At 55.5% G+C, this 56124-nt stretch carries 43 protein-coding genes and 5 pseudogenes; 30 read left to right on the top strand and 18 right to left on the bottom strand.

From position 1 onward, the window contains the following. Positions 1-87 precede the first annotated feature (87 nt). The 4 genes from ACR0IK_RS22535 to ACR0IK_RS22520 all read right to left on the bottom strand — a co-directional run bounded on the left by ACR0IK_RS22535 (position 88) and on the right by ACR0IK_RS22520 (position 3638). Positions 88-903, bottom strand: coding sequence for a hypothetical protein (locus tag ACR0IK_RS22535; RefSeq protein WP_480643368.1), 816 nt, complete (start codon positions 901-903; stop codon positions 88-90). A gap of 26 nt (positions 904-929) precedes the next feature. Beyond that, a complete protein-coding gene (locus ACR0IK_RS22530; protein WP_480643367.1) occupies positions 930-1634 on the bottom strand; it encodes a hypothetical protein in 705 nt (234 codons plus the stop codon). A gap of 108 nt (positions 1635-1742) precedes the next feature. After that, on the bottom strand, positions 1743-3383 hold the full coding sequence (locus ACR0IK_RS22525; RefSeq protein ID WP_171212847.1) for a sulfatase-like hydrolase/transferase: 1641 nt from the start codon (positions 3381-3383) through the stop codon (positions 1743-1745). A gap of 24 nt (positions 3384-3407) precedes the next feature. Continuing rightward, positions 3408-3638, bottom strand: a complete 231-nt coding sequence (locus tag ACR0IK_RS22520; protein ID WP_171212846.1) for a hypothetical protein — start codon at positions 3636-3638, stop codon at positions 3408-3410. 192 nt (positions 3639-3830) lie between these two features. On the opposite strand from ACR0IK_RS22520, the gene ACR0IK_RS22515 reads away from it, so the two are divergent. Together ACR0IK_RS22515 and ACR0IK_RS22510 are read left to right on the top strand one after the other, a co-directional pair. Then, entirely contained in the window at positions 3831-5132 is a 1302-nt protein-coding gene (locus tag ACR0IK_RS22515) for a tetratricopeptide repeat protein (RefSeq protein WP_480597304.1), read from the top strand. A gap of 235 nt (positions 5133-5367) precedes the next feature. Next, a pseudogene (locus ACR0IK_RS22510) lies at positions 5368-5592 on the top strand (IS6 family transposase); the annotation flags it as partial. A gap of 184 nt (positions 5593-5776) precedes the next feature. On the opposite strand, the gene ACR0IK_RS22505 reads toward ACR0IK_RS22510, so the two are convergent. The 6 genes from ACR0IK_RS22505 to ACR0IK_RS22480 all read right to left on the bottom strand — a co-directional run bounded on the left by ACR0IK_RS22505 (position 5777) and on the right by ACR0IK_RS22480 (position 12119). Beyond that, complete coding sequence (locus tag ACR0IK_RS22505; RefSeq protein ID WP_480643366.1) at positions 5777-6613, bottom strand: TniQ family protein; 837 nt, start codon at positions 6611-6613, stop codon at positions 5777-5779. Further along, positions 6613-7467: a TniB family NTP-binding protein gene (locus ACR0IK_RS22500; protein ID WP_480643365.1), complete on the bottom strand. Its 855-nt coding sequence runs from the start codon at positions 7465-7467 to the stop codon at positions 6613-6615. Before ACR0IK_RS22500 ends, ACR0IK_RS22505 begins: the two co-directional genes overlap by 1 nt. Then, on the bottom strand, positions 7445-9094 hold the full coding sequence (locus tag ACR0IK_RS22495; protein ID WP_480643364.1) for a transposase: 1650 nt from the start codon (positions 9092-9094) through the stop codon (positions 7445-7447). Before ACR0IK_RS22495 ends, ACR0IK_RS22500 begins: the two co-directional genes overlap by 23 nt. A gap of 541 nt (positions 9095-9635) precedes the next feature. Further along, the gene (locus tag ACR0IK_RS22490; protein ID WP_480596842.1) at positions 9636-10562 is read right to left on the bottom strand and encodes a DMT family transporter; all 927 of its coding nucleotides are present in this window, start codon (positions 10560-10562) and stop codon (positions 9636-9638) included. 295 nt (positions 10563-10857) lie between these two features. Continuing rightward, complete coding sequence (locus ACR0IK_RS22485; protein WP_480596844.1) at positions 10858-11580, bottom strand: PA2778 family cysteine peptidase; 723 nt, start codon at positions 11578-11580, stop codon at positions 10858-10860. Between the two features lie 131 nt (positions 11581-11711). Continuing rightward, the gene (locus tag ACR0IK_RS22480; protein ID WP_480596846.1) at positions 11712-12119 is read right to left on the bottom strand and encodes a PA2779 family protein; all 408 of its coding nucleotides are present in this window, start codon (positions 12117-12119) and stop codon (positions 11712-11714) included. A 1157-nt stretch (positions 12120-13276) separates the two neighbouring features. Between ACR0IK_RS22480 and ACR0IK_RS22475 the strand changes: the two genes are divergently transcribed. From ACR0IK_RS22475 to ACR0IK_RS22450, 6 genes are all read left to right on the top strand, one after another. Beyond that, positions 13277-14326, top strand: a complete 1050-nt coding sequence (locus ACR0IK_RS22475) for a sugar ABC transporter substrate-binding protein (protein ID WP_480627353.1) — start codon at positions 13277-13279, stop codon at positions 14324-14326. A gap of 167 nt (positions 14327-14493) precedes the next feature. Then, positions 14494-16026, top strand: coding sequence for a sugar ABC transporter ATP-binding protein (locus ACR0IK_RS22470; RefSeq protein ID WP_170403614.1), 1533 nt, complete (start codon positions 14494-14496; stop codon positions 16024-16026). A 12-nt stretch (positions 16027-16038) separates the two neighbouring features. After that, positions 16039-17199 carry a sugar ABC transporter permease gene (locus ACR0IK_RS22465; RefSeq protein WP_217354249.1) on the top strand — a complete coding sequence of 387 codons (1161 nt, stop codon included), beginning with the start codon at positions 16039-16041 and terminating at the stop codon, positions 17197-17199. An 83-nt stretch (positions 17200-17282) separates the two neighbouring features. Further along, positions 17283-18350: a substrate-binding domain-containing protein gene (locus tag ACR0IK_RS22460; protein WP_480643363.1), complete on the top strand. Its 1068-nt coding sequence runs from the start codon at positions 17283-17285 to the stop codon at positions 18348-18350. Between the two features lie 60 nt (positions 18351-18410). Then, positions 18411-19394, top strand: a complete 984-nt coding sequence (locus ACR0IK_RS22455) for a carbohydrate kinase family protein (protein WP_170546584.1) — start codon at positions 18411-18413, stop codon at positions 19392-19394. Between the two features lie 34 nt (positions 19395-19428). Further along, positions 19429-21777, top strand: coding sequence for a glycoside hydrolase family 65 protein (locus ACR0IK_RS22450; protein ID WP_480643362.1), 2349 nt, complete (start codon positions 19429-19431; stop codon positions 21775-21777). Between the two features lie 51 nt (positions 21778-21828). On the opposite strand, the gene ACR0IK_RS22445 is transcribed toward ACR0IK_RS22450, so the two are convergent. Continuing rightward, entirely contained in the window at positions 21829-22986 is a 1158-nt protein-coding gene (locus ACR0IK_RS22445; RefSeq protein WP_170451110.1) for a sugar-binding transcriptional regulator, read from the bottom strand. 137 nt (positions 22987-23123) lie between these two features. On the opposite strand from ACR0IK_RS22445, the gene ACR0IK_RS22440 reads away from it, so the two are divergent. Both ACR0IK_RS22440 and ACR0IK_RS22435 read left to right on the top strand, forming a co-directional pair. Then, positions 23124-23786 carry an HAD family hydrolase gene (locus ACR0IK_RS22440; protein WP_170546590.1) on the top strand — a complete coding sequence of 221 codons (663 nt, stop codon included), beginning with the start codon at positions 23124-23126 and terminating at the stop codon, positions 23784-23786. Positions 23787-24342: 556 nt separating this feature from the next. Further along, entirely contained in the window at positions 24343-25098 is a 756-nt protein-coding gene (locus tag ACR0IK_RS22435) for an SDR family oxidoreductase (RefSeq protein WP_480643369.1), read from the top strand. Between the two features lie 456 nt (positions 25099-25554). Here ACR0IK_RS22435 and ACR0IK_RS22430 read toward each other — a convergent pair whose 3' ends face one another. Beyond that, entirely contained in the window at positions 25555-25995 is a 441-nt protein-coding gene (locus ACR0IK_RS22430; protein ID WP_480643360.1) for a GFA family protein, read from the bottom strand. 546 nt (positions 25996-26541) lie between these two features. Between ACR0IK_RS22430 and ACR0IK_RS22425 the strand changes: the two genes are divergently transcribed. Next, complete coding sequence (locus tag ACR0IK_RS22425) at positions 26542-27396, top strand: CE1 family esterase (protein ID WP_480643358.1); 855 nt, start codon at positions 26542-26544, stop codon at positions 27394-27396. Between the two features lie 27 nt (positions 27397-27423). Here ACR0IK_RS22425 and ACR0IK_RS22420 read toward each other — a convergent pair whose 3' ends face one another. Further along, positions 27424-27660: a c-type cytochrome gene (locus tag ACR0IK_RS22420; RefSeq protein ID WP_480643356.1), complete on the bottom strand. Its 237-nt coding sequence runs from the start codon at positions 27658-27660 to the stop codon at positions 27424-27426. Between the two features lie 318 nt (positions 27661-27978). On the opposite strand from ACR0IK_RS22420, the gene ACR0IK_RS22415 reads away from it, so the two are divergent. The 8 genes and pseudogenes from ACR0IK_RS22415 to ACR0IK_RS22380 form a co-directional block, all read left to right on the top strand. Next, positions 27979-28206, top strand: a complete 228-nt coding sequence (locus ACR0IK_RS22415; protein WP_480643355.1) for a transposase — start codon at positions 27979-27981, stop codon at positions 28204-28206. Positions 28207-28482: 276 nt separating this feature from the next. Then, on the top strand, positions 28483-30414 hold the full coding sequence (locus ACR0IK_RS22410; RefSeq protein ID WP_480643353.1) for a DUF3604 domain-containing protein: 1932 nt from the start codon (positions 28483-28485) through the stop codon (positions 30412-30414). After that, positions 30411-32300 (top strand): annotated as a pseudogene (locus ACR0IK_RS22405) (DUF3604 domain-containing protein). The gene ACR0IK_RS22410 and the pseudogene ACR0IK_RS22405 overlap by 4 nt, the downstream one beginning before the upstream one ends. After that, a complete protein-coding gene (locus ACR0IK_RS22400) occupies positions 32236-32907 on the top strand; it encodes a DUF3299 domain-containing protein (protein WP_480643351.1) in 672 nt (223 codons plus the stop codon). The pseudogene ACR0IK_RS22405 and the gene ACR0IK_RS22400 overlap by 65 nt, the downstream one beginning before the upstream one ends. 501 nt (positions 32908-33408) lie before the next feature. Then, entirely contained in the window at positions 33409-34698 is a 1290-nt protein-coding gene (locus ACR0IK_RS22395; protein ID WP_480643350.1) for a DUF3300 domain-containing protein, read from the top strand. Between the two features lie 4 nt (positions 34699-34702). After that, complete coding sequence (locus ACR0IK_RS22390) at positions 34703-35602, top strand: DUF2950 family protein (RefSeq protein WP_480643348.1); 900 nt, start codon at positions 34703-34705, stop codon at positions 35600-35602. A 66-nt stretch (positions 35603-35668) separates the two neighbouring features. Beyond that, the gene (locus tag ACR0IK_RS22385; protein ID WP_480643347.1) at positions 35669-36412 is read left to right on the top strand and encodes a DUF533 domain-containing protein; all 744 of its coding nucleotides are present in this window, start codon (positions 35669-35671) and stop codon (positions 36410-36412) included. Positions 36413-36799: 387 nt separating this feature from the next. Beyond that, positions 36800-37003 (top strand): annotated as a pseudogene (locus tag ACR0IK_RS22380) (IS6 family transposase); the annotation flags it as partial. Between the two features lie 503 nt (positions 37004-37506). On the opposite strand, the gene ACR0IK_RS22375 reads toward ACR0IK_RS22380, so the two are convergent. Together ACR0IK_RS22375 and ACR0IK_RS22370 are read right to left on the bottom strand one after the other, a co-directional pair. Beyond that, on the bottom strand, positions 37507-37944 hold the full coding sequence (locus ACR0IK_RS22375) for an acyl-CoA thioesterase (RefSeq protein ID WP_480643346.1): 438 nt from the start codon (positions 37942-37944) through the stop codon (positions 37507-37509). A gap of 114 nt (positions 37945-38058) precedes the next feature. Further along, positions 38059-40017, bottom strand: coding sequence for a 3-hydroxyacyl-CoA dehydrogenase NAD-binding domain-containing protein (locus ACR0IK_RS22370; RefSeq protein ID WP_480643345.1), 1959 nt, complete (start codon positions 40015-40017; stop codon positions 38059-38061). Positions 40018-40266: 249 nt separating this feature from the next. On the opposite strand from ACR0IK_RS22370, the gene ACR0IK_RS22365 reads away from it, so the two are divergent. The 10 genes from ACR0IK_RS22365 to ACR0IK_RS22320 all read left to right on the top strand — a co-directional run bounded on the left by ACR0IK_RS22365 (position 40267) and on the right by ACR0IK_RS22320 (position 53868). Continuing rightward, positions 40267-41811 (top strand): class I adenylate-forming enzyme family protein, encoded by a 1545-nt coding sequence (locus ACR0IK_RS22365; protein WP_480643344.1) that lies wholly within the window; start codon positions 40267-40269, stop codon positions 41809-41811. Then, on the top strand, positions 41784-43031 hold the full coding sequence (locus tag ACR0IK_RS22360) for an acyl-CoA dehydrogenase family protein (RefSeq protein WP_480643342.1): 1248 nt from the start codon (positions 41784-41786) through the stop codon (positions 43029-43031). The genes ACR0IK_RS22365 and ACR0IK_RS22360 overlap by 28 nt, the downstream gene beginning before the upstream one ends. Then, the gene (locus ACR0IK_RS22355) at positions 43028-44200 is read left to right on the top strand and encodes a CaiB/BaiF CoA transferase family protein (RefSeq protein ID WP_480643341.1); all 1173 of its coding nucleotides are present in this window, start codon (positions 43028-43030) and stop codon (positions 44198-44200) included. The genes ACR0IK_RS22360 and ACR0IK_RS22355 overlap by 4 nt, the downstream gene beginning before the upstream one ends. After that, on the top strand, positions 44200-45405 hold the full coding sequence (pcaF, locus tag ACR0IK_RS22350) for a 3-oxoadipyl-CoA thiolase (protein ID WP_480643340.1): 1206 nt from the start codon (positions 44200-44202) through the stop codon (positions 45403-45405). The genes ACR0IK_RS22355 and pcaF overlap by 1 nt, the downstream gene beginning before the upstream one ends. Before the next feature lie 173 nt (positions 45406-45578). Then, positions 45579-46535 (top strand): tripartite tricarboxylate transporter substrate binding protein, encoded by a 957-nt coding sequence (locus tag ACR0IK_RS22345; RefSeq protein WP_480643338.1) that lies wholly within the window; start codon positions 45579-45581, stop codon positions 46533-46535. Beyond that, entirely contained in the window at positions 46532-47053 is a 522-nt protein-coding gene (locus tag ACR0IK_RS22340; RefSeq protein WP_480643336.1) for a tripartite tricarboxylate transporter TctB family protein, read from the top strand. Before ACR0IK_RS22345 ends, ACR0IK_RS22340 begins: the two co-directional genes overlap by 4 nt. A gap of 10 nt (positions 47054-47063) precedes the next feature. Then, positions 47064-48578: a tripartite tricarboxylate transporter permease gene (locus ACR0IK_RS22335; RefSeq protein WP_480643335.1), complete on the top strand. Its 1515-nt coding sequence runs from the start codon at positions 47064-47066 to the stop codon at positions 48576-48578. A gap of 60 nt (positions 48579-48638) precedes the next feature. Further along, on the top strand, positions 48639-51506 hold the full coding sequence (locus ACR0IK_RS22330; protein WP_480643334.1) for an FAD-binding and (Fe-S)-binding domain-containing protein: 2868 nt from the start codon (positions 48639-48641) through the stop codon (positions 51504-51506). A gap of 23 nt (positions 51507-51529) precedes the next feature. Continuing rightward, on the top strand, positions 51530-52990 hold the full coding sequence (locus tag ACR0IK_RS22325) for a sulfatase-like hydrolase/transferase (protein WP_480643333.1): 1461 nt from the start codon (positions 51530-51532) through the stop codon (positions 52988-52990). Further along, positions 52987-53868 carry an amidohydrolase family protein gene (locus ACR0IK_RS22320; RefSeq protein ID WP_480643331.1) on the top strand — a complete coding sequence of 294 codons (882 nt, stop codon included), beginning with the start codon at positions 52987-52989 and terminating at the stop codon, positions 53866-53868. Before ACR0IK_RS22325 ends, ACR0IK_RS22320 begins: the two co-directional genes overlap by 4 nt. Here the strand turns inward: ACR0IK_RS22320 and ACR0IK_RS22315 are convergent. Further along, entirely contained in the window at positions 53856-54815 is a 960-nt protein-coding gene (locus ACR0IK_RS22315; protein ID WP_480643329.1) for a LysR family transcriptional regulator, read from the bottom strand. The genes ACR0IK_RS22320 and ACR0IK_RS22315 overlap by 13 nt on opposite strands. Before the next feature lie 70 nt (positions 54816-54885). Continuing rightward, on the bottom strand, positions 54886-55275 hold the full coding sequence (locus ACR0IK_RS22310) for a hypothetical protein (RefSeq protein ID WP_480643328.1): 390 nt from the start codon (positions 55273-55275) through the stop codon (positions 54886-54888). 377 nt (positions 55276-55652) lie between these two features. Between ACR0IK_RS22310 and ACR0IK_RS22305 the strand changes: the two are divergent. After that, a pseudogene (locus ACR0IK_RS22305) lies at positions 55653-55960 on the top strand (LysR family transcriptional regulator). On the opposite strand, the pseudogene ACR0IK_RS22300 reads toward ACR0IK_RS22305, so the two are convergent. Beyond that, positions 55933-56031 (bottom strand): annotated as a pseudogene (locus ACR0IK_RS22300) (IS6 family transposase); the annotation flags it as partial. The pseudogenes ACR0IK_RS22305 and ACR0IK_RS22300 overlap by 28 nt on opposite strands. Between the last annotated feature and the right edge of the window lie 93 nt (positions 56032-56124).

Here is a 56124-nt window from a genome sequence, read left to right as displayed (position 1 = left end):
GCGACCCGCTACGACAGGTGCCCGAAGGTCTTCCTGTCAGCCATCGCCCTCGCAGCACTCGTCATCTATTGGCTATGAGTCCTGACCCTAGAAGAAATACTTGATGCCAAAGTATGGCCCGTGCTGTTCGACGTCATAGGCGAATTCTCCGGAACTCAGCGTATCGCTATAGTCGACGCTGAAGTAGCGGTATCCAAATGTGAGTGCCGTTTTCTCCCAGGGTTGGTAATCGAATCCGATATTCACACCGACCTGAAGGTCATTCCCACCGGCGCCAAAACCGCCAAGCTCCAAAGAAGCAATTCCGGTCCATTGCTCATTTAGGCGCCACATACCGCGCGCGCCGATTACAGGTTCGATCCAATCCTGATCGCCACCTAAAACAGGTGGATTTCCCGGGCCCGGTGTGGTTATACCGATCTCCTGACGAATAGAGTTGTATCTAACGCCCCCCTGAAGATCGATCGTATAGCGCTGATCATCGACTCCGTATACAGAGTCTACAATGCGGTAAGCACCCAGAATACCAAACCATTTTTGGCGCACGTCGACATTGAGATCGGAACCCAAAGGGCCAGGCAGCGAGGTATCTTGTTCGATGCCAACATAGTTCGCGTCGACGATTATTCCAAAATCCCCATTCCATGCCTCATACCGTCCGGCCGCTGCGAAATCGAGCACGTCCAGCACGTCACCGAGATCCAGATCCAAGTCAGCGGATTGTCCAGCCACGGTCGATGTCCCTGTGGTTCTTAGGGGTGTGAACAGATAGAACGCTGCACCATGACGCCAGCCGGTTTCGTCCTGATCCGGCGCGGGCAGTGATTGAGCACCGGCAAGTGTCGGCAGCGTAAGAAGGCCGGTCGCAAGCGTGATTGCGCCGAGTAGTGAGAGGTGAGACATAGCTTTGTCCTTGGGGTTCATGAAACTTAGTAGTTGAATCTGAGGCCGATCCCGATGCCTTGGTCATAAGGGCGATCAGCGCCGATCCCGATCAACACATCTGCATAGAGGGCAATACCGGGGCTGAGATTTTTGCCAATCTGAAGCTCAGCGGTTGCAGGCCAGGCGTCGTTTTCCCAATCATATGGCGCTTTGATATCTGCTTTGGCCCAATACCCATCACCGAACGGCTGAAGCGCAATCAGGCGCATTGCAGTTTGGCTGACATCGGTCGACCCATTATACGATGCGAAATGCTGGACCAAAGGGATCAGCGTCATGCCAGTGTTTGTGTTTGCAAAGGCAAAGCCACCAAACGGGGCGATCTGATCCGACCCGGTGCCTATACCTTCCTCGGGGTCGCCAAAATCAAGGATCCACTCCAGCCCGAGCGCGGATTTGACGGCCCAAGTGCCATTCAGGGGTTTTTGTGACGGGAAATAGATCAGCTTGAAGCTGGTCTTTTCAAACCCGTTGAACCTCTCCCCGGTCGCATTCGTCGAATTGTAATGGAGCTCATATTTCAATTTCAGATCAGGTCGCAGCATGTATGCGCCATCAATGAATGCATCCTGACGGTCTGCGCCGCCCTCCAGATCAAAATACTGATAGCGAATGTCCGTGTTGTTGACCGCAGCCAATGGGTTTGACGCGTTTTCCTCTGCTCCGGCAGCGCTACCCGCTATCAGCAACGCGGACGTCAGGATAGAATGAATGAAAAAATGGCTGGCCATCATGTACCTGAAAAGTTCTCGTGCGATTGATGAGATGGTGGCTTTGCCACCACCGTCCCAAGTTCGTTATTGCCAGCTAGAAAAGACTTCCCTGGTTAGTTCGCTTTCAGGGCGAAGGTTCTCGATTCCTTCATAAGGAACACCCTTTCCGAGTGGCAGATGCGGGTGTTTGGCAATGGTTTTCTGATGGCGCTTGACCATGTCCTGAAAAGACGCCCCGGACCATAGGGAGTACCCGATAAGGGGATGTTCCTCGCGTGGGTCGCGGTAGACATTGAACACGGGAGCCGCTGCGCCGGGTTGGCCGGGGGCAGGCAGGTGCATTTTGAACTCCTGCTTGACTACTGAGCGCAAGATCGGTCCTTCATATACGTAAACATAGTCGCGGCGCGAGTTGCCTTCGCCTTCAAGCAGCAGCGCGGTCTGGTCGATACCGTCAATTACACGGTCGCGCGGAATGCGGTCGGTTGCACCTGCGATCCGGGCAAAGGTGGTGAACAGGTCTGAGACATGCACAATGTCACCCGCCGCGCTGCCGGGCTCGATAGCGCCGGGCCACCGGATGAAGGCATCGGTACGCACACCACCTTCAAGATGCTGCGTCTTGCCGCCGCGGTAAATCAGCTGGTTCAGGCCGGAAGTCCCCTCATAATGATACATCAGGCCATTGTCGGCCATGATCATGACGATGGTGTTGTCTGCCTTTCCGGTTTCATCCAGCTTGGCCAGCACCTCGCCGATCCAACCGTCCAGGATCTGCAACTTGTCGGCATGGAAGCCGCCGTTGCGGGAAACGGCCTCATCAGGATAGGCAAAGTTTAGCGGATAGAGCGGCCAGTACTGCATGAAGAACGGATCGTCCTGCGAAGCCAGCTTCTCCAGCTGTTCCAATGCCTGACGCTGATAGCGCAGGTTCATTTCTTCGTATTTCGCCTGCGTCCATTCCTCGCCCGGTGCCATATCGACTTCGCGGGCAAGACCACCAGCTTCACCTTCAACGCCAGTTACCAGACCGTAGGGTTTGAACCGTTGATCCAACTGAAACTGGTTGGACTGACCCGACGCATGGTAGCCAAGCATGTTGTTGGCGACCATTGCGTCCCGTATCATCAGACTCAGTTGAACTTGCTGGTGCAAAGGAAAGGCCGCCCAGTCAAACCCCTGATTGTGCGGATAGGATTGTTCAATATCGCCCTGATGCCATTTCCCGACATGCGCGGTGTTGTACCCTTCCTCCTTCAGGATTTCGGCAATCGTGACTTCTTCGGCCGCAAGACCTTCACCGACCAGCGCAACCTTGACCTCTTCCACGCCCGCGCGCGCCGGATGACGACCTGTCAACATCGCTGTTCGTGTTGGCGTGCAGGATGGCTCGGTATACATCCTCATCAAGGACATGCCTTCGGTGGCAAAATCGTTGATGTTGGGCGTATCGAAACCGGTGACATAGTTCATCGTCCGGTTGCCCATCTGACCGAAGCTGACATCGTCGATCAGAATGTAGAGAATATTAGGGGGCTTGCCGTCATTGGCGTCACGGATTTCTGCAAGCTTTGCGTCGATTTCCGTATCCTGAGCATCCCATTGATCGCCAAATTGTGCGCGGAGAAACTGGAACTCTCCGTCATGAATGATGGGCGCATCCTGAGCAAAGCTCGCGCCAGCCATCAGCACCATGGCCGAGGCATGTTTAAATATTGATCTCATCGGTATCCCTTCCCCATTTTCGAATTACATCTTACCTGCGCGCCGCAGTGACTGGGCGATTTCATCCCGAAGACCATCCAGGGTTTCGCGGATATCGCAGGCAAACTGGTACGATTGGCTTGCCGGCTCATCATTCATGGAGAGATACTCGTCGCTGAGAAGCTGGTAGTCCCGGCAAATCTCATCGAACACCGTGTCCGCGCGCCGTAAGTCTGCAATTGCGGCTTGGTGGTTCGGAAACAGGGTATCAAGCACGTAACCTTTCAAATTCGACGCTCGTTCGACTAATCAACAGATTCCCCGAATTGTTGGCCGAATTCACTTCTCACAAAAGGTTTATCGGGGCATAATACGGTATAATCAGAGATGTAACTTGCTGAAAAAATGGAATTATCCAAAAGCACATCGACTAGTATTAGTGGTGGTAGAACGCCTGACGCCAAAGATGTGCGGGTCGCGCTTCAGCGACTTGTCGGATCCCAGACATTCGCTGGATCACAGCGACTGCAGGACTTTCTTATCTACGTCGTCGAGGAATCAATCAGCGGTCGAGCCGATGACATCCGTGCCAAAACAATCGCCATGGATGTCTACGGCGCGACCATGTCCGAGATGGCGCGAAGAGAAAATGTGGTGCGGGTGGACGCCGGTCGCCTGCGTCGCAAGCTGGCCGAATATTATGTCGAAGATGGCCGCGATGAAGTCACTGTTTTCGATCTGCCAAAAGGCGGGTACGCACCTGAGATATCGATTAAATCGCCCGGGACGGATCAGCCCGAAATACCTGAGACGGAAACCAAGACTTACACCTGGCCGCGCCCGTTCATTGGGATTGCAGGGGTTTTCCTTATAATCTGTGTTGCTGTGGCAATTGCGTTAATGTCGACAAATCGTGGGGTTCCAGTCAGCCTGCCAGTCGATAGCCTGAGCCAAGATGAGCGCAGCGCGATATTTGATGCATCCCCCATGCGGCTTCAGGCCGTGAACCTGGCCAATTCGGGCCGCGATTTGATCTTTCCGGCCTTGGAGCCCGCGCGACTGAACGGAGCCCTGACGATATTCAAGGGGGCAATCGAAAACGACGACAGCTATTTCGGAGGCCATGCAGGAGCCGCGCAGGTTGCAGCAACGATAGTGCTGGTTACACCGGACGCTGATCCAACCGGCGACTTGCTGCGTTACGCGGACACACAGGCCAGCCGGGCGATTGAATTGGCACCCGAAATGGGGTGGAGCCAATCTGCAAAGGCCTGGGTCGAATTTACCAAGGGTAATTGGCCTGAAGCTATGGAGTTCTCGTACAGGGCGCAGCGGTTGGCACCAAACGACGTGCACGTGCTGGAGTTCGTGTCATTGATCCTGTTGTACTCAGGTGAGTTCGAAAAAGTCGTGGCGATCAGCGAAGACGCACTGTCGAAAATAGATTTGGACCGAGGTTATGTGTTTCAGAACGCGATGGGGTCTGCAAAGTTCCATCTGAAGGATTTCGAAGGTGCCGTTTCCGCCTTTGAGCAGGTGACCCAAAAGGGTGGCCCAGTCGGCCCTGTTTCTGTCGCCTATCTGATGGCGGCTCATCAGATGCTGGGGAACGAAAGTGAAGCTCAAGCTATGTCAGATAAACTCTCGCGTGAATGGCCTGACAGTAGGGTGGATATTTTGTTTCAAAGACTATTTGCGAATCCAGAATACGGGGTGGAACTTGGCGACGCTATGAAACAAGCCAATTGGAAGCCAAAAGTTAATGAATGAAGTTCGTGTCTGGGCTATCGAGGCCATTCCAGTGCGAACTGGCCACAGTAGTTGTTTATTCATGCATCATTCCTTGCCGCGGGGCGGTATTGGCCCCTTCTCCATTGCCGCTGGATTTCGGAGACGGCCCTTTCCGGACGTTCATCGGTTGTGTCGCAAATTTTGAACTGAGATTGACGAGCACTCAGGTTTCGCAGTCTCTTCCTGTCGAATAGTTTTCGAACAGGTTTTAAGTATGATCTCTCTGAAAGGCTGCCACTTTCCCAAGGATGCAGTTCTTTACGCTGTATATTTCTATTTGCGGTACACAGTGTCGTACCGTGATTTGGAAGAGATCATGGCCGAACGCGGCGTGCGGGTGGACCACGCTACTCTCAACAGGTGGGTTGTTAAGTATTCGTCGATGATCGCCGCGAGCGCGCAATCGAAGAAGCGACCAACGCTGAGTTCCTGGCGCATTGTCATTGTGCCCTTAATTACTGGACGCAGATACATGCTGGAACATTTGACCCAATTTTGTGCCCTTAATTCTCGGATATCCACAGGCTAGCGGCGACTTTTTTCGAGGGTGCGATCCGCACATCGGAGCAACTCTGCACGGTCCGCATTCACACCGAGTTGTTCGATTGCTATTTTCGCCGCTGTCAGAAAATCGGGTTTAGTTGTGTTGTCGGATTTTCGTGCCGGAAACCAGGCCTTCTGATTTTTACGATCATCTTTCGCCCGGGTTGGCGAACTGCATGAAAGGTGAACGAGTTGATCCAATAAATTGCGTTGACCGGGAATGCCATGCGTAGCCTATCCCGTGCTGCAGGATCACGACGCATCGCAATAGATACGGCCACCAATGGTCGCGTCATCAATAGGTGAACAGCAGCGAGCATAGTATACCGGTCATGGCGGGATTTGGAGCAGAGCCCCGCGTGACGAAGCTCTGGCGCAAGTACCCGTACCACCTGCAGCGCCAAGTCCAATTTCCGGCCAACATGCTGACTGCTGCGCCAATACAATTGCTCCAACCAGGCTGCACCCTTTGAAGCTCGGACTTCCAACCGTGCCGGAACTTTAAACTCTGCACCTGGCGCCGTGCCGAGAGGTAACAGGCCAGTACCGCAAGAATTGCAGATCATAGACCAAGCATAGCGCCAGTGCCGCAGGGAAACTCCAGGCACTTTCTGCGTACATGTCGGACAGTACTGAAAGTCTGAACAGGGCACACATTCGACTGGAAACCCTGCGCGACGCTTGAGCAACATGCCCTGTATGTCACTCGACGGCAGATGAGCCAGAGTACCGAACCGATCGATATTTGCGCCTCGCAGATCGTGACTGGTCTCCGGCGGCTTATCACCCGAAAACCCGAGATAGCCAAGCAATTCAGGAACAGAGCAATAGTTGGCAGCAGCAAGTCGGCTGACCCAACTTGATAACAATTCGTCTTGTAGCGGTGGTGGACGCCTCGGCAACGGAGAAGGAGGCACTAAAACGCTGGAACTGGCTGTCTTCGGATGTTCCAGCTGTGCTTAGCCCAGATTGGTTGCCAGGCTTGAACAGCCTCATCCGTGATACGCTCCTCGCCTGTCTCGATAGCGTCTATCGCAAGCGCCTTGACCATCGTGAATACCCGCGACGTAACACCGCCAGTCACACCCAGAATGGTCCGAAGCGAATGCATACTGAGGCTGGATCCGCGCTCCAATTTCATCGCGGCGATCAGCGTCTGGATGAGACGAGAGAACTCGATATCGTCCTCCCAGAGAGGCAAGAAATGCTCGTCCAGTCGTCGGGCCAGTTGTTCGTCGCCGCGAATGGCGTCGACCGCTTCATTCACACCAAAGACGACGAGAGATGCACAGAGATCATTGGCGAGGAACCGCAGCATGTTCAGGAAACGCCGTTGCTCACGATAGCTGCCCGCCAGCAAGTTGTGGACTTCGTCGATCATGATCATCTTCAGGTCCATGTCGCGCAAATGGCTGAGGGCGCGCACCTCCAGTTCGGATACGGTATGCCGGCCCCACATGGGCGCGCCGATCGATGCCAGAATGTGCTGATAAAAGCGCCTCTCATCAGGTGCTGGTGGCGCCTGCAGTAATAGGATCGGTGTTCGGGTGACACCAATATCTGCTTCGTATTGGGTTGGGTACAGGCTTTCCATACGCTTAGCGATCATGGTCTTTCCTATCCCTGAACTGCCGTAAACCATGAGGCCCGGCATCCGGGACTGTTTTGGCATCTCCATGAGGGAAGTGAGCCTGTTGAGAACAATATTTGCACGGTCGAATGCGATCCACCGGTCACTGCGGACTAAATCAAGTCTTTCGTTTGTTTCCATGAATGTCATCTATCGGGTAAGTAGGAAGATCCGGATTACTGGTATCGATCGCGAACATCTCGCGGGATGGATCGCGTTTGGCTTTGTCGTTAGGAAGTCGCGCTTGACGTTCTCCCTCCAGCCGCACTGCCAGGGTTTTCTGCTTGGCCGCGTGCGCGATGCGCCTTTGTTCTTCAATAATCTGAAACAGCATCGACTCCGGGATCGTCCCGCCTTGGCGTTCGTGAAATATCGCGCGCGCACGCCGCGACTCCCAAAGCGAAATCCGTGGCCGCGACAGGTTCTTGTAGCGCGCTACTATGGTCCGTCCTTCGTCATTTACAGCCCAAATCTGGGACATATCGCGAGGGTCGTACTTGACAGTAACCTTCCCGACTCCACGACCGATCATTGGACCAAATGCGTCGCTCCAATAGCCGACAGAAAACAGCTTGATCCCGGTTCGAGCGAGACGCCGACGTTCGAAAGGAAGGAAGCTGATGCGAAACGCCTCGGTATCGACAACCTTTCTGCCTACGCCATCACCACCGAGGTCTGACCAAACCGCCAGCGGTGCTCGCCCCAATCCGCCGTGGCCGGTGTTGTGATAGCGACATATCTCTAAGTGCAGCCAATCCTCGAACTCCTCCAATGTCATTGCCGCATTATCAGAGCTGTCGTAATCCCCCCTGTTCTTGGGGGATGATTGCGTTGTTCCCGGAAGTACATGAACTGCGCCCATGGTTGTCCCTATCAGACGTTCGATATGGCCGCCATAATGCGCGCGACCTGGTGGCCTGTACTCGATTGAGATTCCCCAATCTGCACAGGCCGACTGGAAGGCGTCGCTTCGGAAATCCCGCCCGTTGTCAACATGAACGGCTTGCGGAATCCCAGCAGCAGGCCAATACAACTCCTCCAGTATCTCTGGCGCGCGGATCGACTTCGTTCGCACGCAATGGTGCAGACACAAACCGATGGACAAGACTGACGGTGTATCAAAACTCACATGTACGCCCAGAACAACGCGGGTCGCGACATCGATGGCGAGAGTCAACCAGGGTCGCCCCAAAGGTTTACGCTCGAATTGATCGACAAGAATAATGTCAGCCAGAGTGTGATCGATTTGGACAACGTCTAAAGGGCGCTCCACATCCAAGGCCCCTACCCTCGGCTCGAAAACTTGCCTCGCCGCCTTTGCGCCTTTCCGTTTCCGCATCACCTCGCGTTGATCCATAGCGTCGACACGCGACTTGATCGTACGCCGAGTGGGAAGACGATAGCCTCTCGCTGCGCACTCCGCCCAGATCTCGCTGACGATCCTCAGAAAGCTTGGGGGTTCTGGAACGAGATAGTGTTGACGTAGAACGCGCTCGATAGTGTTTTCTACATCTGGCTCCAGGCGACGTGAGCCATGCTTCGGACCGCGTCGTTTAGGGAGTAAGGAGCTCGCGCGCCCATCATTAATCTTAAGACGGCGGTAAAAATCCCAAGCGGTGCTTCTCGAAACGCCCATAATCTTGGCCGCTTCCAACAGTAGCGGTCCTATATCTTGCCCTGACTCCTCAAGTTCCAGTATTGGACGCAACGCATTGGCCCGTTCAACTGCGAGCGCTCTTTCTTCTGGGTTCTCTACTTCATTAGACAAGATCATCCCCACGCGACTTATCCACAGGACAATCCGTCCGGGAATTAAGGGTACAGTCCGGTAATTAATGATACAGTCCAGAAATTAAAGGCACAATCAAGCACTGATTTTGCTCAACTTTTTTAAGCCAGCGTCCAGCAATTAAAGGCACAGTGACAGCTGTGCTCTTCTGGCCATTTGAGGTCATTGGTAACAGTCATCAATCACACTTTGCATAATAGCATCCCATCCAGCCTAGTTCAGATTACAGACCGGGGTGGCTACAATAATACACCATCCAAAAATTGCGCCAAGCCGCAGTGATGCCGGGTAGTCAGCCCCAACACCTGCCAATTCGCGCGGTACTGCCTTTACGCCGGTCGATGGCTTCGTGAGCATCGTCGATAGGGGTAGACGTGTGAAGCACAGGTATAAGCAATGGAAAACTGGTTTGTCAGACTGATTGTCGTCTGTGGCGGATCGCGCAGTACAGCAAGATACTTCAATTCCGACAGCGCTAGCCAAATCGATGCTGAACCTATGGTCTTTGGCAAAACCTGCATCAATGGGGCGGATGGTCCGCAGGGGTTGGTCGAAGGTGCAGCCGCGTTGCAATCAGAACTCCAGCGATAATCAGCACACCACCAACGCCTTGATAGAGCTGAAGGTGCATGCCCTTTAGAGTCACGGCTTCGATCGCAACGAAAATCGGCACAAGATATGCAAACAAGGAAGCCGTCGACGCGCCAACTTCACTTGTGCCAAAATTTAGCAAGTGGAGGTAGATGGCGCCCATTCCAACTCCAATGAACAGGATTGAGCCCCAGACCTGCCAAGAATAGGCGAATAACCGAGATGTACCTGCTTCAACGAACAAAACAAACGGCAGCAAAACCGTGATGCCAATGACGAAAATCACGAACAGGCCCTCGTCGGGCTTAGGTTTCATATTCCATTTCTTAAGAAGCACTAAGTAAAGCCCACGGCAGGCGTTGGAGGCAATCATCAGCAGGAAGGCAAGATGCGGGTTGAAATTGACCAGATTTTCCAAATCACCGCGAAATGCAAAAATTAGCGCTCCTACCAGTGCAATTGCGACACCCAGGTATTGGACAGGTTGCAGTCGTTCGTTAAGCAGCAGTGTAGAAAACAAGATCGTCAGCAAAGGTACACTGGTGTATCCGGCACCAAGATCTATCAGGTCATTGGATCGGAGTGCTGAATAGACAAACCAGGGCGTAGCCACCACTCCTATGCAGGCAAGGACTGTGATACGGAGCCAACTGCCCTTGAAATGCTGGAACGGGTTGCCCCGTCCCCTCAAAACAAGTGGCAGCACAAATACTGCTGCAATCAAGCAACGCCAAAAAGTCAGTACAACCGGATGAACTTCATTGACTGCCAAATTTCCGAACAAAAAGTTCCCGGCACTGATCAGCATTGCAAGCAACAAAGCCCCGTAGGCCAGCGCAGGTTTATTCACCTTCATGATTGCACCAGAGCATGACTGGCTTGTCAAAAAAAGCGTCAATTGTTGTCGGGCTTATCGGCCCTTTTCGGACATTCACCCCATAGTCTCCATGCTGCGGCGAGGTCCGTTGAACCTGCCGTTCGTTGAGAGCACAAAATCAAAGGCTGGCTGAACGCACACAATGCGGATGAAGCTGCCGTTTGAGCTATTCCACCTAGTGCCTTAGCAATGGGGATTTGGCTAAGGCCAGCAAAACGTTCTTTTGAGCCATGCTATTTGGCGTCGCTTCTAGAGAAAAAAGCCAAAAAAATTATCAATCCGAACCTGTGGCAGACTCCGATAGTTCCTGGACAACAAGCCTCAGATTGTGGTGAATTTCTGGCGGAGAAGGGTTAATTCTAGCGGCACGTTCAAACTCTTTCTTTGCGCCTTCTAGGTCGCCTTCCTGGTACCGTGTATTGCCAAGCCCGTATGCCCATATCCAATTGTCGGGCCAACGGGAACTACCATTTATATAAACCTTAGCGGCGGCGTGGGTGTGTCCTAGCTGTTCCAGTGCTGCCGCCGCCCGCACTATCTCCCATTGATTTTTTGTTGTCGGCAATTGGTCGGGAGGTAAAGCGACCATCGCCCAGTAATCCCCCCGCCGCCATGTTCGCATAAACAGCCGAAGATCCATCGTCATTCTCTCATGCTCACCTGAGTGAAGGGTGATCTTGTCGCTATTCAAGTCATAACCAACAACGACCGCATAGTGCCATCGAGGCGCCCATCTCAAGCCAAGGTTCTGAAAAATGATAACAGGGTTTCCTGCAGCAACTTCGTCAAGCACCTCTTCTACAGTTGATAATCTAACTGCTAGCATTGCATGTCGACGGGCGGCCCCGACCATGTCGGCGAGATAAGTTCCTTTCGCCCCAGGGGTAAAGGATTGAGCCGCCACCTCGTCTTGAGTGACGTCCAGCCCCGACCACTGAAACACCATCGCAAGCGACGCAGGTCCACAGTAGAACTCGTTTTGTTCAATAAGTGGCACGCCCTTAACTTCGGCTCGAAACGGGACGTCAACCTGCGACGGTATTTGCTTCTGCGTGTGCGCGCATGCGACCAGTAAAGCTGGCAGGAAGCCTATGAGCCAACCTCGAAATCGAAGAGGGCGAAAACAGCTCAGCGGCCAGCACACCGGGTAAAGGGGAACACTTTCGTCAGACACAAGAGATCCGTCACAAGCAATATGATAAACACTGTTAGTAACGCGCCAACAATACCATTGCCCCCAGCCGTGTCGTGATCCATTTGGTGCAAAACTGACGCAATTTCTTCATTCGATAGTGCCTTAAGACGCGTTTCCGCTTCTTTGGGATCGACTCCTCTTGCGACAAGCTCGTCACGAATTTCTTTTCTTTTGAGTTCACTCAACAAAAAATCGCGGTCGGCATGTGTTTCGTATCTAGAGATCACCTCGTTGGTACTGAGCATTTCTGCCTGCGCCATTGTGCTAAGCTGCGTTGCCAGCAGCATTTGCGCAGCTATGAAGCTCACTATGCTGCTTCGCACTATTCGTTGAAAACCCATCCCTTGCCGTTCTCCTCGTCTCGATGTCGTTTGTGTCAGCGCCGTAAGTAAATACTCCAAAGACCATTGTTTAATAGCAGGCAACTGAATGCAACATTGAAGAAACTTTTAAAGACCTGAAGCATGTAAGTAAGGGTATCATCAGTGGCAACAACGCAAGATTGACGGGTCCACTTTGGGCACATACCGGACCTCAGAGGCGGCGCAGAATTGGAACGACCTGAGGTACTTAGAGAGGGAAGAGCGGCCGATTTTGTTGAAAAACTCGAAAAGCCGGGAAGTTTGTTTTTTCCGCGAATTGGCGTTCAACCGAAAAGTCCACCTCCGACTTCGCTGACAGTCGTTGACGCGTCCTCAGGCAGCCGGTGTTAAGTTTGATCCGACCCCTCAGCTGAAAAAACTTAGCGGCTCTGTACGCGCAATTTTTGACTTAAGTTTCTGCAAATTCGAAGTTTTTCAACAGTATCGGCCCCAAGGAGACATTGGGCGGCACCCCAAGATGCTGCGATCGCAGCCCGCTTTCCGGTCATTCGCTGCGAGTGCGAAACTTTAGATAGGTCGAACTCCACAAATGCGGACGAATCCGCCGCTCCCTTTGCCGAGTGCGATGGAGGCAATCAGCCCAAAGCGGTCATGCTTGATCAGCACGTCGGGCGGAAAGCAGACCTTCGCTACTCTCGCGAAATAGCCATTCGCATTCTTGGTTAGCGGCCATTCGACAGCGGTTGCATGAATTGACCTATTGGTCCGCTTGAGCACGCCAACAGAGAAAACACCAGACGGTGTCGGCCTGGCGATCTCATCAGGATGTTTGATTGCCGATTTCGCGGCTTTACAACCCGCTTCGCGATTACGGTACAACTCTGTCGCGGCCTGACCAAGAGACTTCAGTGTTTTCGATTAGTGAGTGGCAACCTATTATGGTGTTGTTAAATATGTAAAATCCCTTTGGGCGCAGGGATCCCAACTGCGCTGTGAATATTTATGCTTTCTAAATATACAAATTCTCCTCTCAATCTTCACCGCTATGTTAGCGTTATCGCTTTGAGATTGACGCTTGTTCTCACCGGTTAGCCGGCACCCAGCACAATTTGCGAAGCATTTCGCGTTGTCGGCCCAATTGGCCCGGCAGCCAAGGAACATACACTGGAGGAAATATGTCCCTGATGCAGACCATTACCCGTAGAGCCGCCTTGCTTTCTGTCGCCGCTGTCGCACTGACTGCCGGGACAGCGTATGCAGGCGATGTCAAAATTGGCTTTCTGCTGAAAACCATGCAGGAAGAGCGCTACAAACGTGACCGCGCCGCGTTTACTGCGAAAGCAGAGGAACTGGGCGCCGAAGTTATCTTTGATTCAGCGAACAATGACGAGCTGACTCAGCTGGCTAAGTTTGAAAACATGCTTGCCAAGGGCGCAGACGTCATCGTGTTGCAGCCTGTGAACACCGGTACCGCCGGAAGCATGGTCAGCATGGCAAACAGCGAAGGTGTGCGCGTCGTCGGATATGACTCGATGCTCGTGGACGGGCCGCTGGATGCGATGGTGATGCAAGACAGCTGGGCCGTGGGCCGCCTGCAAGGCGAAGCCATGGTCGAATGGCTGCAGGACAAGAACGGAGAGGTGTCCGGCAAGATCGCCTTGATTCAAGGTCAACCCGGCGACTCCAACGCGATTGCCATGAGCAGCGGTGTGTTGGAGATTGTCGAAGCGAACCCGGGGTTGGAACTGGTGACCAATCAGGCGCATGAAGGTTGGTCATCCGAGAAGGCAATGGCGACTGCGGAAAACACGCTTACTTCAAACAGCAACGGCATCGACGCATTTATCGCCAACAACAGCGGCATGGCCCGTGGTGTTATCGCGGCATTGGAAGCACAGGGTCTGGCGTCATCAGACAAAGTGTTTGTAGCCGGATCTGATGCCGACCTGGCCAATATCCAATATGTTGCGCAAGGCAAGCAAGCCGTTGAAATCTGGAAGCAGATCGATCCTCTGGCTGAAACCGCGGCAGAAGTGGCCGTTGCTCTGGCTGCTGATCCGGACACCGCGCCCGCCGATCTGGTCGAGGTGGACAAGGTTATCAACAACGGTTTCGCCGATGTGCCGACAATCGTGACTCCGATCACGCTTGTGACACAGGACAACATCGATGACACGATCATCGCTGGCGGCTTCTACTCCAAGGAAGAGGTCTACGGGAACTGATCCCAAGGACTGTTTCCTGAAGGAGGGCGTTTCGCCATTTGGCTCCCTATGCGTGTACTCCCCGCGCGCGGCTTCATGGTGCCCTCCTTCCTTAACCCCTCACGGCGAGACTGCCGGTCAGGGTGGGGAATGTCCGAAACACCTTTCTGAATGTGATGGGAAAAAGCATGTCTGAAGTCGTCCTGAAAATGCAGGGTATTATCAAGGATTTTCCCGGAGTTCGCGCCCTGAACAATGTCAATTTCGAAGCCCGCTCGGGCGAGCTTCTGGCGTTGATGGGAGAAAACGGAGCGGGCAAATCCACGTTGATGAAAGTGCTCAGCGGCGTGTGGCCGTATCCGACCTACGAAGGCGATATCTTTCTGCGCGGCGAAAGAGTCCGATTCGCGAATACGAAAGAGGCCGAGGCGGCCGGCATTGGCATCATCTATCAGGAACTCAACCTGATCCCCGGCCTTTCGGTTGCCGAGAACATCTTTCTGGATCGCCAATTCACCGATGCCAAGGGCAGAATCAACTGGAATCAAACCTTTGCCGAGACTCAGAAATTGCTGACCGAACTGGGCATCAACGACATTCGCCCGACCGATCTGGTGCAGAATATCACCGTGGGCAAACAGCAGATGGTCGAAATTGCAAAGGCGCTGTCGCTCAAGGCAGAGATACTGGTGCTGGACGAACCTACGTCGGCACTGACGGATAAGGAGGTCAAGGATCTCTTCCGTATCATCCGCAAGCTGAAAGCCGACGGCGTCTGCATGTGCTACATCTCGCACAAGATGGAAGAGATCGAGCAGATCGCCGACCGGATTGCGGTTCTGCGCGATGGCCAGACCATCGGTGAAGTCACGCCTATCGCGGATATCACGCTTGATCAGATCATCGCCCGAATGGTCGGGCGCGACATCAAGGATATGTTTCCCAAGGTCGATTTCACACCGGGTGAGGTGACTTTAGAGGTCAACGATCTGTCCGTCACAAACCCCGATCTGCCTGGCAGCTATCTGGTCAAGAACGCCAGCTTCGTTGCCCGCAAAGGCGAGATATTGGGCATCTCCGGGCTAATGGGCGCTGGCCGGACCGAGCTGGTTGGCGGTGTATTCGGTGCCTATCCAGACCAGACCACCGGTGAAGTGAAGCTGAACGGGCAAAAGCTGGACATCAAATCGCCGAAGGACGCCATTGATGCCGGCATCGCGCTGCTGACCGAGGACCGTAAGGCGCTGGGTCTGTTTCTGGACAAATCCATTTCCTTCAACACGACGATTTCCTCGCTTGAGACGATCAGTTCCAAGGTTCTGGGCATTATCAACACCCAGCAGGAGCGCAAAGTCGTTAAGGAATATGTCGACCAGCTTGGAGTCAAAACACCCTCGATCGACACGGTGATTGGCACGCTCAGCGGCGGCAACCAGCAGAAGGTCATTCTGGGTAAGTGGCTGAACTCACGCCCAGATGTGTTCATTCTGGATGAACCTACGCGCGGGATCGATATCGGCGCCAAGGTCGAGATTTACAAGCTGCTGAACGAATTGGTCCAGCAAGGTGTCACGGTCATCATGATCTCATCCGAACTGCCCGAGGTTTTGGGCATGTGTGACCGGATTCTGGTGATGTGCGAAGGCGAGATCGTGTCGAACTTTGAACGGGACGACGCGAAGAAAGAAGCAATCATGGCGTATGCCACCGGCAGCGCATAAGGGAGGAAGCAAATGAGTGCTGACAGCAACGTTGCAGGTGTTGGCGTCAACGGCGCCAAGGAAAACCACCTGATAAACTTCATAAAGGACAACGCAACGTTAATTGCGTTGATCGTGCTGGTCGTTGGGCTCAGCTTTGCCGACGACGCGTTTTTCACCGCGAGGAACCTTAGCAACCTGTCCCGTCAGGTTACCATCATCGGGATCATTGCCGTAGGCATGACCATGGTCATTCTGATTGCGGGTATTGACCTATCCGTTGGCTCTGTCGTCGGGTTATCAGCGGTCGTCTGTACGCTCATGATGCAATGGGGCGTGCCGACAATATTGGCGGTGCCTGCAACCCTTTTGATCGTGGGTGTCGGAATAGGTCTGTGGAACGGGTTCTGGATAGCCAAGTTCAACATACCACCATTCATCATAACCCTTGGAATGCTGACCATTGCACGCGGTTTGGCTCTGACCCTGACAAACGGCAGTTCTGTACCGGTAACGAGTAATGTGTTTCCATTGATTGGTGGTGCTTATATCCCGCCGATGATGTCCAGTATCGTGCTGATCGTGTGTGCTGCGCTTGCTGTTTATTCGATCTTCCGGGATGTTCAGCAAAGCAAAGCGCATGGCGTCGAAGTGAATATGCAGGAGCTGCTGGTCAACGGGGCGGTGATGATTGGTGGTTTTGCTTTAGCCTTCCACGTGTTCACCAGCTACAAAGGGATCCCCGTTCCTGTTGCGATCTTTGCAGTCATTGCATTTGCCGGGATCTATACGCTGAACAGCACCCGTTTTGGTCGCCGCCTCTATGCGCTTGGCGGAAACGAAGATGCGGCTCGCCTGTCCGGCATCAACGTCGTCCGCACCAAGATGATTGTCTATACGGTCATTTCGGTTCTGTCGGCGCTGGCTGGCATCATCCTGGCCTCGCGTCTGAACGGTGCCTCGCCCAACCTTGGAACCATGTTCGAGCTCGATGCGATTGCGGCGGTTGTTATCGGCGGTACCAGCTTGGCCGGTGGCTCGGGCAAGGTGAGCGGAACCATCATCGGTGCTCTGTTGATCGGGGTCCTGAACAACGGCATGAGCCTGCTTGGTGTGGTCACGTTCTATCAGTTGATCATCAAGGGCCTGATCATCATCCTCGCCGTCTGGTTCGATGTGATGCAGAAGAAATAATGTTGCTGGCCTGCCCCCGGTCACACGCACCGGGGGCAACGCCAAAATCCCCGAAAACTTGAATGACAGTTGGGAGGTAAGCGATGGTCCAGTCCATTTTAGCAACCTTACGCACAGACGGCCTCAGAGCTTTGGGTTTGGCCGGCCTTCTATCCGCATCGCTGCCAATAATCGCGGCAGCGCAGGACAACGCTACAATCGGGTTCCTGCTCAAGACCATGCAGGAGGCCAGATACCAGACTGACAAATCCCTATTCATTGCACGCGCGGAATCCCAAGGCGCAGATGTGATCTTTGATAGCAGCGGCAATGATCCATTGCGTCAGTTGCAGCAGGTTGAGGAAATGCTGGAATCGGGGGTGGACGTTCTGGTCCTGCAACCCGTCAACACCGCAACCGCTGGTGCCCTTGTTGATTTGGCCCACGATCAAGGCGTCAAAGTCGTCGGGTACGACTCGATGCTGCAGGACGGGCCGCTTGACGTCATGGTTATGCAGGACAGTTGGGCCGTCGGGCAGCTTCAGGCCGAAGCGATGGTGGACTGGCTGAATGATACCCGCGGTGAGGTCAAAGGCCGGGTCGCCCTGATCCGCGGTCAGCCTGGTGATGCCAATGCCGAAGCGCTCAGCAGCGGTGTGCTGAAAGTGATTGCCGATCATCCTGGGCTCGAGCTTGTTGCGGATCGCAGCCATGTAGACTGGTCTCCTGATATGGCCAGAGACACTGCCGAGAACCTACTGGTCGAATATGACAACGACATCGATGCGTTCATCGCCAACAACAGCGGGCTTGCCTTTGGGGTTCTGGCAGCATTGTCGGATGAGGATCTGGCATCGGCTGATCAGGTCTTTGTTGCCGGGTCAGATGCTGATCTGAAGAATGTCCAAATGGTCGCCAATGACATACAGGCGCTGGAAATCTGGAAGCAAATCAAACCTCTGGCCTATGAGGCGGCGGATATTGCCGTGAAAATAGCGCAGTCTCCGGATGCCGAAATCAGCGAATTGATCGGTGAGCATACGCTGATCGACAATGGTTTCGCGGAAATCCCGACGGTTATCACCCCTGTTTTTGCAGTGTCAAAAGATACGATCGACAGCACGGTGATCGATGGCGGGTTCTATACCAGCGAACAGATCTATCAGAACTGAAGCTGCTATAATCACGCATACGCCCGCCGGCAAAACAGCAAATAAAAGCAAGGGATCGAAATGTCTGACAAGATCAATGTCGCAGTCCTTGGCCCGATCCCAAGGGACAATATCACCAGCTATCAGGGTGAGAAATTCAATAAATTTGGCTGCGCGGTCTATACAGCGGTCTGTATGTCCTCGCTGGCCGGTCCGGGTTCGCGGATCAACGTTGTCAGCCATGTGCGCAGGTCGGACGTCGACAATATTCGCACCTTGCTGTCTGAGTTTCCGTATCTGGATGTCAGCCATGTCACAGGCGACGCCGATCAGGGCGCGGTGATCGATCTGGTTTACGTCGATCAGAACCATCGCAACGAAAAGCAGACGGGTTTCATGAACCCGATCCTGCCCGACGACATCGAAGACCTGATGGATTGCGAGGCTTTCGTTTTCGTTCCGATCACGGATTTCGAGGTTCCGTTGGAAACGATCCGATACATCAAGGCCAACAGCGATGGTCTGGTTGTATTTGATGCGCATGGTCCCACCAGCGGGTGTTCAGCACATGGCGAACGGTATCATAAATTCTGGATCGATAGAGATCGCTGGCTTCCGCATATCGACCTTCTGAAGATGAATTTGGAAGAGGCGCAATGCAGTTGGTTCAAGGGAGAATACGGTTCTGACGAGTTGCAGGAAATAAGCGAACTCACGATGGACCAGTTGCCCAAGTTCGCCCAGCACTGCCTGGATCTTGGCGTCAAGGCGCTCTACGTCACGCTGGATCAACACGGCTGCGCCGTCTACCACAAGGATGCAACCGGCCGGATGCGGGAACATCTGGTCAAGCGAGTGCTTGTCGAGGATGTGGTCGATACCACGGGCTGCGGTGACAGCTTTGCTGGTGGTTTGGCTTTTGGCTACCTCAAGACTGGCGATTTCGTCACAGCCTGCCAGTTCGGAAACTGTGCAGGAGCACAGCGCTGCTCGAGCAGCGAGCTGGATGTCTACGGATCACTGGAAGAAACCGAACGTCAGATTGCCGAAACCTACGGCGATTGAATTATCCGAAATATCACCCGAATGGAGCCCTGACATGCAGACAATGCTGAGCAGTAGCGACTGGCTGATCGAAGAAACCCAATTCAATCTGGATGAAGCGAACTTCAAGGAGACCATTTTTACGGTCGGCAACGGCTATCAGGGCACACGTGGGTCGCTGGAAGAGGGTCACAAAGGAGAGCTGTCTGGCACCTATCTGGCTGGTGTTTACGATCACCATGACTCGACGGTGATCGATCAGGTCAATGTGCCGACCTGGCTGCCGCTTCGGGTTCGTGTCGAAGGTGAAATTCTGGATGTCCAAACGTGTAAAGTGGTCGAACACAAGCGCGTGTTGGATCTGCAGACCGGATTTCTCCACCGAGATACGGTTTTTGAAGATAGCAAAGGCCGTCGCACTCGAATCACCAGCATCCGCTTTGCCAGTTTTGCCGATCAGCACATCTGTGGCATTCGCCTGATCGTCACTCTGGAAAACCACTCGTCCGAGATCACTGTCGAAAGCGCCCTTGATGCCCATCGATACAATCTGGATCGATTGCCAGCTTATCAAGGAAACCCGGATTTCCATCCCGAGGTAAAATGGGAAAAATGGGCCAAAAGCCGACACCTGAAGGTCACTCAGTCACATGCAAGCAGCGATGCGTCCTATATCGAAGCTCTGACTCTGGACACTGGCATTTCGATTGGCATGTCGTCTGCCTTGGATTGGCCTTCCTTTAGCGAGTTCAAAGGCGCAAACCTTGATTATGAGCAGGTTTCGCAAACCATTTCTGTCGAGGCGCTCAACGGGCAAAGTCTGACTTTCGAAAAGCTGGTGTCGATTTATACATCGCGAGATCTGAACGGCGCGGAATTGGCAGCCAAATGCGAAGCGTCTCTGGAGACCGCGCATGCCAAAGGGTTCTCCGCATGTCTAAGCGAAAGTGCCGCAGCATGGCGCAAAAAATGGGATTCCTGTGATTGTGTGGTGACGGGTGATCCTGAAGCAACGCGGGCGATGCGCTTCAACATCTATCACTTGCTTATAGCAGCCAACGAAAACGACCCGCGCGCGAACATCGGCGCCAAATCCATGTCTGGGGAAGGCTACAAAGGTCACGTTTTCTGGGATACCGAGATCTTCCTGCTGCCATTCTATATATTCACGCAGCCGGAGACGGCCAAAGCCCTTCTGAAATACCGTTACAATACGTTGAACGGCGCACTTGAGAATGCCCGCATGAATGGGCTTAAGGGCGCGCAGTACGCGTGGGAATCCGCTGATACCGGGGTGGAGACAACGCCAAAATGGACAGCGGACGGCGCGAACCGGATCTGGACCGGAGAAGAAGAGATTCACGTCACCGCATGTGTGGCATATGGCATCCTCAGTTATGTTGCGGCGACCGGAGACAAAGATTTCCTTCGCGATTTCGGGGCCGAGGTTTTGTATCAGACCAGCCGGTTCTGGATCAGTCGACTGGAATGGAACAAAGACATGGACCGGTACGAGCTGACAAACGTTATTGGGCCGGACGAGTTTCACGAGCATGTCGACAACAACACGTTCACCAACCGAATGGCGAAATGGCATCTGGAGCAATCCGCACGTGTTTTCAAAGAGTTCAGCGAGGCCTCGTCAGCGGTTCATGACGAATTGCGGATTCGGTTAGATTTAACAGAAAAGGAAGTGGATAATTGGCTGGAAACGGCCGAAAAAATCTATGTTCCCTTTGACCCGTCCCGCAATCTGATTGAGCAATTTGAAGGATATTTCCAGCTCAAGGACATTCCCATCACCGAATGGGACAAAAACCGTATGCCGGTCTACCCGGAGGGGCATGATCACTTTTCACTGAATGGCTCGATGCTACTCAAGCAACCTGACGTGATCATGTTGAACTATCTCTTGCCCGACGAGTTTTCAGACGAAATCAAAAAGACGAACTATGCGTTTTATGAGAAACGCACGATGCACAAATCATCGCTCAGCCCGGCCATTCATTCGATCATGGGGATTGAAGTCGGCGACATTTCCTCGGCCCATCACTATTTCGAACGTTCTGCCTTTGTTGATCTGGTCAACAATCAGGGAAACACACAGGACGGGATGCATATCGCATCGGCCGGTGGCACCTGGCAGTCGCTTGTTTGTGGGTTTGGCGGGTTCCGGGTCAAGCACGGCAAGATGACGTTCAAACCCTGGCTGCCCGAGGCATGGTCCGGCATCCGGTTTAATCTGAAGTGGCAGGGGAATGACGTCGAAGTTCTGATTTCTCATGACGAGTGTCGGTTTAAGCTGATTGCTCCGTCCGGCACGAAAGAGGATATCGAGGTGATGGGCCATCCTGTTACTTTGATTGCCGGAGAGGAAGCGGTCTTAGCACCGCAGCCTGCGTGACAACCAAGATTTTTCTCGCAGGAATGGTCAAGGTGTGCCGAGGTGCTATCGTCAGTCTGCAAGAGCCTCAGCAACGCGCGTGTGCAGTTGTTCCGCTGCCGCGTGATCGATGAGCAATTCGTTAACAAGCCCCCGGGTGATCAGTTCGAATACCGTATCGCCTCGTTCCTTCTGAATCGCGACGACCACAACACCACTTTGATCAGGATCGTCAAATGCCCGATCTGCGATGGCTTTGACATGCTCTGTTTTGATCCCGGTCCACAGCCCGTTCAGCTCGTCAATCAGGTCCATCTTGGCCTGTGAAATTTCGGTTCTCGGGATCAAAATACCGCCAAGGTCCCCGACGACCAATTGCCGGAGATCGTCAGCCCTTAACCCGCCAGCCTGAACCAGCTCTTCAAAACTGCCCAGAACCGGAGTGCTTGAAGACCCGACGCTGGAAATCAACATATCCATTTTATCAATCAATGCGTCTGGACCCGAAAACACGCGGTGAAATCCCGGGGTGTCAGAGATGTACTGCCAAATGGAACGGCGCATGGTCTCATCGTAGTGACGGGGTATGTATGCCGGGAAACCAGTGAGCTGAGGGCTATCCTCCGGCTGATCGTTAAATAGCTCATCAAACGTTCCGGCAAGCCGGCTGGCAGAGTATCCATGCTGAGCCAGCGACATCAATTCTGCGCAAACCGCTGCAAACTCAGTCTTTTGCGACTTATCTATGGGCTGCCTTGAGGCTGCAATCCCTTCTGCCAGAGACTTGATTGTTCGACCCCACGCAACGCCGATGACGTTCGATTTCTCGATCAGTTCTATCAATCGCCCGGATGCGGTTCGTCCAAACCTGGTACGGCGCTGTGACAGCGCAGCCTCGGTGTTCCCCGGGCCGCTTTCAAACACCCCAAGCCGAGGCGGTCTAAGCTTGTTCCTGTTGCAATATCGCTTCAGATCAGAATTCAACCCTGAAGGAGCCAGCATTTCGTCCATCTGGGCAATCCACTCGTCTGAGAATTGTTCTTTGACGAAGCGTTGTTCGATGACCAAGTAGTTTTGGCGTTCAGCGTGTTTCAGTAACCGCGATACATGCGGTTGAGACAGGCCACCAAGAATTGCTCCTATCTCTACCTGCGACATGTTGTGCGTTGCGCGCATATAGGCAGCGCACTGGGCGCGTTCTTCAAATGGAAGTTTTTTAACGTCGATCATTTGTTCAATATTGTTCGTTAGCAGGATCCTGACAGCGTGAATAATTATGCCATATAAACATTCACATGCCAGCCGATTGAAGAAAAATCCTTACATGCTACGTGTTTCTTGCACAGGCTCGAACCAGGAGATTCAGCATGCCGATCAAAGGACTGATCTTTGACCTCGATGGTGTTTTGGTCGACACCGTACCGGCGCATTTTGCTGCTTGGAAACGCATGTTCGAAGAATACGGGTATGAGTTTGGAAGGGCGGAATACCGGCGACTTGTCGATGGGCGCCCTCGTTATGACGGCGCGCGCGCGGTCATGACCCGGCATTCGGAGAATGAAGTCAGAACCGCCGCAGACAAAAAAAATGACTATTATGTTGAAATGATCGAGCGAGGCGAATTTCGTGTCTTCGATGCTGCTGTGCACCTCGTAAGACAATGCCAGTCGGAGGGTTACGGGCTGGCGGCCGCTTCCAGCAGCGCCAATGTCCGAGCCGTTCTCGAAAAAGCTGGTTTGTTGGATGCCTTTCCGGTTGTTATCGGAGGCGACGATGTCGAAAATGGGAAACCCAACCCTGATATATTCCTCACCGCCGCCAGCGGGCTGGGGCTTAATGTGGATGAATGTATCGTGATCGAGGATTCCTCTTCCGGTGTCGAAGCGGCAAAGAATGGTGGTTTCTATTGCGTAGGTCTTCTTCATGAAGATCACGAGAGTGAACTAACGGCTGCGGATTGCGTCATTTCTTCGCTGGCCGAGGTTGACATTGAGCAGATAGACGAATCCAAGTCGGAATTGCCTGTCTAAATACTTTTTTGCGACATAGAACTGGATTTTTTAGGGACAGATAACAGACTTCACCTAAAATTCAGTATCGTGTGCTCAACCTCTCACAACTCCGTGTGCCCGAGTTTGACTATTGGCCGCTTCGGTCAAGCTCCGATGCGGCGCTTGACTCTGCTGGGAAGGCACGGTTGGGACCGTTTACGCGCGTGTGAGGCGTTGGGCTGAAGGTCCAGAAAATCCGCGAACTGTTCGCTCGACCGATACCCTATGTTGTACTGGTAGCGAACGGCAGGTTTGACGGGCTGCACCGCAGCATCGAAGGTGTCCGCTGGACGGCAGGAATGGGCCGTTCGCGAAGGCTTAACCTTTAGATGTTGCGCCTGCCCCACCCCTGGTACTGATTCCAATAAAGAGGTTTGCTTACCGCGAACGAACGACGGCTCCGTTTTTGAGACCAACCAATTGATCCGTTTCTTGCGCATTCGACTCATGTAACTCTACACCCGCAAGTAACGGGTCGCGCCTAACTCGCATCATTCCTTAGGTGATTGGCATGCAATTTCAGAAAGGCATGACCATGGAACTTAAAGACAAAACCATCATTATTACCGGCGCGAGCAGCGGAATCGGCGCTGGTGCCGCACTTCTGTTTGCCTCGGAAGGGGCGAATGTTGTGTTAGGTGCCCGCCGGCAAGCTCAGCTTAACACACTCGTTGGGCAGGTTACCCAGAGCGGCGGGCGCGCTGTGTGTCTTGCGGGCGACGTGACTGACGAAATTTATTCCAGGGACCTTGTTGATCTGGCGAAACAGCAATTTGGCGGCCTTGATGGTGCATTTAACAATGCGGGCACCATGGGCGCGATGGGTCCAATTCCCGAAATGGAATCTGACAACTGGCAGTCGGTTCTTGCAACAAACCTTTCCAGTGCATTCTTCGCGGCAAAAGCGCAGATACCGGAATTGGAGGAACGCGGTGGTGGGTCTATTGTATTCACCGGAACATTTGTTGGTTTCAGCAATGGGGGAATGCCCGGCATGGGCGCCTATGCCGCATCAAAGGCTGGACTGATTGGACTCGCACAGTCTTTGGCTTCCGATCATGCAGCCAAGGGCGTCCGTATCAACACCATTTTGCCGGGCGGCACTAAAACCGATATGGCCGGCGATGACCCTGCGACGCACGATTTTATTGCCAGCTTGCATCCCCTAAAACGCATGGCAGAGCCAAAGGAGATTGCCCAAACCGCAATGTTCTTGCTTTCAGACCGGGCAAGCTTCGTGACAGGTTCTCCGGTTGCCGTTGACGGCGGTATGGCGACCCGGCTGCTTTGAATATCTGCCGTTGGTTGCTTCGCAACCAACGGCGGTTACCTGTCAGATAAGATAGCTCGCCCACCAATCCATATCGTGGTGAACGCCACCTTCGACGACTTTCGCCAGGGCATCGCCACCGCAGACTGAATATTCGGATTGGACTTTCACTGGTCGCCAGCTTTTTGATCAGGTAGATGGGTTTTGTAGCGCAAATCGGAGTTTGAGCGCAGTCCCCCACCCCGGACAGACTTATCCTATATCTGCGGCTCAACTGAAGATGATGCCCCGCCACCCTCTAGGTCGACTCTGAACACAACCTATGAATTTGAATTTCTCGCTGCGCGCGCACGAAGCACGACCTTATCTGTAATGGCGTAAATTCCTGTGTCCCGATGCCGCGTGAAGACCAGCTATTCGAACTGGTCGCAGCGAAGAACTCTCATTCAATAAGCAGGTCGCTGACACAGTGACATTTTAGCCGTTGCCTGTAAGCCATGACCTATCTGAGGGCACAGTATCGAAAACCTGAGCATCCCTTGGAAAAACAAACCATGGCTGCGCACTTCTCGCAAAAACATGGTGGGTGGGTTTCAACCAACTCGTGTCATCAAGCGTACCCGGCTTCAGACTAAGGTGGTCAGCCGCTTTGCTGGCATGATGGTGAATCCGAGTGCCGCAATCTGGGCAAAATGAGTTCGTGAAGAGCTGTCCGCTATCTGCCTGTCGTTGAAAGCTTTTCAGTTCACCAGTAGTAATTTGGAAATCACTTGAATGAACTCGCATTGCCAGACCGAAAGCACTACCTGACTGCGATTGGCAAATGGTGCAGTGACACGCGTAGATCACTATCGGCTCGCCAGATATGACATACCGAACCAAGCCGCATTCACATCCGCCTTGGTAGGGTTGCGGCATCAATTCTCTCCTTCAACTCGGTTAGCTTCGAATTTGGTGTATCAAATTCTAAATTGAAATATGGGGCTCTGAGCCGCCGGATGCCATCGCAGCAGGTTCAACAGTCTCGACGGAACAGGACCGGCAATCGACACGTCGCATCAAACCTTTGATCTTAAGGCTTTCCACAAGGAATGCAGTCATTGGAGCTTCAAGAGCCGGTGTTACTGAAAATGGCGGCGAAACCTGAAGATGAGCCCAGTTTGAGCGATGCTGCGCTTTGAAGGAATGGCGGAGGATAAATGATAACTGACGCCCACCACGGCAATCAAGTGCCCGTGCTTCAATCGATAAGCTGAAGGACGCTCATGCCCGCATCTATTGCTGCCTGAACACCTTGCGGTGAATCCTCCATAACCAAAACGTCGATTCGAGGCAGCGCCATACGATTTGCCGCTAGTTTGAATAACTCTGGCGAAGGTTCCCAGACTTTTAGGTCAGTGCATTCGGAGGTGCGTAACGCTGTGCTATGATTTTCTGTGACCTAACAACAGAGGTGCACTTTTGATGCGACCCAAAACACGAAATTGCATTCTGAAACTCGGTATTGCCATTGCTGTTATTGCCGCAAGTCCGAAAGCGGCTTTTGCCTCGGACGGAGAGTGTGGCGCGCCAGATGCACCTTGCACACTGGAAGGCGGGGAGTACTACGTGGCTTTGCCAGAGGTGCCGGATAAACCGCCTGCCGTAATTTGGTTGCACGGTTATGGACGGTCTGGGAAAGGGATGATCCGGAATTCCGACTATGTCGATCCTTTCATCCGGCGCGGCTATGCAGTGATTATGCCGAGCGGGCAGCCCAGTATTAATGACAAAGACCTCGATTGGGGTGTGGCTGACGGATATGACCTGGAGCGCGATGATGTTGCCTTTATCAGCGCGGTGCGTGCCGACGCAGTGGAGCGCTTCGGTATTGATCCGTCGCGAATACTAATCGCCGGCTTCTCCCGCGGCGGCTCCATGGTGTGGGACACGGCGTGCCAAGCGCCAGAGTTAGCCACAGGCTTTGCTGCTGCGGCCGGGGCATTTTGGGAGCCCATGACCACAGAGTGCAGCGCACCCGTTCACCTGTTTCACGTACACGGCTTTAAAGACCGAATGGTGCCGTTCGAAGGCCGACAGCTGACATGGGAGGGTGTTGATTTTCACCAGGGAAACGTCATGAAGGGCGTGGATGTCTGGCGCCGCGAGAATGCCTGTTTGGGTAGCGCGGAAAACAGCTTTGGCGATGATGACTCGATGCAGAAGGACTGGATGGACTGTGCCGCCGGCTCGATCCGGCTGAAAGTCACCAAAGGCGGACACGGTGTGCCAAAGGGCTGGCGGGATGCGGTGCTCGACTGGTTCGAAGCGCTGCCTTGAGTTTTCGAGTGCCATACATACTCTTCGCTAGGGTTTAAGTTGGGCGAGATAGGCGATTATTGCTATCTGCGCTTTTCGATCAGGTTGACTACCTCTGGTCATGTCGGTGCCCGGAACGACATTGAATGGATCGGCCAGAAAAATGCTCAGTTCTTCTGGCATCCAATATCCAGTCTTCGACTGATGCTTTGGCCCTCCCGACAACGCCGACATGGTCGGGGCCAGGATGCTGACCCGCGCCAACTTCATCAGGCGTCGTGCCATGACATCCGCCGCACTCGAAAGCCAACAGACGGCCTTCCTCAAGATCGGCCCCTTCAATTTCGCCCGGTTTCAGAGTGTCTACTGCTACTGGGCCAGCGCCCATCTCCCTCAAAAACGTGACCATCTCGGTTCGACCCTTCGTCCCCGCAAACTGAATTGGAGGCCACCCAAAACGATCCTGCGCGTTAATGAACGATGCCTTCCGATCTCGACCGCGATCTTGCTTGTCTACGGCAAACCTAAACTGTTGACCTCGAAGTTGCAGAGCTGGACATCAAGATTAAGAAAGGCGCACACCGCAATGCAGAGGCTCGACGCTTGCAAACCATGCCTGGAATTGGGCCGATGTCCGCGATGGACATTCAAGCATTCTGCCCACCCGCTGAGAGCTTTCAGAAGGGTCGAAATTTCGCTGCTTGGCTCGGACTGGTTCCGCGACAACATTCGACCGGCGGAAAGGATCGGCTCGGGCGCATTACCAAGATGGGTCGCCAAAAGTTGACAACAGATCCGTCTCGAAGACTTCCAAGGGATTTTCCATGCTAAAAAAAATAGATCAATTATCCCGAAGGGGAAAAAGTTTTTGTAAGCGCAATGCTACGGTTCCGTCAGAGCGTGCGGGGTTTCGCCTGACAGGCTTGATACTGTCAAGTAATTCTACAAGCCCAACAAGGAGGTTTTGATGAAGGAACTCGCTTGGATCACGCCTCTCCTGATGGCATCCACAGCGGTCGTCGCCCAAGACGGTCCCGGTTAAACGCGCTTGTATTGGGGCGATACACGTCGCCCATCTGGTACACACCGCAAGGGGAGTGAGAGACCATGCTTAGAATAAACACGACCATTTTAGCTCTGATCTTCGCAACCGGTTCGCATGCTCAAGACGCCCCGCCAGATGCGACGGAGAATGTCCTGAAGGGCCGCGCATACTCACCTTATGCAGATCGGGCGTTTCCTAATCGCGTCTTTTTTGGTGACACTCATGTTCACACTGCCCTATCAGCAGATGCGGGCGGAAGCGGTACGCGTCTGACGCCAGAGGACGCCTATAGGTTTGCGCGCGGCGAGCAAGTGACATCGAATACGGGGCAGCCCGTCAAGCTCTCGCGGCCACTGGATTTTTACATGATCACGGACCATTCCGACGGAATGGGAGCAATTTCAGACATCATTTCAGGTGCGCCAAATGTGCTGGCGGACGAGCAGGGTCGACAGTTCCACAATGACTTCAATGAGGGTGGGCAAGTTGCAGCCCGTGCAGCGCAAGAACTGGTCGCTGCATTTGCGCAAGGGACGCTGTCCCCAGCACTCAACTACCAGCCAGGCAACCCGGCATATGAGCGGGTGTGGGACTATCTGATCGACACGGCAGAAGCATTCAATGACCCTGGCGTTTTCACCACATTCATAGCCTATGAGTGGACTTCTCTGGTGGCTGGGAACAACCTCCACCGAAACGTGATTTTCAAAGACGGAGCGAACAAGGCACGGCAGATTGTGCCCTTCACCATGTCTCCTCCCACAGGGTCGCCAAATCCGCGCGATCTTTACGCGTGGCTGGAAAATTACGAAGCTTCAACAGGCGGTGATGCCTTTGCAATTGCGCACAATGGCAACCTCTCCAATGGCTGGATGTTTTCAAAAGTCGACAATTTCGACAACGATACGCCACTGGACGCCGCCTATGCGGAAGCTCGGCAAAAGTGGGAACCGCTCTATGAGTGGAGCCAACTGAAAGGCGATGGCGAAGCGCACCCACTCCTATCGCCGGAAGACGAGTTTGCGGACTACGAGACGTGGGATTGGGCAAATCTTGATGCTAGCGAGCGTAAAATTCCTGAAATGCTGCCTGGAGAATATGCGCGCTCTGGACTGCTCAGAGGCCTCGCAATGCAAGCAGAATTGGGCGTAAATCCGTACAAATTCGGGGCAAGTGCAGCGACGGATACGCACTCAGGATTAACAACCGTTCAAGACGATAACTTTTTTGGAAAGTTTGCCGCAGGTGAGCCGTCGCCAGAGCGCGGTGAACACCCCGGTCAACGATTTGCAGATGGCGAGCCGGCTTATATCGGCACGGCCTACAGTTCCGCCGGTTTGACCGCTGTCTGGGCGACCGAGAACACACGGGATGCTCTGTTCGATGCAATGGAGCGGAAAGAGGCATATGGGACAACCGGCCCGAGAATGATGGTGCGCTTTTTTGGCGGTAATTACGACGCAAGCGCGCTTGAGGGGCGTGATCTGGCGCGAATTGGTTATTCGGGTGGTGTGCCTATGGGCGGTGATCTGGCCACACCTGCGGAGGGTGAGGCCCCTGACTTTCTGGTCTATTCTCTCCGCGATCCGATAGGCGCAAATCTTGATCGAATTCAAATCATCAAAGGATGGATCGACGCGGAAACGGGTGAAGAACAGGAGCGGGTCTACGACGTCGCCTGGGGAGGTGATCGGACGCCCGATGCTGACGGCAAGCTTCCAGCCGTCGGAGATACGGTCGATCTCTCAATCCCATCTTGGACCAACACCATTGGTGCGCCAGAGCTTGGGGCTGTATGGACGGATCCCGACTTTGACGCCTCCGAACACGCCTTCTACTACGCGCGCGTAATTGAAATCCCCACGCCAAGATGGACCGCATACGACGCCGTCAAGTTCGGAGTCGAAATGCCCGAGGGAACCCCGATGATCACACAAGAGCGCGCTTATACGTCGCCCATCTGGTACACACCGCAGAATGGGGGCCAGCAATGAAGGCGCGTTCTCTGATCCTGAGCCTCGCGCTGAGCGCAACGGTTGCTTCCGCGCAGGACGCTCCGCCCTTTGCACCGGGCGAACGCGTATATTCGGCCTATCCCGCGCAGGACTTTCCCAATCAAGTGCTGTTTGGCGATACGCATTTGCACACATCCTATTCCTGGGATGCAGGGATGATAGGCAACTCGCTGGGACCTAAAGAGGCTTACCTGTTTGCCAAGGGAGAAACGGTGACCTCCTCCACTGGACAGCCCGCGCGGCTCAAAAGACCGCTCGACTGGCTCGTGGTGGCCGATCATGCCGAAGGACTGGGCGTTGCGCCGATGCTGGTCCGTGCAGACCCAGCCCTTTTGTCGGATCCGTTCGGCGCCGAGTTGCACACGCTGTTTGAACCTCAAACACCCGCGGCCATCGGAGAAGCCTATAACTTCTTCGTTCGTGCCAAAGGCGCAGGCAAGAATCCCCTCACGACAGATCAGGAAATTCCCAAAGGCCCCTGGGTGGAAACCTAGGAAGCTGCCGAAGCCGCGAACCAACCTGGATTGTTCACTCCCATGATTGGCTTTGAATGGAGTTCGGCCGTGCGTGGCAACAACCTGCACCGCGTCGTTGTGTACAGGGATGGAATGGACGTCGCAGAGGCTCGCATCCCGCTGTCTGCCGATCTAAATCCTGACCCGGAAGCACTCTGGCGGTGGATGGAGGAATTGGAAACGGAAACAGGCGGACGGGTTCTGGCCATTCCACACAATGGAAACCTGTCCAACGGGCAGATGTTTCCGGATGTTCGGTTTGATGGGACAACCGCGCTGGATGTGGATTACGCCGCCAAGCGCCAGAGGTGGGAACCTCTTTTCGAGGTCAGCCAGATGAAAGGGGATAGCGAAACGCACCCAATGCTCTCTCCGGATGACGCGTTTGCCGATTTCGAAACATGGGACACCGCGAGCCTGGGTGGCAATGAACCCAAGACACCCGAGATGCTGCCAGGTGAATACGCCCTCCCAGCCTTGCGTCGCGGTCCGGCCTATGAGGCTCAACTCGGGACCAATCCTTTCAAGTTCGGCATGGTCGGTTCGACAGACTCGCACACGTCCCTGTCGACCACAGGAGAAGACAATTTCTTTGGCAAAGCTGCCCAGCTTGAGCCAACCGCCGATCCTATCCGCTTAGAAGAGGCCGTCTCGGGGCGGCTGGGCCCGGAGGACTCTTGGCTGCGGGCGTGGCAAACGAGTGCTTCCGGCCTCGCAGCTGTCTGGGCCAGAGAAAACACGCGGGAAGCAATTTTTGACGCAATGATGCGCAAGGAAGTCTACGCAACCACCGGCACGCGTATTCGGGTTCGGGTTTTCGCTGGCTATGACTTTGAAGAAACGGACCTGCCAAGGTCAGATTTTGCAGAACACGGCTATACAAACGGGGTCCCAATGGGAGCGGAACTGCCCGTCAGCGCCGACCGCGCGCCCCGTTTTCTAGTACGCGCTTTACGCGACCCAGATGGTGCCAATTTGGATCGTGTACAGATCATAAAGGGCTGGCTTGATGCGGATGGGTCAACGTCTGAAAAAGTCTATGACATCGTCTGTGGCGGGCGAGACCTGTTGGAGAGTGGTTGTGACGGCGATGTCGGCAACACAGTTGATGGAGAGGCCGCAACTTACACCAATGAGATTGGCCAAGCGATCCTTGCAGGATTCTGGGTAGACCCGGATTTTGATCCGGCGCAGTCGGCATTTTACTACGTCCGCGTTTTGGAAATCCCGACCCCACGCTGGACGATTTATGATCGTAAGTTTTTCGGGGTAGAGCTGCCGCCCGATGCTCCGGTCTCAATCCAGGACCGCGCCTACACTTCGCCGATCTGGTATTCTCCTGGAAGGTGATGCCGCAAAGAAAGGAACCGAAGTCAAGAACGGTCTCACTCGACGCGACTTTGTAGCATCAGCGATGCTGTCCTGCCTGCCAATTCAGATGGTGGTTGCCAGCGAAGACGTGACAAATCTTGCCTGGAAAGACCTTCGCCATCCTGACGATCCGTCGCCACTGGCACGTTTGCGTATGCGCGTGAATCACGAATCTACTGCCGGGACGAAACAACCATCATCTCTTGGTGCGCGAACGGAATGGGACGGCAAACGGATTCATCTTTCGGGGTTCTTTATTCCGGTTGTACGAACATCTGAAGGTACCAGCAGGTTCCTCTTGGCTGCTTTTGTACCTCTCTGTGTGCATGTTCCCCCTCCGCCCTCCAACCAACTCGTGATGGTGTCTACGGACAGCCCCTACAAGGCTAGAGGATCATTTGAAATTGTGGGAGTAACTGGTGTCATAAACGCCCAGAAAGCGTCCGAGGGCGCTTCCACAGTGGACTATCTTATCGACGCAGAACGCATACAAAATGTTCCAGAACTCCAAAATCAAAATCTTACTGCGAGCTTTAAACCGCAGGTCTGCGCAATTGGTACCACCAAATGGGGTTGTTTGAGCTAGGATTTGCATTGATGCGTTCTGCCTATCTTTTACGCCTTTCCGGGGTTGCTTTGTGAGCCGTATCATAACCGGCAGGGGATAAATCGCAGCATTATAACGGGCCATTCGTTCAAGGCTCAGCGAACAAGATACAGAAAATTTGCTAGTTTCCGTGCAGGTTTTTTGTCGACAAAAGCGGGATTACCACCGTTGGCACCGAAGCCAGAAACAAGATGTTCAAGGGCTTTTGATGGGGCTTTCTACGATATCGGACAGGTTTGGTCTGAAGAGAATACGGGATACTTACAAAATCTGTAGGAAAAGTTCCCAAAGGGGGCTGTTGAAATCAGATTTAACCAAAAAAAGCGTTGGAAAGACACCATTTGAACCAAAGCCTCTTTACAGAGGCATTCCTTCCGGGACAACATTAAAGAGATTTGAATACTCGAATATCGTTGTAAATTTTCCCAATATCTCCGTGCTGAGTTGCGCGTCGGATGATTGTGATTGTAGGGGGGAATAATGGCCGGTATCTTTCGTTGGATTGTACCCGTGTTTCTGGTTTTTGCACCGACACTTGTCGGGGCACAGACCGAACAGGAGGGTGTAGCCGAGCCTGTGCCAGATGATGATCTGCTCACCCAGGCTGAGCTGGAAAACCTGGTCGCACCGGTTGCCCTGTTTCCAGACACTCTTTTGATTCAGATACTGGTTGCGGCAACCAGTCCAATGGAAGTGGTCAAAAGCGACCGGTTGCTGGCCAGCATGGACGGCGAAGAATCCGAGGCCATTCAAGCCGCTGTCGAAGCAGAGGAATGGGACGAAAGTGTCGAGGTTCTGGCCGTCGCCTTTCCCGAAGTGATCGAAGACATGGCGACGCACATCGAATGGACCGAAACCATGGGCGACGCCATGCTTGCCCAAAGTGACGAAGTGATGGCAGCCATTCAGACCATGCGAACCCAAGCCATCAACAACGGCGCGCTGGTGTCGGGTGAGGAACAAGTCGTCGAAGTAACTCAAGACGAAAACGTCATTATCCAGCCTGCCGACCCCGAAGTTGTATATGTCCCGCAATATGACCCTCAGGTCGTCTATACTGACAGCAACAGCAATCTTGTCGGGGATGCCATTGTCACTGGCGCAGTGGCATTTGGAACCTTTGCACTGATCGACGCCATTTTCGATGATGATGACGATTGGAATGACTACTGGGGATGCCGGAATTGTGGTGGATGGGGTGGAGGCCCGATCTATCGAAGCCCCGATATTGATCTGGACGTTGATCGCAACGTGAACATCGACAAAGACGTCAATATCGGGAGCGGGAACAATATTGGTAATGGCAACATTAACCGCCCCAATACCGGCTGGACACCAGACGATCGAAAGAAAGATCAGGCGCGGGACAAGATTGCCTCCAAGAAGGACGAAGGGGGTAAGACCAAGCTGCCGATAAACAAAAGTGACAGCAGCTCGGACGCGTTACGAAGCAAACTGTCCCAGAAATCCGGAGCACCGGATATCTCTCGTCCGGGATCGCAGACCAAAACGGAAGCGGTTCGGAAAACCATGAAGGATGGGGGCAAGCCCAAGGTTAACCGACCGACGCCCAGCAAAGCACTGAAGAAGCCGGCCAAAAAACCTGCGGTTAAAAAACCATCGGCGGCTAAGTCCCATGTCACCAAAACCTCCAAGCCCAAGGCGGTTAAAAAACCGAAGGCCACCCACAAGAAATCCAGCGGGCAAAAGGCACGCAAGGCCTCGAAACGTGGCAAGGTCAGCGGCAAAAAAGCCAAGCGGAGGGGATGAGAGCATGACCAATAAGCTGATCAAAGTAACCGCAATGGCTGCGCTGTTTTCCAGCCCGGTCTGGGCGGAACCTGCGGTGTATGACTCACCTCAGGAGGCGCTTGAGGCGATGGTTGCGGCCTTGAAAAGCCCGGAAGAGGGCGCTGTTCTGACCGTCTTCGGGGCGGACGCTGCGGACTATCTTTCCGACGGAAACCCGGTCGAAGACAAGATCAATAAACTGGCCCTGCTGTCCCTATACAAAGAAGGATATCGGCTTGTGCCGCAAGACGATGGCTCGGTCCTGATCGCACTTGGCGAGGAAGGGTGGCTGTTCCCGGTGCCCATCGCAAAGACGGACACGTCATGGTCGTTTGACAACGATGCAGGTCGCGAAGAGGTGCGATTGCGCGAGATCGGCAGCAATGAGCTGGATGTGATCGAATTGATGGAGGCCTATGTCGAAATTCAGGCTGATTTTCGGTCGCAGGATCAGGACGGCGACGGGGTCAGGGAATTTGCAAGCCAGATCATCTCAACCTCTGCGGAGCAGCGGGATGGGCTGTTCTGGGCGGATGAAGACACGCTATTGGGCGAGCTTTTCGCGCGTGCTTCGGCCCTTGGCTACAGTGATGGTGAAACCGATCACCCGCCCGAGCCCTTTTCCGGCTACTATTTCCGTATCCTGACAGAGCAAACCGATGCGGCACCCGGCGGTGCGATGGACTATTTCGTCAATGGTCACATGGTTGCAGGTCACGCTCTTCTGGCCGTTCCGGCGGAGTTTGGAGAGACAGGTGTGCACAGTTTCATGGTGTCGGAAAACGGCGTCGTGTTTGAGGCCGTACTGGGCGAGGACACGCTGGAAAAGGCGGCCGCCATAACGGGATTTGATCCGTCCGAGGACTGGCAGCCGGTCAACTAACCGGCGCGTCAACACAGATATTCGATATTGGAGATTTTTCGGAAGACTATCAGAGGATTTGCGACAATGAGTTTGGTCAAGACACTTGCGAAAGCTGCAGTTGGTATCGCGATAGCGAAGGGCGTTGGGGGCATGATGTCCCGGTCAGGCGGCGCATCGGCAGGGAGCGTTTCGGGTCGCGGCGCGCCCTATGGCGGCTCAGCTTCCCAATCGTCTTCGTCAGTGGGTGGAGGCTTGGGCGGTATGCTCGGGAAAATGCTGGGGGATAATGGACCCAGAGGCCGTGGTAGCCTTGGTGGCGCCTTGGACGAACTCAGCCAGATTTCGACGGGGAGTTTTTCAGGTGCGGAGGCCGCTGCACGTCCGTTTGATCCACCAAAACAAGGCTCGCTTGGCGACATGCTGAACCAGAGCCTTGAGGGGTTTGGTCAAAAGCAAGCCACGCCATCGCCCGAGCAGGAAGAAATGGCCGGTTTGTTGTTGCGCGCACTTATTCAGGCGGCAAAAGCGGATGGTCGCATAGATGCGAGCGAAAAAGAACAGTTAACGCAGCATCTTGGTGAACTGGACCGCGAAGAACTGGAATTCGTCAAGGCCGAGCTTGCCAAGCCCGTTGATGTGCCCGCGCTGGTTCGTGACGTTCCGGCAGGGGCGGGTGGGCAGGTCTACATGATGTCAGTCATGGGGATCGATTTGGATACAAACAAAGAGGCCCGGTACTTGCATGAGCTGTCACAAGCGCTGGGGCTCAAGCCAGACATGGTGAATTCGATCCACGACAGAATGGGTGAGCCGCGTCTGTTCAGATAGATCGGTCGGCTTATTCGGGGACTGTTGCGCGGTTCGTGACGAGTTCTTTGGGGATAGCGCCGTTTCAACATTCTGAGCGAACACTATTGGCGTTCAGTCTTTTGATGCCAATTTGATTTGAATAACGAACTGAGTGACCGGATCAACGTCTTTGTTTTCGAGCAAGGTTGCGAACTGGGTGTCCAAGTGTGTTTCATTCCAATTGCGCATGGCAATCGCAATCTCCAAAGCCGACGAGTGATCCTGTTCCAACTCTCGGGAAAAAGTCCTGATGATCTGATCTCTGAGCGACGGCGACACCGTACCAAAATCAGCCAAGGCATGAATGAGAGATCATTTAGGCATTGCTAAGTTGATCGCGTTGTCCTTCTCGGATAGCGCGGTACCATGACCATACCGACCTCATTACCGCGGCTGAAGGGCTTCAGTTTTCTGCGCGGAATCATCGCCTATGCGGTGTGGGTATATCATCGGTTTGCTATCAGCAGGGCGGATGTCGAGGATCTCGTGGCGGAGCGTGGCGTCATCGTCAGTCATGAAGCGATTCGTCTCTGGGTGAACCGTTTCGGGTCTCAGTTCGCGGCTTGTATTCCAATCCACGGCAGAAAACTTGGCAATGCCTCATCAAGCTCAATTGCCGGACAACAGAACAAGCAGTGGCGCGAGCTGTCAGCACGGGTATTCTGAAATGGACCGATTTCTTTGCGGACCCGGTCGCCGAACTTGCGGATGCTGAACGACAGACCCTTTGCGGTGGGATCGTGCGTTGGTTCGGAAGATCACACGAGTTGATAGCCTTCGAAGAAGGTCGGACGGTGCGGAACCTTGATAGCTTTCAGGCGGCTCAAGTCGCGGACCTGATGAAAGACTTCAATTTGGACACCACAAGGATACTGGAGGAACTTGGGTGCGACCGGGATCAAAGCGTGCGGGTCAGGTATCTCTGAAATTGGCTGGAGATGCGCTGCTTTTTCGAAGAAAGCGCAGTTACCCCGGCTTTCAACTTATTTACGATACGTGCTGTCCAGAACCTATTACCGCGCACGTGGATGTTCAAAAGTTTGCAGCTGATCTCTTGCGGAAAAAGCCAGCGATCATGGCTCGTCAAAAACCGGTCGCGGAGAGCCGTCTTTTTCTAGTGCGACAAATACGAAATCCGCATCCGTCACTTTCTCAGCATTGCCAGAGTATCTTGGTCTAGCCCAGGCATCTACGTGAATTCGCATCGAAGTTCGCCCGACGGCCCGTAATGTAGCATACAGGGTCACTTCGTCCCCTACTTTCACCGGCCTAAGAAATTTCATAGCTTCGACAGCGACTGTGGCACCGCGCCCCTGCGATACGCGACCTGCCATGTTGCCTGCCGCAAGATCCATCTGGGACATGAGCCATCCCCCAAAAATATCACCCGACGGATTGGTGTCTGCGGGCATGGCTATGGTGCGAATTACCAGCACGCCTTCGTCCTGTTGCCTGCCGTGCGAAGCAAGTTCCAACCCACGCGCCAGATTAGCGTTAACATCATTTGTCATATCAAACTTTTCCTATAGCTATGCGGGAAATACTCCGTATTCGAACCTTACGACTTGGCGCCAATCCCGCGCCCGTCGAGTTCATTGCCAGGCCAGCCGAAGTGACATTGTCGTTTAGCCGACGACGTTTATTCCATGATACATCGGTCCGCCCCTGTGACGCGGAAAGCCGTAGCCATTGACAAAGACTACATCGATATCGCCCGGTTTTGCCGCGATGCCTTCGGACAATATAGCCTTTCCCTCGTCATGCAGTGCACGGATACACCGGTCCGTTATCTCTTGAACCGACAAGTCACGATGCGCAATCCTCGCCTTTTTTGCAATGTCTCGTATCAGGGTAAGAACAATGTCGTCCAAATTCATGCTTCCCGCGCCGTAACTGTAAAACCCAGCCTGAGTCTTGCGCCCCTTGCGGTCCATTTCAACAAGGCGATCATGGACTTGAAATGCTAAAGGGTGAATCGCCCCGTCTGGCAGCGCCTTGCGCATCAGATAGCCGATATCGATGCCTGATAAATCGAGCACTTCAAATGGTCCCATTGCCATGCCGAACTGCCGCAACGCCGCATCGACCGGCTCGGGTGAGCCGCATTCCAGCATCAATAGACCCGCCTCTCGTTGATACGCTTGATACATGCGGTTTCCGATGAAGCCATGGCAAACCCCGGCGATGACGCCAATTTTGCCCAGTTTCTTCATTATCGCTGCCAGTGTCGCCGTGACCGCCGGATCAGTGCTGTCGGTGCGAATGATCTCGACCAGTTTCATGATCTGCGCGGGGCTGAAGAAATGCAGCCCCACCACGCGGTCTGGCCGGGACGTGGCGGTGGCGATCTCGTTGATGTCCAGATAGGAGGTGTTGGTGGCCAGGATCGCATCCGGATGGCAGGCTTGATCCAGCCGCGCAAAGATCTGTTTCTTGATCGTCAAATCCTCGACCGTTGCTTCGATCACGAGGTCGGTGGACGCCAGCGCCTGGTAGTCGGTGGTGGGTGTGACCTGCGCCAGAATCGTCTCGGCCCGCGCCGCGTCCAGCTTTCCGCGTTTGACCGCCTGTTCCAGATTGCCCCGAATACGTTCGAGCCCGGCCTGCGCGGCCTCTTCCGAAATCTCGACCAATGTGACGGGGATGTCCTGCGCCGCACAGACCTGCGCAATGCCTGCCCCCATGGTTCCGGCGCCTATGATCGCGACGCTGCTGATGTCGTCCGCCTGTGACAGGTCGAGCCCGCCGACCTTGTAGGTCGCGCGCTCGGCAAAGAAGATATGGCGCAGCGCCTTGGATTGCGGACTTTTGCGCAGCCTGAGCGACAGGGCGCGTTCGGTGTCCAGCCCGGCCTGAAAATCGAGGCCGGTCGCCGCCTGAACCGCGTCGATCACCGCCAGCGGCGCATCAAGCCCGCGTTTGCGCCTGCCACACATGGCCCGCCAACGATCGAACACACCCGCCTCAAAGCTTTCGGCGATAATCGGACGGTTCAGCTTGACCGGGGCTGGATCGAGCCTGATCAGCGTAGCCGCAAAGGCCATCGCATCGGGTTCCAGATCCTCGGCAATCGCATTGACCAGCCCGGTTTCCAGCGCTTTTTGCGCCGTAACGGGCTTTCCCTCGACCGCCATCTCCAAAGCGGACTCAACCCCTATCAGACGTGGAAGACGCTGCGTGCCACCCGCACCGGGTACAAAGCCCAGATTGACCTCGGGCAGGCCGAGACGGGCATCCGGGGCCGCGATCCGATGCGAGCACGCCAGCGCAATCTCGAGCCCGCCTCCCAGCGCCTGCCCGTGAATGGCCGCGACGATGGGTTTGGGACAGGATTCGATGAAACTCACCAGGTCGTTCAGATGCGGCGGCACCGGCGGCTCGCCCAGCTCAGACGCATCCGCGCCTGCCATGAAGGTCCGGCCCGCGCAGATCAGCACGCCAACCGCGATCTGCGGATCCGCGACAATGGCCTCAACCGCATCCCACAAACTCTGCCGGACCGCTTGCGAAATAGCATTGACTGGAGGGGCATCCACTCGGATCACCCCAACCTCCCCAATCCGTGTCACCGTCACCGCGCTCATGCTATGCCCTCCGGCTTGTATGATCCTCTGCCGGTATCTCTACCGAAGATTTCACCGAAAAAGGGCATAGAGAGTTCCGATCCCATCCAGACGCAAACCCTATGGGACCGCAAATCACACCCATATCGTTTTGCTATATCCAGCAGTCAAAAATGATATTTTCCTTATTGAACGCCACTCTCTACCTTTCCCGACCATCGGCTACGCCCCCGCTTCAGGCTGGGCCCATAAACGAACTGAGAGGTTGTAATGACGAATCTGGGATATCTTGTAACCCGCGCCGCCCGCTTCTGGGCCGACCGGATTGCGCTCAAGGATGAACGTGTTGCGCTCAGCTATGCGGAACTGGATGACCGGACAAATCGTCTGGCGGCGGCTCTGGCCGGATTGGGCGTCGCCAGGGGCGAGCGGGTTGCAGTATTGGCATGGAACCGGGTTGAAATCGCCGAAGCCGAAGTGGCGCTGTTGAAGGGCGGCTTTGTCCGTGTTCCGATCAACGCACGGCTGTCAGCGAAAGAAGTGGTGCATGTCTGCGCCGACAGTCAGGTTCGGGTCCTGATCACGGATGAGGCGCATTTGGCCGCAGCGCAGCAGGCCCTGACCGAAACATCTGGCCTGCAAACCCTTCTGGTCATGGGAGAGGGCGGTAGCTACGAAGACGCGCTGACACAGGCCGACAACGCCCCTGTCTGTGTCGAGGCCGATCCCGATGACATCGCTGTGCATCATTATACTTCCGGATCATCTGGCGTACTCAAGGCTGCGATGCATTCTGTGCGCAACCGGCGCGCCATTCTGCGCAAGATCACATTCCGGTCGCGCCTTTATCCAGATCAGCACGAGACTTTTCTGCATGTGGGGCCCATTACCCACGTGTCCGGGATGGCATTGCTGCCCATGCTTGCGCAGGGGCATACCAATATTATCCTGTCGCGGTTTGATGTGGATACGTATCTTTCAACGCTGGAGCGTGAGAAGGTGACGCAGACCTATCTGGTCCCGACCATGATCAACCGCATCCTCGCCGCACCGAACCGAGGCAACTACGATCTCGCCTCGCTCAGGCTGTTGCGGTATGGCGCGGCACCGATTTCGCCTACGCGCCTGCGCGAAGCGGTCGAATTCTTTGGCCCGATCCTGAACCAGGGGTACGGCGCGGGAGAGGTTTGTTCATCCGTCACGATCCTGACCGAAGCGGACCACCGATTGGCAATGGATACTCGACCCGAGCTGTTTCAGTCATGCGGTCGCCCGCTGTTCGAGACCGAAGTGAAAGTGGTTGACGACACGGGCAACGAAATGCCCGTAGGAGAGGCCGGAGAACTGGTGATACGCGGTGAAGATGTGATGCAGGGCTATTTCAACGCCCCAGAACTGACGGAGCCGGTGTTGAAGAACGGGTACTACCACACCGGTGACATCGCTTACATAGATGATACCGGCTATATCTTCATCATCGACCGCAAGAAGGACATGATCGTCACCGGTGGCTTCAATGTCTATCCCAACGAGGTCGAGAATGCGCTGTTCGAACATCCCGAAGTCTATGAGGTGTGTGTTGTAGGCGTACCAGATTCCGATCTGGGCGAGGCTGTGAAGGCGGTGATCGTTCCGCGCGATGAGATCAAGATAGATGCTGATGCTCTGATTGCACATTGCATAGAAAAACTCGGGAAATTCAAGAAACCGCATTCGATCGATATCGTGAGCGAACTGCCGAAGAACGACGCTGGAAAGATTCTGCGTCGCCAAGTGAGAGACGGCTATTGGGCCAACTCGGATCGGAAGGTGTGACCATGGATCAGGGGCTAAATCTCGCGACGTCGGGCCTTGAGAGCCAAGCCTTTGCCGACCTGCGGTCGAAAGTGAACAATCTGCTCTATGATGAAATGATCCCGTTTGAACAGGAGCATGGTCTAACCCACGAAACCCGGTTCGAACGGGCGCAGCTGGAAGAATGGTGGAAACGCTCACGCGAGTTGGGCATCTATGGCTGCAACCTGCCTGAAGAATTTGGCGGGCTCGGTCTGTCCATCGATCAGCTGTGCACGCTCAAGGCCGACTGCACGCGGTCCAACGCGGCGCTTTATGGCTGTGTGCTGGGTGAAAACGGCGGACCGATGCGGATCGGGTACATCATCACCCGCGCGACCGACGAGCAAAACGAAGAGTTTTTCTACCCCGCCGCGCGCGGTGAACGCGCCGGCTGTTTTGCGCTGAGTGAGCCCAATGCGGGATCGGATGCGATGCGGATCGAAACCACCGCCGTCAAGGATGGCGACGACTACATCATCAACGGGCACAAACGCTATATCACCGCGTCGCGCACGGCGGATTTTGCCATCGTTATGTGTGTGACTGACCCGGAAGCGGGGGCAGACGGCGTGACTGCGTTTCTGATTGATGCGGCCTCGCCCGGGTATCGGGTCGAAGGGCATTACCTGCCGATGTCCGGTCAGCATATCGACAATGACATCATTCTGGAAAATGTCCGGGTGCCTGCGCGCAATATCCTTGGAGGATTGGGCAACGGGTTCAAGCTGGGGATGGAGCGGATCAACATCAACCGTCTTCTCCAATGCCCCACCATGCTGGGCCATGCGCAGTTTGCTCTGGAACAGACGGTGGATTATGCCAACCGGCGGGTACAGTTTAAACAACCCATCGCCAACTTTCAGGCGATCCAGCACATGCTGGCCGATATGAAAACCGCGAATTTTGCCGCTCATTCGATGATCCACGCCGCCGCCGCCAAGGCTGATCGGGGCGAGAACATTCGGACCGAGGCGGCCATGTGCAAGGTTTTTGTCGCCGAAAACGCCTTTCAGGTGGCTGATAAGGCGATCCAGATCCATGGCGCGACCGGCATGACCAAGAACCACCCCGTCGAGTGGGTGTTCCGCCGTCTACGCATGTTCCGCGTATTGACTGGCAGTTCCGAGATTCAGCGCAACACCATCGGTAAAGGTATCCAAAAAGAATGGAAACAGACACATCCGGAGGCGGCGCAATGACGAATGACTGGTCCTTCCTGAACGGCATGCGCATCGTTGATTTGTCGCGCCTGTTGCCGGGTCCCTTTGCAACGCAATCGCTGGCCGATCTGGGTGCCGAGGTCATCAAGATCGAAGAGCCCAAACATGGTGATCCGGGCCGTCGTCTTGGAAAGGACATGTTCGCGCGTCTGAACCGGAACAAAAAATCCCTGACATTGGATTTGAAATCCGATGAGGGCAAAGCGGTGTTGACCGACCTGCTTAAGAGCGCGGATGCGGTCATCGAAAGCTTCCGCCCCGGCGTGATGGATCGGCTAGGCTTCGGGTACGAGGACGTTCGGGCGCTAAACCCGGCCATCGTCTATTGCTCGCTATCCGGGTTTGGTCAGACCGGTCCCTATCGCCATCGCGCCGGGCACGATATCGATTTTCTGGCTCTGTCGGGTTATTTTGCCGTCCCCAGCCAGGTCAATGACAAGCTGGCCCGCCCCAAGGTCCGCCTTTCGGACTATGCGGGTGCGATGTATGGCGCGCTGTCGTTAGCGGTGGCCATGGGTTCGGCCAGGATCAGCGGTCAGGGTCAGTATCTGGACGTCGCCATCACCGACGCGATGGTGAACTGGTCCGCGCCCTTGGTGCGGATCGCGCATGAACTGTGCGAGGGCGACCCCGACAAGATGTCCTTTGTCATGCCTGACAATGACATCTTTGAAACCAGCGATGGCGGCCATATCGCCATCGGGTTGTTCGAAAACAAGTTCTGGGTGCAGCTGGCGGTGCTGATGGAGGCAGATTTCCCGCAACTCGGCCGCCCCGAATACGCCACCAACCAGTTGCGCAATCAGTGCAAGCACGAGGTGCATGCGATGATGTCGGAAATGTTCGCTTCTAAAACCATGGCCGAGTGGGAGGCGCTGTTCCACCCCACCGATCTGCCCTGGGCAGTCGTCTATCAGGACATGCGCCTGTTCGACGATCCGCACCTGCAGGATCGCGGAATGTTCGGAGAGCTGGGCGAAGGTGAAAACAAGAGCTTTCAGGCCGGGTACCCGACCAAGTTCTCGGCCGGTCTGAACGAGTTCAACCGCCCCCCGCCCGCCAAAGGTCAGGACACTGATGAGATCCTGCGGGGGCTGGGCCATGACACTGCCGCCATTCAGGCAATGCGCAACGCCGGAGTGATCTAATGAACGAGGCCTTCATATGTGACGCCATCCGCACACCGATCGGGCGCTATGGCGGCGGGTTGTCTTCCGTCCGCGCCGATGATCTGGGAGCGATCCCGCTGCGGACCTTGATGGCGCGCAATACGCAGGTGGATTGGGCGGCGGTCGACGATGTCCTGTTCGGCTGCGCCAATCAGGCGGGCGAGGACAACCGCAACGTCGCGCGCATGTCCTCGCTACTGGCGGGTCTGCCCGACACCGTCTCAGGCACAACGCTGAACCGGTTGTGCGGGTCAGGTCTGGACGCGGTCAGCTATGGCGCGCGCGCGATCCGGGCCGGAGATGCAGACCTGATCATCGCGGGCGGCGTCGAAAGCATGAGCCGCGCGCCCTTTGTGATGCCAAAGGCAACCTCTGCCTTTTCCCGCGGGGCAGAAATCCATGACACGACCATCGGTTGGCGCTTTGTCAACGCACAGATGAAAGCGCAATACGGTGTCGACTCGATGCCCGAGACGGCTGAAAATGTGGCTGAAGAATTCGGGATCAGCCGGGCAGATCAGGATGCTTTCGCCCTTCGCTCACAACAGCGCGCAGTGGCGGCGCAGAAGGCGGGCGTATTGGCGGAAGAGATCACATCCGTGACCGTACGTCGCCGCAAAGGCGACCCGATGGTCATTGACGCCGATGAACATCCCCGGCCGGAAACCACACTTGAAGGGCTGGCCAAACTGCGTGCACCGTTTCGTGAGGGCGGATCGGTGACTGCGGGCAACGCCTCGGGTGTAAATGACGGTGCCGCAGCGCTGATCATTGCCAGTGAAGATGCCGCAAAACGCCATGGCCTGACGCCGCGCGCCCGGATCGTTTGCGCGGCTACGGTCGGGGTCGCACCCCGGATTATGGGCTTTGGTCCGGCGCCAGCAACACAGAAGCTACTGGCGCGCGCAGGAATGAATATAAGCCAGATCGATATTGTAGAACTTAACGAAGCTTTTGCAGCACAGGCTTTGGCCGTGACAAGGGCACTGGGGCTGCCCGATGATTCCCCAAAGGTGAATCCCAACGGAGGCGCGATTGCACTGGGTCACCCGTTGGGCATGTCGGGGGCGAGACTGGCCTTGACGGCGGCACACCAACTGGAGCGAGGGGGAGGAAACCGAGCGATCTGCACAATGTGCATTGGCGTCGGTCAGGGAATTTCACTTTTGCTGGAAAGAGTTTAGCCGAGGGGCAGATGAGCCCCGGGCGTTGGAGGGACCATGAAATCTTCCAATATGATTTTCCGATGGGGTAAATCGCAAGATAGTATTTCCTGAATGAATAGAACCAGCGATAGCCTCTGAGAATGGAACAATAGTCGCTGCCGTAGTGCCGCGAACTCGATGGGAGGAGAACCATGACAAACCTAGGATGGATGAAGAGCCTGGCCGTTGGTGCGGCATTGGCCGTGGCAGGAACAATGGCCCAGGCAGACGGTTTCCCCGAGCGCCCGATCGATATGATCGTAGGTTTCAAAGCCGGTGGTGGCACCGACACCTATGCCCGTGCGCTGGCCAGCGCGGCTGAGGCGCATACCGGTGGACAGCCGGTGGTTGTTGTCAATAAGCCCGGTGGCGGGGGCCTTGTCGGCGGCCGTTTCGTGGCGGACCAACCGCCCACCGGCTATACCCTGTATCTGGCCTCGGCAGGCTCGATGGTTCTGAAGAACCTGATCAAGCCGCAGGTTGTTTCAACCGACGACTTCAAGATGGTTGGTACTATCGGCGAACTGACCGCCGGTATCTTCGTGCCCGCGGGATCGCCCATCCAATCGCTGGACGAGCTGCTCGAAGCAGGCAAATCCTCAGACACTGCGTTGCGTTGGGGCCATACCGGTCGCGGCAATGTCTGGCATATGGCGGGTCTTGGTGTTCTGAAGCCCAATGAGGTCAAGGCCAAGGATGTGCCGTTCAAGGGTGGCTCGGGTGTGCGCGCGGCACTGGCCAGTTCAGAAGTTGATTTCGGCGTCATGGGCGCGCATCTGGGCCGTGGTTTCGAAGACGAAGTTCGCCTACTGGCGGTACTGTCCAACGATCCGCACCCGGCAGCTCCGGACGCACCAACCGCCAAGTCCCTGGGCATCGACTTCATCCCGGTCTCGTCGCAGATGATCGTGATGGCACCGGCCCGCACTCCCGATGATGTCGTGGCGCAACTGTCCGAAGCTATTGTCGCGATCACGCAGGACGCGGCTTATCTCGACACGCTGACCACCGCCGGTCTGCCGACCGCAAGCGTCAATGGCGCGGATACTGCCGCAAATATCGATGTGTCCAAGGTTGAATGGGGCAAGCTCCTGGAAGGTCTGGAATGACCCAGAACATCGATATCAACGTGGCGCGCAAAACTGCGCGTCACAACATTGTGGCGGGGGCCGCGCTGGCTGCGCTGGCCGCCTTCTTTTTCTGGAAATCCTTCAACATCTCACTGGATTTTGTTGACGAAGAAGGTGTCGGACCCCGGTTCTTTCCACAGGCGATCTGTGTGGCGCTTGGGCTGATCGGTTTAATCCTGATTGTTTTTGGTTTCCGTGGCCAGACCGCACCTGCAGATAGAAGCAGCTTTGAGGCGAAACGCTTCTTTTCTGACGCCGTGCCACTTTTCCTGCTGGGTCTGGCCTTTGTCTGGATGTTCGGTGCGTTCGGTTACGTCACCGCCTGTTTCGTAACGCTGTTCTGTGCGGCGCTGCTTTTTGCCGTGCGCCCCCCTGCCCTGATCCTGCTACCGGTGATCGGAACAGCCGTGCTGTATCTGCTGTTCTTCAAGCTGATGACAGTGTTCGAACCAGCCGCTACCATCTTCAACCCCCTGTCCCTGATCGGGCTGAAGTGAGGAATGTGACATGGAACTTCTGAACGGTTTCTACACCATTTTCACCACACCCGAGACATTGATGTTCGTGGTGCTGGGCTCGATCCTCGGTGTGATCGTCGGTGCGGTGCCCGGCCTGACGGCCTCGGCCGCGATCGCAATGCTGGTGCCAATTACCTATTACATCGATCCTCTGTCAGCGCTGGCTTTCCTTTATGTCATCGGCAAGGCAGGGCGGTTCGGCGGATCCATTTCGGCCATCCTGTTCAATACTCCGGGAACAACGGCCGCGGCGGCGACGGTTATCGACGGGCACGCGCTGACCAAGAAGGGTCAGGCAGGCAAAGCGCTCAAGACCGCGACAACTGCGTCAGTCATTGGCGACTATGTCGGTGAGTTCATGCTGATCTTCGGTGCGCTGACCATCGCACAGCTGACTCGCGAACTGGGACCGCCGGATTACTTTGCAATCTATGTCTGCGCCTTCCTGATCATCGGTTCGGTGATCTCGGATTCCGTCCTCAAGGGCATCGCCTCAACCCTGTTTGGCGCAACGCTGGCGATGATCGGACTGGATCCGATCACATCCGAGCCGCGCTATAGCTTCGGGATGGTCGAACTGTATAACGGCTTCTCGCTGGTGCCGCTGCTGATCGGCATGTTCGTGATTTCCGAGGTGTTTGCGCAGGTTCAGGCCGCGCGTTCCGGTCAGGCGCAACATGACGAAATCGCAGCCCGCAAGCCCGAGGATGACCAACTTAGCTGGGCCGAAATCAAACGCTGCCTGCCCTTTATCTGGCGTGGATCGTTCATCGGCGCGCTTGTGGGCCTTATCCCTGGCGTCGGCTCGGCGGTGGCCTGTTTCGTAGCCTATGGCTCATCCAAGGCCAAAGCCAAGAACAAGGACGAATGGGGCAAAGGTGCCATCGAAGGCGTGGCCGCGCCCGAGGCCGCCAACAACGCGGTATCCGGCCCGTCGATGATCCCGTTGCTGGCGCTTGGCGTTCCGGGTTCGACCATCGCGGCGATGCTGATGGGTGTGTTCCTGATCCATGGTATTCAGGTTGGCCCGAAAATCTTCGAGACGTCGGGCGACATCGTCTATGGCCTGTTTGCCGCCGGTCTGATCGGTATCGCGCTTTATGGTCTGATCGGCTGGTTCCTGGGCCCGGTCATTGGCCGCGTCATCGACAAGGTGCCTCAGAGGCTGATCTATCCGACCATCCTGGCGGTAGCCCTGATCTCGGCCTACACCGCGCGGTCGTCGATGTTCGACGTACTGGTGGCATGCATCTTTGGTCTGATCGGGTACTTCATGCGGACGCTGAACTTCAGCCCTGCTGCGGCGATCATTGCCTTTGTGCTGGCGCCGGGTGCCGAACAGGCGCTGCGCCAGTCGGTGCTGTTGACCGATGATGGGTTCGGCATCTTCCTGCACCGCCCGGTCGCGCTGATCTTCTTTGCTATCCCCGTGATTGCAATTGGTATCCGCATCATCGGACGGATGCGCGCCCGCAAGGCCACTCCTGCTGAATTGCAGACCTGACAAACCCCTGCCCGAGTGCCCTGACCGGCGCTCGGGCACACCAACAGGGATTCTGAAGAAATGCTGGACGACACCGCATCCAATTTGCGGCAGTATCTGAACGCCCTGCGCGCCGATGGCTTTGGCGGCGATATCGCCGAAGACGAAGCCGCGCGGCTGGTCGGGGCGACCGACAACAGCATTTATCACATCGCGCCTCAGGCGATCCTGTTTCCAAGGGATGCCGCCGACGTGGCAAAGGCCGCAGCGCTTGCGGATCGGTTTGAATTCGCGCTGACCGCGCGCGGGGGCGGAACCGGCACCAACGGCCAGTCGCTGAATGACGGTGTGGTGATCGACATGTCCCGGCACATGATCGGCATTCTATCATTGGACATAAAGGCGCGCTCGGTCACTGTCGAACCAGGCGTCGTGCTGGACCAGCTCAACGCCTATCTCAGACCGCATGGTTATTTCTTTGCCCCTACAGTTTCCACATCGTCGCGGGCAACGGTGGGCGGCATGTTCGCGACCGATGCAAGCGGCAAGGGCAGTCGGATTTATGGCCGTATGTCGGACCATGTTCTGAGCGCCGATATCATTCTGGCCAATGGGAGAAGTGCCACGGCCACCACTCACGCAACTTCGGATGCCGAACTGGAGCGTATCGGCAAGGCCATCCGACGTGATCTGAACATCCACTCCCAAGAGATCGCCCACCGCTGTCCCGCCATGAACAGGGGCTTGACCGGCTATAACCTGGACGAGGCGCGTTCCGATGCGGGTGATCTCAACTATATCAAACTGCTGGCCGGGTCCGAGGGAACGCTGGCCCTGACCACAAGGTTGACACTGCGCATCACACCGATCCCCAAGACGCGCGCTCTGACAGTGCTGGCCTACGACAACTGCGTGGCGGCGCTGGATCACGTTCCGTACCTGGTCAAGGCGGAACCCGCAGCCATCGAATTTCTGGACGACAAGATCCTGAAACTTGCCGTAGCCTCACCAATCTGGAGCGAGGTGGAAAGCGTACTTGGTCAGATCGGCGAGGCGGGCGGGTTTCTTTTCGTCGAATTCACCGGCGAAAGCGAAGACGAACTGCACGCCGGTCAGACTCGTTTGGCGGATGTCCTTGGCCAGAACCACGTTGCACTTTCCGCGAAGGTAAAGACAGCTGAACCCGCTGAAATGTCAGCGATGTGGGAAATGCGCAAACGCTCGGTCGGCTTACTGGCAGCAGTGGAAACCAGCCGTATCGGTCTGCCCTTTGTCGAGGATGCAGCCGTGCCACCGGAAAACCTGTCGGCCTTTGTGGCCGAGTTCGGCCAGTTGCTGGATGCATGCGGCCTGACTTACGGCATGTTCGGCCATGCCGATGTGGGCTGTGTGCACGTGCGCCCCATGCTGAACATGCGCGATCCGGCGGACCGGGACCAGATCCGTCCGATATCGGACGCGGTGTCAGCGCTATGCCAAAAGCATGGAGGCCTGATCTGGGGTGAGCATGGCAAAGGGATGCGGGGCGAATATGTCGAGACATATGTAGGTCCTGACCTTTATGGCGTGATGCGTCGGGTCAAGGCCGCTTTCGATCCCGACAACCGGCTGAATCCGGGCAAGCTGGTGACGGCGGCCGACAGTGACATGACAGTGATGAAGCTGGACGCCGTGCCGATGCGCGGAGCGCGAGATGCCCAGATCGACGACACGGTCCATGCCGATTTCGACCGTGCCATCGCCTGCAACGGCAATGGGGCCTGTCACAACTGGGCACCCAGCGATCCGATGTGTCCGTCCTACAAGGCCACGTGCGACAAGGTTCAGGCCCCTAAGGGCCGCGCCAGCCTGTTTCGCGAATGGGCACGGCTCCGCTCGACCGGCGAAGATGCTGCCTGGGTGGAAGAGGCGCTGAAGGACAGTCTGGACACGTGCCTGTCGTGCAAATCCTGCACTGGTCAATGTCCGGTCCGCGTTGATATCCCAGCGATGAAATCCGCCTTCCTGCATGAATACTTCAAGACCCGCACCCGCCCCGCGCGCGACCATGTGCTGCGTCATATGGAGCGACTTTCGCTGGCCCTGCGCAAGCTGCCGCGACTGGCCAATCTGCTGGCGGGCAATTCTCTGACGCGCGCTGTGCTGAACCGGGGGTTTGGCCTTGTCGATATCCCACGCTATGCCGCCCTGTCCGCCGAACAGGCGGTGCAGGACGCCGGAGGTCGCTTGGTCTATCCCCACGCACCGCCGCCCGACTGGGGGCAACGCCCCGTTCTGCTGGTGCTGGACAGTTTCACCGGTGCCTTCGACACCAAAGTGATCGCGCAATCGGCGGCTCTGCTGGGCCGGCTGGGATTTACTGTCTGGGCCATTCCACCGGTCGCCAACGGCAAGGCCCGGCAGGTCCGCGGCATGATGAACGCTTTTGCAGCGCAGCGCGATCAGACCACCGCTCTGCTGTCGCAGTTTAGGGCAATTGATCTGCCACTGATCAGTCTTGAGCCCGCCGTGACCGACCTGCTGAACAAGGATTACGATCTCGGTGCAGGTCAGGTCCTGTCGCTCGACCGCTTCTTGTCCGACAATCTGCACGCGCTGCCCCGGCTGCCCAACGATGAAGCCACACGCTACACCTTGTTCACCCATTGCACCGAGAAAACCGCCGACCCCGCCACCCCCCGACGCTGGCAGTCGGTGTTTCGGCATTTCGGACTGACGCTCGACATCGCCGATACCGGATGCTGCGGCATGGCAGGGTTGTTTGGTCATGAAGCCGAACACCGCGCCATGTCTGGCCAGCTTTTTGACCTGTCCTGGCGTGAACCTCTGGAAACCGCCGGGCTCGGCGCGTTGGCCACCGGGTTTTCCTGCCGGTCCCAGGTCGGACGGTTTGGCGACGCCAAACCCGCACACCCCTGTTCTGCGCTTCTGGCGCGGCTCGAACCGTAACCACTGGAAGAAACGAGGCCCCCATGACCGCCCATAACATGATTGTCCTGATGTCTGATGAACACGCGTCTAACATCATGGGATGCGCCGGACATCCATTCATCAAGACACCCAATCTGGATCGACTGGCCGCACGGGGCACCCTGTTCGACAGCGCCTATACCAACGCACCGATCTGCGTGCCCGCGCGCGCCAGCTTTGCCACCGGCAAATATGGCCACCAGACCGGCCACTGGGACAATGCCACACCTTATACCGGCGAACCGAAATCCTGGGGTCACTACCTGCAGCAGAACGGCAACCCTGTGGGCTCGATCGGAAAACTGCATTACCGCAACGAATCCGACCCCGTGGGGCTGGATTTCCAGCAGATCCCGATGCATCTGGTCAATGGTGTCGGCGACGTGCTGGGCTGCGTCCGCGAGCCGATGCCGCGCCGCTGGAAGGCCCGCGATCTGGCCGACAGCGCCGGCGCGGGTGAGACCTCGTACACCGCATATGACCGCAACATCACAGACGCAGCTTGCGAATGGATTGCCGAGCGTGGAAACGAACCGGAAAGCGACAAGCCATGGACTGTGTTTATCTCGATGGTCGCGCCCCACTTCCCGCTGACCGCGCCGCAGAAATTTTTTGACCTATACAAAGACATGGACCTCAAGCCTTCGAAACTTGCGCGCGAGGATGACCACCCCTGGCTCAAGGCACTGCGCCATTGCTTTGTCTACGACAATTTCAACGAGGAACGCACGCAGGCCGCGCTGACGGGATATTTCGGGCTGGTCAGTTTTATGGATCACAATGTTGGCCGCATTCTGGATGCCATCGAAGCCGCCGGCCTGACCGACAACACCAACGTCATCTATGTCAGCGATCACGGCGACAACATGGGCGAACGCGGAATGTGGGGCAAGTCCAACATGTATGAAGAGGCCGCCGCCATTCCGATGATCATGGCCGGGCCGGATGTGCCGGGCGGCAAGGTCAGCAAGACGCCAGTGTCGTTGGCTGATGTTTTCCCAACCGTGTTGGATTGCGCCGGGCTCAGCGCCGATGACCCCGAACTGCCCGGCCGGTCGCTGTTCCAGATTGCGTCCGAGGAAGATTGCCCGAACCGTACCGTGTTTTCTGAATATCACGCCGCAGGGGCAATGTCGGGGGCTTTCATGATACGCAAGGGGCCGTGGAAATACATCTATTACACCGGGATGGAGCCGCAGCTCTTCAACCTCGGCACCGACCCTGCTGAGATCAACGATCTGGGCACCGTGCCCGAGCACGAAGCGATCCGCGCTGAGCTGCATGCCGAATTGCTCAAGGTCTGCGATCCTGATGCGGTCGATCGTCAGGCCAAAGCGGATCAGGCGGCGATCATCGAGAAACATGGCGGGGTCGAGGCGGTGTTGGAACGGGGCGGATTTGGCGCCACGCCTGCCCCCGGCGCAAAGGCTGACTTCGTTGCCTCTAAGGGTGCTTCCACATGACCGAGGGCAACCCCCAGATCCCTAACTGCGCCGGTCCCGATCCGTTCCCCCGCGCGCCACAATTCGCAATGCCGCCACTTGCCTGTGATTGCCATTCCCACGTGTTTGGCCCGCAAGAAAAATACTCGATGGTGTCGGACAGGTTTTATACGCCACCCGAGGCATCCTTAGCATCCTACGAACATCTACTGGCCACTCTTGGTTTCGAGCGCGCTGTGATCGTCCAGCCCAGCATTTATGGAACCGATAATCGCGCAACACTGGAGGCGGCCGAAGCCGACCGCGAACGATACCGCGCAATCGTGGTCGTCGATGGTACAGTCACCGAGGAACAATTGCAGCAGATGCACGATCAGGGTGCGCGCGGCGTCCGGGCTAACCTATTGTTCAGCGGCGACAAGGCGATGGCTGAGGTGCGCACCATAGCCGACAGGATCGCGCCATTGGGCTGGCACCTGCAGGTGCTGTTGGACATCAGCACCTTTCCTGACCCTTACGCCTATTTCTCGTCCCTGCCGGTACAAACCGTCTTTGATCATATGGGGCACTTTCCGGTGAGCAAGGGGATCGGGACCGCGGGGTTTCAGGATCTGCTGAACCTGATGAGCGAAGGCAAAGCTTGGACCAAACTGTCGGGCGCGTATCGGATCACCGGCCAGACCGCACCGCAATATGACGACGTCACGCCCATCGCCCAAACCCTGATCACCGCGAACCCGGATCAGGTTGTTTATGGCACCGATTGGCCGCACCCGCATATTCCGGTGGCGATGCCCAATGACGGCGATTTATTGGACGAATTGGCCCTTTGGGCGCCCGCGGCGGCTACCCGAAACGCAATCCTTACGGACAATCCCGCGCGTCTTTACGGATTCTGATCCTCGGGCAGCACATGCCGGAACGTGCCCCGGATCACACCGCTTTCGAACAGTTCGTGGCAGATATCCAGCAATTCCTGCCTGACTGCCCGAGACGCAGCGTTCAGCGGCTGATTGCGTGGCCAGGTTAGGTACACTTCGCGGATCAGATCCGGGTTGATCAGCCGTTTTGCCGAAATCTCTCCACGACGCCAGAGACCATCGATTGAGGGCCAGGGCAACACTCCGGATGTTACGCCGCTGCGAATGTAGCTGATCCGCAGACGTGCGGACTCGGTCGTCACACGCAGGTTCAGCGTGCGCCCCATCTTTTCCGCGACATCTTCGACAATCTCGCGCACGGCATGCGACTGTTGGCTCAGTACCAGAGGTGTAGAAAACAGCGCTTTGACATCCACGGTCTCATCCCCCGAGCATGGCTTGTCGTCAGATTTGCGGCGGGACGCAAGATACAACGGTTCTGTATAAAGATGTAAGTATTCAGCCTTGGGGGTTTTGTCGCGGGTTGCCAGAACACCCAGATCTACCCGGCTGTTTTCAACCATCTCTTTTACGTTCAGGGCCAGCTCTTCCATAATCCGAAGCTCGACCTCGGGGTACTTCTCGGCAACCCGTTCCAGCAACAATGGTGCCACGTGAATGCCCAACATCGGAGGGACAACAATCGAGACCTCACCGCGCGGGGTATCGGCCTCTTTCCGAACGTCGTCGGTTGCCTCTTTAATCTGTGCAACGATCTTGCGGGCGTGATGATACAGAACTTCGCCTGCCTTCGTTGGCTTGACCCCACGGGATGATCGCACCAGCAGTTCGGTGGTCAGCTCCTCTTCCAGATTGGCGATATGCTGGCTGAGCGCGGGTTGCGCGATATGAAGGACCCGCGCAGCGCTGGATACGCTGCCCTGATCGACAATTGAAATAAAATACCGAAGCTGGCGGATATTCATCGCACACCTGAATACAGTTCGCAGTCGAGATTACTATATCCCGGCGCGCGACAGAAGAAAATGTGATCGCTTACTGGCGTGCTTCCTGCGCAAAAGATGATCGCATCTGCGCTGCCCAAACGCCGGCAATTCGCGTGATCACCCAGAGAGACCGGAAAGAAACCAGCGGTTGCCCGGATTTGTCGAACCGGTTCACCATGACGTCCAGATGCACCTTGCTGGCCTCGGACTGCAGCGGCCTGAGATGTCCCCACTCCGTGTGCCCCCAATTGTCGCCCGCGCGGGAGTGGAAATCTATCAGATAGCTGTCAGGGCTATCCCAGATCTTTACGGTTTCACCTGCCAGGCGAAAATGCGGAAAATGCAGCGTCTCTGATATGGCTGCGGCATCACGGGCATTCAGTGCCTGAACGTGGCGGTGCATCACGTCTTTGGCGGCCGCAACGGCGTCCTCGTACATTGTTTCCTCACTTCCATATCCGCCGCACTTGTCTTCGGCATTCGCGTGAATTGAACGATATCCGCGCGGGTTCGGTTCCAAAAATATCTTTTCGATATGATCGCCAGACGAAATTCGGATAGCTCGCCGCAAGCCAAAGATTACAGCCAGAGAATCGCGCATTGCGGTCTATTCAGACACTTGATGGACGTGATGTACTGCAATCCCATCAGGTTAAGATTTTGGTCACTTTGGGAGCGGTGCCACGCCACTTGAATCCGGCAATCTACGAAATCCTGCTCGCTTATTTCGTGCATAAACTGGACGATACCGGTCAGATGCTTCCCAAAGCGCAACAAATCTAACGCCACAGCCGGAGACCAAGGACGTCCGCGAGAATGCCCAAAATTGCCTCGCTGAAGCTATTTGCCGAGGTCATGCAGACGGGTACCATCGCGAAGGTAGCGGAACAGATGCGCCTGACGCCGTCAGCCGCCAGCTATCGGCATTAGAACGCGATCTGGAACTGAAGCTTTTCCGCCGTGAACGGCAGCGCCTGATCCCGACCGAAGCCGCAGAAACCCTTTTGCCCGAGGCAATGCGCGCACTGAGCGTAATGGACGAGCGGTTCTGTCGCGTATTCTTTTGTAGGGTTAGAAGATGGCGCCGGCGGGTCGATTATCCTGCCAGTTGGGCAAATTGCTGAAACCGAGAGAGTCCGGGCGTGAATTGACCTTTGCGGATCATGTTGACCAGTTCGATACCGGCTAGGGCAGATGGGTTCTGTTGCGAAGTTTACCGAAGTTCAGAGAAATACATCGGTCCTGCTTTGTTATGCGAGCAGTTCTTTGAATTGTTGAAAGGGACAGA

Source organism: Ruegeria sp. BF7, assembly GCF_056538605.1.
Note: the sequence above shows the minus strand (reverse complement) of the source record. Positions and strands in the feature narration are given on the sequence as shown.

What these genes read in the sequence shown, in the direction of transcription:
- ACR0IK_RS22535 (WP_480643368.1), bottom strand. Translation starts at nt 903, where the DNA reads ATGTCTCACCTCTCACTACTCGGCGCAATCACGCTTGCGACCGGCCTT.
- ACR0IK_RS22525 (WP_171212847.1), bottom strand. Translation starts at nt 3,383, where the DNA reads ATGAGATCAATATTTAAACATGCCTCGGCCATGGTGCTGATGGCTGGC.
- ACR0IK_RS22500 (WP_480643365.1), bottom strand. Translation starts at nt 7,467, where the DNA reads ATGGAAACAAACGAAAGACTTGATTTAGTCCGCAGTGACCGGTGGATC.
- ACR0IK_RS22490 (WP_480596842.1), bottom strand. Translation starts at nt 10,562, where the DNA reads ATGAAGGTGAATAAACCTGCGCTGGCCTACGGGGCTTTGTTGCTTGCA.
- ACR0IK_RS22480 (WP_480596846.1), bottom strand. Translation starts at nt 12,119, where the DNA reads ATGGGTTTTCAACGAATAGTGCGAAGCAGCATAGTGAGCTTCATAGCT.
- ACR0IK_RS22475 (WP_480627353.1), top strand. Translation starts at nt 13,277, where the DNA reads ATGTCCCTGATGCAGACCATTACCCGTAGAGCCGCCTTGCTTTCTGTC.
- ACR0IK_RS22470 (WP_170403614.1), top strand. Translation starts at nt 14,494, where the DNA reads ATGTCTGAAGTCGTCCTGAAAATGCAGGGTATTATCAAGGATTTTCCC.
- ACR0IK_RS22465 (WP_217354249.1), top strand. Translation starts at nt 16,039, where the DNA reads ATGAGTGCTGACAGCAACGTTGCAGGTGTTGGCGTCAACGGCGCCAAG.
- ACR0IK_RS22460 (WP_480643363.1), top strand. Translation starts at nt 17,283, where the DNA reads ATGGTCCAGTCCATTTTAGCAACCTTACGCACAGACGGCCTCAGAGCT.
- ACR0IK_RS22455 (WP_170546584.1), top strand. Translation starts at nt 18,411, where the DNA reads ATGTCTGACAAGATCAATGTCGCAGTCCTTGGCCCGATCCCAAGGGAC.
- ACR0IK_RS22450 (WP_480643362.1), top strand. Translation starts at nt 19,429, where the DNA reads ATGCAGACAATGCTGAGCAGTAGCGACTGGCTGATCGAAGAAACCCAA.
- ACR0IK_RS22445 (WP_170451110.1), bottom strand. Translation starts at nt 22,986, where the DNA reads ATGATCGACGTTAAAAAACTTCCATTTGAAGAACGCGCCCAGTGCGCT.
- ACR0IK_RS22440 (WP_170546590.1), top strand. Translation starts at nt 23,124, where the DNA reads ATGCCGATCAAAGGACTGATCTTTGACCTCGATGGTGTTTTGGTCGAC.
- ACR0IK_RS22435 (WP_480643369.1), top strand. Translation starts at nt 24,343, where the DNA reads ATGGAACTTAAAGACAAAACCATCATTATTACCGGCGCGAGCAGCGGA.
- ACR0IK_RS22430 (WP_480643360.1), bottom strand. Translation starts at nt 25,995, where the DNA reads ATGCCGCAACCCTACCAAGGCGGATGTGAATGCGGCTTGGTTCGGTAT.
- ACR0IK_RS22425 (WP_480643358.1), top strand. Translation starts at nt 26,542, where the DNA reads ATGCGACCCAAAACACGAAATTGCATTCTGAAACTCGGTATTGCCATT.
- ACR0IK_RS22420 (WP_480643356.1), bottom strand. Translation starts at nt 27,660, where the DNA reads ATGGCACGACGCCTGATGAAGTTGGCGCGGGTCAGCATCCTGGCCCCG.
- ACR0IK_RS22410 (WP_480643353.1), top strand. Translation starts at nt 28,483, where the DNA reads ATGCTTAGAATAAACACGACCATTTTAGCTCTGATCTTCGCAACCGGT.
- ACR0IK_RS22400 (WP_480643351.1), top strand. Translation starts at nt 32,236, where the DNA reads ATGCTCCGGTCTCAATCCAGGACCGCGCCTACACTTCGCCGATCTGGT.
- ACR0IK_RS22395 (WP_480643350.1), top strand. Translation starts at nt 33,409, where the DNA reads ATGGCCGGTATCTTTCGTTGGATTGTACCCGTGTTTCTGGTTTTTGCA.
- ACR0IK_RS22390 (WP_480643348.1), top strand. Translation starts at nt 34,703, where the DNA reads ATGACCAATAAGCTGATCAAAGTAACCGCAATGGCTGCGCTGTTTTCC.
- ACR0IK_RS22385 (WP_480643347.1), top strand. Translation starts at nt 35,669, where the DNA reads ATGAGTTTGGTCAAGACACTTGCGAAAGCTGCAGTTGGTATCGCGATA.
- ACR0IK_RS22375 (WP_480643346.1), bottom strand. Translation starts at nt 37,944, where the DNA reads ATGACAAATGATGTTAACGCTAATCTGGCGCGTGGGTTGGAACTTGCT.
- ACR0IK_RS22370 (WP_480643345.1), bottom strand. Translation starts at nt 40,017, where the DNA reads ATGAGCGCGGTGACGGTGACACGGATTGGGGAGGTTGGGGTGATCCGA.
- ACR0IK_RS22365 (WP_480643344.1), top strand. Translation starts at nt 40,267, where the DNA reads ATGACGAATCTGGGATATCTTGTAACCCGCGCCGCCCGCTTCTGGGCC.
- ACR0IK_RS22355 (WP_480643341.1), top strand. Translation starts at nt 43,028, where the DNA reads ATGACGAATGACTGGTCCTTCCTGAACGGCATGCGCATCGTTGATTTG.
- pcaF (WP_480643340.1), top strand. Translation starts at nt 44,200, where the DNA reads ATGAACGAGGCCTTCATATGTGACGCCATCCGCACACCGATCGGGCGC.
- ACR0IK_RS22345 (WP_480643338.1), top strand. Translation starts at nt 45,579, where the DNA reads ATGACAAACCTAGGATGGATGAAGAGCCTGGCCGTTGGTGCGGCATTG.
- ACR0IK_RS22340 (WP_480643336.1), top strand. Translation starts at nt 46,532, where the DNA reads ATGACCCAGAACATCGATATCAACGTGGCGCGCAAAACTGCGCGTCAC.
- ACR0IK_RS22335 (WP_480643335.1), top strand. Translation starts at nt 47,064, where the DNA reads ATGGAACTTCTGAACGGTTTCTACACCATTTTCACCACACCCGAGACA.
- ACR0IK_RS22330 (WP_480643334.1), top strand. Translation starts at nt 48,639, where the DNA reads ATGCTGGACGACACCGCATCCAATTTGCGGCAGTATCTGAACGCCCTG.
- ACR0IK_RS22325 (WP_480643333.1), top strand. Translation starts at nt 51,530, where the DNA reads ATGACCGCCCATAACATGATTGTCCTGATGTCTGATGAACACGCGTCT.
- ACR0IK_RS22320 (WP_480643331.1), top strand. Translation starts at nt 52,987, where the DNA reads ATGACCGAGGGCAACCCCCAGATCCCTAACTGCGCCGGTCCCGATCCG.
- ACR0IK_RS22315 (WP_480643329.1), bottom strand. Translation starts at nt 54,815, where the DNA reads ATGAATATCCGCCAGCTTCGGTATTTTATTTCAATTGTCGATCAGGGC.
- ACR0IK_RS22310 (WP_480643328.1), bottom strand. Translation starts at nt 55,275, where the DNA reads ATGTACGAGGACGCCGTTGCGGCCGCCAAAGACGTGATGCACCGCCAC.